Below are 50370 nucleotides of genomic sequence, written 5' to 3' on the forward strand. Positions count from 1 at the left end.
CCGCCTGGCCGCATCTACATCTTCATTATCCAATGGAGATGCGGTACGCTCAATATACGAGGTCCGACATTCGGACACGGGCTCCGCCGTAAAGGCACCTTGCGGACAAGTTCGTGTCCGAATGTCGGCACTGACCCCCCGGGGGTGGAAAAGGGCTTTTGGCCCTTTTTTTACGTCTGGAATGCAGAGCAAGCGCTCGGTTTCAAGGTGAAAATTAGTGTTTGCCCTCTAGTAACACACCTTTTGGTAAAGTTTATAAATGTAGTAAGCTGCTGGCCTTCCAGCACCAAATCCGGCCTCATCGGTTTGATTTGCTGCCGGACCAGAAGAAAACCTGGCGCAAAGTCGCCGACTACAATGAGAGACTCCACCATGCAACGCAAGCATCTTCCCCTGATTATCGCCGCCGCCCTGAGCCTGATGACCACCGGCGCCAGCGCTTCCGGCTACCGTTTCGGTTCGCAGAGCGTGGCCGCCCAAGGCACCGCCGACGCCAGCGGCGCCGAAGCCAACGACGCTTCGACCATTTTCTACAACCCGGCCGGCATGTCGCGCCTGGAAGGCACGCAGATCAGCGCCGGCGCCACCGTCGTGGTGCCGCATTCGACCTATACCGACACCGGCTCGACCCGCTTCACCGGTACGCGCACCGGCGGCACCCAGGCCTCCGGCTACGCGCCGGACGCGGTGGCCGCGCCGTCGCTGTACGCGACCAAGAAGCTCAACGATCAGTGGACCGTGGGCCTGGGCCTGTTCGTGCCGTATGGCGCCAAGCTGGACTACGGCAGCACCTGGAACGGCCGCTACGCGCTGACCGACGTGCTGGTGGAGGCGATCACGCTCAATCCGTCGGTGTCGTTCAAACTGAACCAGCATCATTCGTTCGGCTTCGGTATCGACGCGGAACACATGAAGGCCGAACTGGGCCAGGCCGTCGACGTGCCGGGCACCATCGCCGCGCTGCGCACGCCGGCCAACGCCGCGCAAGGCGCCGCGCTGATCCGTCAGATCACCGCGCTGGGCGGCAACCCGGCCCTGCTGGCCACCGCCGGCGACGGCCGTGGCGAGAACGAAGTCAAGGATTGGGGCTTCGGCTTCAACCTGGGTTATCTGTTCACCCTGGACGAAAATACCCGCTTCGGCTTGAGCTATCGCTCGTCGATCAGCCACAATATGCGCGGCAGCACCCGCTGGGATTTCTCGAAATCGACCACCGATCCGGTCGTCAACGGCGTCTTGGCGACCGCGTCGCACCGCGCGAACTCGGCGGCGCTGGTGTCGCTGCGCACGCCGGACACCTTGTCGGCCAACGTCTTCCACCAGTTCGATTCGAAGTGGGCCGGTATGGCCGACGTGACCTGGTCGCGTCATAACCGCCTGGGCAACCTGGACATCGAGTTCCCTGGCACCGTCGAGGGCGCCGAGGTAATCCGCCAGCAATGGAAGAACACGGTGCGCGTGGCGGTGGGCGGCAATTATGTCTACAACGAAAACGTGACCTTGCGCGCCGGTGTGGCGTTCGACGAATCGCCGGTGCAAAACGCCGAACTGCGCCACCCGGCGCTGCCGGACAGCGACCGCATGCAGTATTCGCTGGGCATGAACTGGAAGCTGGACGCGCGCTCGTCGATCGATCTGGCGTACAGCTATGTGGACTTCAAGGATGCGCAGGTGAATTACACGAACCTGTGCAATACCTTGTCGCGCACCTGCACCGGTAATGGCGAGACCACGCGCGGTACGTACAATACGCACCTGTCCTTGATCGGTGTTTCGTACAATTACAAGTTCTAAAAACGCGTAGGGCGGATTCGGCGCAATGTGGTGATGGGCTGTGCTTGAGCCGTTGGCGGCGCGCGCATGGCGGATTACGCGCTGCGCGCTCTCAAGTCCTCCGGCAGGAGGACGCTCGTTCGATGGGCTCCCGGCGGATTGGCGGGCCTGGCCCGCTAATCCGCCCTACGTGATTTAACTCGCTGCGAATGTCGCGCGCAGGAAAGGGCCTCTCATGGCCCTTTTTTTTATGTCCTATTGGCCGGGGGGCTTGGTGTCGGTACTACCCGTGCCGCTGCCGGTGGCGGGCGGCGTGGTGGTGTCGGGCGCGGGAGTGGGCGCGGGAGTCGGTGTGGTCGACGGCGTTGACGGCGTCGTGCTCTCCGGTGTGGGCGCGGGGGTTTGTGGCTGGTCGGCAGGGCGCTTGTTGCAGCCCGCCAGCAGCGCGACCGCGAAGGCCGCGCCCAACACTACGCTGGTTGTCTTATGCAGGGAAGTCATCATTCTTTCCTTTCAAAAAAAGGTCAGGGAAAAAATTAGACAGCGCCCGTGCCCGGGCGGTTCCCGCTATTTTGAGTCAGGCTGTCTTGCGCTCGCTGTCGCTGTCGATCGGCAGGTCGGCGTCGCTGTTGAAGACGGCGAGGTCGGTCTCTCCCAGCACCCGGCTGGTGACGGTGCCGGCGGTGATCGAGCCGCTGACGTTGAGCGCGGTGCGGCCCATGTCGATCAGCGGTTCGATCGAGATCAGCAGCCCGGCCAGCGCGACCGGCAGGTTCATCGACGACAGCACGATCAGCGCGGCGAACGTGGCGCCTCCGCCGACCCCGGCCACGCCCACCGAGCCGATGGTGATGATGGCCAGCAGCGGCAGGATGAAGTGCGCGGTGAACGGGTCGATGCCGACGGTCGGGGCGATCATCACCGCCAGCATGGCCGGGTAGATGCCGGCGCAGCCGTTCTGGCCGATGGTGGCGCCGAACGAGGCGGCGAAGTTGGCGATGCCTTCCGACGTCCCCAGGCGCAGCGTCTGCGTCTGCACGCTCATCGGGATGGCGCCGGCGCTGCTGCGCGAGGTGAAGGCGAAGGTCAGCACCGGCAGGATTTTCTTGACGAAGCGGATCGGATTGAGTCCGGCGGCGGTGACGATCAGCAGGTGCACCAGGAACATCAGCAACAGCGCGCTATACGAGGCCAGCACGAAGTCGATCAGGTGCAGGATGTCGGTGTAGCTGGAGGTCGACACCACCTGCGCCATCAGCGCGAACACGCCGTACGGCGTCAGCCGCAGCACCAGGGTGACGATGCGCATGACGATGGCGTGGGCGACCTTGATGAAGTTGTCGAAGGAGGCGAAGATGTCCGGCTTCTTGTCGTGGATGCCGGTGGCGGCGATGCCGATGAAGACGGCGAAAACCACCACCGCGATGGTCGAGGTTTTGCGCGCGCCGGTCAGGTCCAGGAAGGGATTGGCGGGAATGAAACTGAGCAGCATGCTCGGCAGCGAGATCGCCTGCGCCGCTTCGACCTTGCCTTGCAGGTAAACGCCGCGCGCGATGTCGGCCGCCGAGGCGGTCAGGCCCACGGCCGTCAGGCTGAACAGCTTGGCCATCAGGATGCCGATGCCGGCGGCGATCAGGGTGGTGGCCATCAGGGTGCCGATGGTCAGCGCGCTGATCTTGCTGAGCGAATCCATGCCCTTTAATTTGAGGATGGCGGCGATGATGGAGACCATGATCAGCGGCATGATGATCATTTGCAGCAGCTTGACGTAGCCCGAGCCGACGATGTCGAGGTACTCGCCGGTGGTTTTCAGTTCGGCCGAGCCGGCGCCGTAGATGGCCTGCAGCGCCGCGCCCAGCACGATGCCCAGCCCCATGCCGGTGAACACGCGCACCGAAAAGGACGCGTGCTTGCGCTGCTGCGCGTACAGCACACCCAGCAAAACCAGCGCCGCCAGCAGATTGAATATTACGTTGATAGCCATTGCCTACCCTTTGCCACGAATTAAGACCACAAGTTAAACAAATCATCCGACACCACACATACGCCCCGCCTAAGCGGGAAAAAGGTCACCGGTCGGCCATTTTATATGCGTTGACTGATATAAACGAGCCCGCCATCGCTCATATAACGAATATTTAGCTATATGGCTATTTGGTTTTTGCATAAAGAAGGTTGTTGCGTGTCTGCATCGTTTCTCATCACTATCGCAAGGGTGGGGGTACAATCAATTTAGTTTCCGCCACTCCTGGAGCGTCGCATGGCACTCAACAGCATGAAAGTCGGTACCCGGCTCAGTCTGGGTTTTGGTCTGGTCCTGACGTTGCTGCTGCTTATAGCCGCGCTCGGCGTGTTCAATATGAGCACGATCCATGCCAAGCTCGACGAGATCGTCAACGAGAATGTGGTCAAGAGCGAGATGGTCGAGCACATGTCGGAGTCCGTGCACATCGCCGCGCGGGTGTCGCACGCGGTGGTGCTGCTGCACGACGACAACGCCATCCGCACCGAGATGGTCAAGTTGGAAAAGGCCCGCGCCGCCTATGCCAAGGCGGTCGAGCAGTTGGCGAAGATGCCCATGACAGCCAAGGAGGCGGCCGTGAGCGACCGCATCGCGGCGCTGGCCCAAGCGGCGCGCCCCCTCAACGACAAAGCGTTCGCGCTGGCGCTGGCGCACAAGGATGACGAGGCCGTCGCCGTGGTGCTGACGCAGGCCGCCCCGGCAACCCAGCAATGGCAGGACGCCATGGACGACTATGCGGCCCTGCACCGGGAAGACAGCCACGAGCATGTCGCCGAGGCCAGCAAGTCCTACGCGCGGGCGTGGATGGCGATGCTGGTGTTGTGCGGCCTCGCCATAGCGATCGGCGTGGGCGCCGCCGTGACCATCGGCCGTTCGCTGCTGCGGCAGTTGGGCGGCGAGCCGGCTTACGCGGCCGAGATCGCCGGACGCATCGCCGCCGGCGACCTGACCATGGCGGTCGACACCAGGGCCGGCGACCAGCACAGCATGCTGCACGCGATGAAGCTGATGCGCGATTCGCTGGCCGGCATCGTCGCCGAGGTGCGCAGCGGCACGGAAACCATCGCCACGGCCTCGACCCAGATCGCCACCGGCAACCAGGACTTGTCCTCGCGCACCGAGGAGCAGGCCAGCGCGCTGGAGGAAACGGCTTCGTCGATGGAGCAGCTGACCAGCGCGGTACGCCAGAACAATGAGAACGCGCGCCAGGCCAACCAGCTGGCGCACGCCGCGTCCGAGGTGGCGCAGAAGGGCGGGCTAGCCGTGTCGGAAGTGGTCGGCACGATGGGCGCGATCAACGCGTCGTCGCGCAAGATCGTCGACATCATTTCCGTCATCGACGGCATCGCCTTCCAGACCAACATCCTGGCGCTGAACGCCGCCGTGGAAGCGGCCCGCGCCGGCGAGCAGGGCAGGGGCTTCGCGGTGGTGGCGTCCGAGGTGCGCAACCTGGCGCAGCGCTCGGCGACCGCCGCCAAGGAAATCAAGGAGTTGATCGGCGACTCGGTCGAGAAGGTCGAGATCGGCAGCCGCCAGGTCGAGCAGGCCGGGCTGACGATGAGCGAGGTGGTGACGAGCGTGCAGCGGGTGACGACGATCATGGCCGACATCTCCAACGCCGGCGACGAGCAAAGCCTGGGCATCGAGCAGATCAACAAGGCCGTCATCGAGATGGACGGGGTGACGCAGCAGAACGCGGCATTGGTGGAGCAGGCCGCCGCCGCGGCCGAAGCCTTGCAGCAGCAGGCGGTCAATCTGGAGCGGGTGGTGAGCGTGTTCCGCGTCGACGGCGCCGGTGTGCCGGCGAAGAGGGCATCGCCGGCGATGGCGGTGGCGCACAAAACCACATTGATGAAGCCGTCCAAGCCGCTGCCGCGCCTGCGCGCAGCCGCTTCCGCCCCGGCCCCGGCCCCGGCCGGCGCCGAGTGGGAAGAGTTTTAACGCAGCAAAATATCAAACCGCGTAGTCCCGTCTCCGGTGGCCGCCAGCCGATAAGCAAACCCGTGCCGATTCATCACCTCGCGCACGAACAGCAAGCCTATCCCCTGGCCGCCCTTCTTGGTCGTGAAAAATGGCGTGAACAACTGCCGCGCCGGCACCTTGCCCAGCAGGTTGCCCGAATCGGTCACCGATAGGCGCACGCCATCCGCCTCGTTCACCAGCGCGAACTCGATAAACCGCTCGCCAAGCGCCGCTTCCTCCACCGCCTCCATCGCGTTCTTGACCACGTTCAGCAGCGCCTGCTCGATCAAATGCCGGTCCAGCCCCACGGCCGGCACCTCGTCGCAGCACGCCCAGCCGATGCGGATGCCACGGGCGCGGCACGGCTCGCGGTACAGATACAGGATGTCGTCCATGATGTCGCGCACGGCGTTGGGGCGCAGCTCCGGCGCCGGCATCTTGACCACGCGCGTAAAGCGCTCGATGAACTCGCCCAGGCTGACATTGCGCCGCTTGACGGCGACGATGGCGGTGCTGAAGTCGTCCCCATCGCGCTCGTTGAGCTGGCCACGGTAGTACAGCAGCGAATCGAGCACCGAGCCGGTGGCGGCGACCGTGTTGTTGACCTCGTGCGCGAGAACGCGGATCAGCTTGTCGTAGGTGTCCTTCTCCGAGCTCTCCAGTTCCTCGGTCAACTCCTCGATCAACAGAAAATGGCGGGCGAAGCCGCGATCGTAAAAATGGCCGCGCTGGGCCCGGTAGCGGCGGCCGTCCGCGTCGGTCAGCAACTGGCTATCGCCCAGCGGCAGCAGGTCGAGCTGGGCCAGCAGGGCGGGGGAGCGGGCGCCGGCAGGCGCGCCCGCGCCCGCGCCTGCCGGGGCATCGCCGGCCAGCCACGCCCGCAGCGGCTTGCCCTTGGCGTCGTCCAGCCCCAGCAATGCTTGCGCGCTGGCGTTGAGCAGGCTGATACGCCCGTCGAAGTCGAACACGATCACCGCGCTGGGCGTGGCCTCCAGCAGGCGGTCGAGAAAACCTTGCTGCTCGCCGATCTCCAGCCGCTCCTGATAGAGCCGGCCCAGCATGGTGTTGAACAAGACGATCAGTTCGTTCAGCTCGCGGTTGGCGCTGTGTTGCAGGCGCGACGCATATTGCTGGTCCTGCAGCAGGTCATGGAAGTGGCGCGTGTAGCCGAGCGGTTCGAGCGCGCGGCGTACGAGGCGCACGCCCAGCATAAAGCTCAGCAGTAAAGCCGCCTCCAGGGCGATCATCAGCCACGGCGAGGCGCGCAACAGCGCCACCGTTACGCCAACGAACAGCAGGTGGATGGCGATCAGGTAGGCATACAGCCGATAGGGCAAGCTCATGGAAGGGACTCGCCGTCCGGGACGCCGCCCAAGCCATGGCGCTCCAGCCGGCGGTATAGCGCGGTGCGGCTCAGGCCCAGCGCCTTGGCCACGCGCGAGATGTTGCCCTGGTGCTGGTCGAGCGCGTGCGCGATCATGTGCCGCTCGACCTGCTCCAACGTCATGCCGTCGACCCGCAGCGCGGCGCGCGATCCGCCCGGCGCGCCATCGTTCTGTTCGGCGGCGATGAAATCGGCCTGCCGCAACTCGCTGCGGCCCACCAGCAGCAGCGTGCGCTCCAGGGTTTGCTTGAGCTGGCGGATGTTGCCGGGCCACGCTTGCGCGCCGAGCCAGTCCAGCGCCTGCGGCGCGATCGTCGCCGGCCCCAGTCCATAGCTGGCCGACACCTCGCCGATGATATGCCGCGCCAGCAGGGCGATGTCGCTGCGGCGCTCGCGCAGTGGCGGTAGCCGTATCGTGATCAGGTTCAGGCGGTAGAACAAATCCTCGCGGAACTCGCCGCTGGCGACCAGCTCGGCCAGCTCGCGGTTGGTGGCCGACACCACGCGGATGTCGGCGCGCTCGGTGCGGCTGGCGCCGACGGGCTGGTAGGTCTGGTCTTGCAGCACGCGCAGCAGCTTGACCTGGTCGGAGCGGTTCAGCTCGCCGATCTCGTCGAGGAACAGGGTGCCTTCGTGCGCGCTGGCGACATGGCCTTTGCGGTCGGTCTTGGCATCGGTGAAGGCGCCGCGCACGTGGCCGAACATCTCGCTCTCGAACAGCGACGGCGTGATCGCGCCCATGTTGATCTTGACGATGGGACGCGCCGCGCGCGGGCTGTTGCGGTGCAGGGCGTCGGCGATCAACTCCTTGCCGCTGCCGCTCTCGCCCAGGATCAGCACCGGCGCGCGGGTGGCGGCCACCTGGCCGATGGTGGCCAGCACCTTGAGCAGGCGGGGATGTTCGCCGACGATGCCGCTGAAATCGAACTGCTGGTCGAGCGCCTGGCGCGACGCGGCGGCCTGTGGCGGCGAGGCGGCCGGGCCCGCCGTTTCCAGGGTCGCGCGGATCAGCGCGATCAGTTGCGGGTTGTCCCACGGTTTGGTGAAGAAATTGGCGGCGCCGGCCTGCACGCCGCGCACCGCCAGCGCGATCGATCCCCACGCCGTCATCAGCAGCACCGGCAGGGCGGGGCGGGCCCGCTTGATGTCGGCCAATAGTCTCAGGCCTTCCTCGCCGCTGGTGTGCAGCGAGAAGTTCATGTCCTGCAGCACCAGATCGACCGGTTGTTGCGCCAGGGTGGACAGCGCCTGCGGCGGGTCGTCGCAGCAGACGGCGTCGAAGCCGGACTGCTTGAGCAGCAACGCCAGCGACACCTGGACCGCGCCGTCGTCGTCGACAATTAATATGCGTTGCTTACGGGATGATTCCATCGACATTAAACAGCCTTATTCATAATGCAGCGCCTGGGTCGGACTGAGGCGCGCGGCGCGCCAGCCCGGGTAGAGCGAACAGAGCAAGGATAGCAGATAGATCACAGCGGCCGATAGCGCCGCCGCCGTCAAAAACACCGGCCAGTTCAGGCTGTCGCCGAACGCGCCGGTCAGCGGCAGTTGCACCAGCAGCACCAGCGCGACCATTATCGCCCCCGTGCTCAGCAGCATTTGCTCGGCGATGATCTGCCGGTAGATGTGGCCGGCGTCGGCGCCCAGCGCGCGCCGCAGGCCGATCTCGGGAATGCGCTGGGTGGTGTTTTGCCACAGCACGCCGAACAGGCCGAAGGCGACCATCACCAGCAGGAAGGCGGCGATCACCGACATGATCACCAGCGGCAGCATCTGCAGTTTCTGCATCGTTTTGCGCGACTCGCTCAGCGGGCTGATGACGAACGACCAGTCGTTGTGCTCGCGCTTGAGGCGGGCGCTGAGACGGGCCTCGAACGCGCGCGGCGTGCCCGGCTTGAGCCTTAGCATGATGATCATGGGCGGGTCCTCGCTGACGCCGGGAACAAAGCGCGGCAGCACGACATTGACCGGGTCCATGTATTCGCCGTTCGTGCGGTACTGCTCGACCACCGCGCTGACGCGGTAGCGCTGCGGCTTGCCGATTGCCATGCCTTCGGCGTCGATGAACACCTGGCCGACCGCCGGGATGCCGGGGAATAGTTTGTCGGCCAGCAGGCGGTTGATCACGACCGGCGTTGTGTCGGCGCCGTCGTCGGCTTTGGAGAACCAGCGGCCCTGCGCCGGCGTCATTTGCATGGCGTCGAAAAAGTCGTCGGTGCTGCCCATGCTGTCGGACTCGACGCGGTTGCTGCCGTCCGGCAGCGAAAAAAAGCCCATCCTGCGTGACATCTCGTACGGCGCCACCGCGGTGAAGGCGACCTTTTCGACCTCCGGCAGATCGAGCAGGGCGCGCTTGAGCGCGTCGTACATGGCGGCGTCGCTGGGGAGGCGCTGGGCGTTGCGGATGACGACCGACCACTGGTCGCGCCAGCCGAAGCCGGTCGGCATCTGTTGCAGCTGATAATTGCGCACGGCGAAAGCGGCGATGGCGAACACCACCATGAAGGCCAGCAGAATTTCCAGGCTCAGCATCATGTTGCGCGATTTGCGCTTCCAGATCAGTTTGAGGAGATGGTGCAGCATCAGGTATTTCCTTTCAGCGCGCGGACCGGGTCCAGGCGCGACATTTTCCAGGCGGGGATGACCCCCGACAGCACGCCGAACACCAGCGTGAGCAGCAGCCCGTAGCCGAACACCGCCAGGTTGAGTTCGACCTTGAGATAGGGGATCAGGCCGGAACCTTCGAGCCACGACAGCGCGCCGGCGGCGCACACCAGGCCGATCGCGCCGCCGATCAGGCATAGCAGCACGTTCTCCAGCACCAGCTGCGCCACCAGTTGGCGGCTGGTGGCGCCGAAGGCCTTGCGCACGCCGATCTCGCTGCCGCGCTCCATGATGCGCCCGACATTGAGGTTGATCAGGTTGAGCGCCGGCAGCGCCATGAACAGCAGCATCAGCACCACGATGCCGGCGACGAATTTGCCCACGCCGGCGTCCTCGGCGGTGCTGCTCGTCAAGGTCCGGGCGAACAGTTCGAGCTTGGAGTCACCCCAGAACTGCGTCACATTGTATTGGTTCGGATCGTCATAGCGCACCGTCTTGGCGATGCGCACGATGTCGCGCTTGATGGCCGGCAGATCGGCCGCCGTGCGCGCCAGGATCATCAGGGTAAAGCTGCCGAATTCCTGGCTCTTGTAATCGGTGGAGGCCAGCGTGGTGGTCGGAACCCAGGCGTCGGCATAGGCGTTCACTTGCAGCGCATCCTCGACCACGCCGATGACGGTGAACGTCTGGCCGTCCATCAGGATTTTCTGGTTCAGGTAAGGCTGGCCGGGGAACAGCTTGCGCGCCGTCGACAGGTTGAGCACGGCGACGAAGCGTCCCTGTTCGACATCGTCGGCGCTGATGACCCGTCCCGCCACGACGCGGAAATCAAGTATGCGCCAATACTCGGCGTCGGTTCGCCGCAGTTGCACGTCGCTGACCCTGCCGGCCTGGTACACCGCCACCGCTTGCGGAAACATCGATGCCGACACCGCCTCGACGCCTTTCATGGGCTTGAGGTATCGCTCGATGATCTTGTAACCGAAAAAACCCCTGAACTGACCGTTCCGGTCGGTGTGACCCGACTGCATCATGACCATTTGCACGAAGCGGTCGCTCCTGCCCTCGACGCCGGTGGGGTAGAAGGTGTTTTGCAGCAGCGCGCTGACCACCATCAGCACCACCAGGGTCAGCACGATGCACAGCAGGTTGATCGCCGTGAACAGCTTGCGGCGCATGAAGACCTTCCACGCCGTCAGCAGATAATTTCTGAACATGCGGCCCCCTTAAGCGACCAGCTGGCCGTCGAACACGCGCACGATGCGGCCGGCCATCTTCGCCTCCTGCTCGTTGTGGGTGACCATGATGACGGTGGTCCCCTCGCTGTGCAGCTTGAGCAGGATGTCCATCACCTCTTGTCCCATCTTGCTGTCGAGGTTGCCGGTGGGTTCGTCGGCCAGCAACACCTGCGGCTGGCCGACGATGGCGCGGGCGATCGCCACGCGCTGCTGCTGGCCGCCGGAGAGCTGGTTGGGGTAGTGGTCCATGCGGGCGCCCAGGCCGACCTTTTCCAGCGCCTCGCGCGCCAGCCGCTGGCGCTTCTTGGTCGAGATATTGCGGTACAACAGCGGTAGCTCGACGTTGTCGATCACGCGCAGGTCGTTGATCAGGTGGAAACTCTGGAAGATGAAGCCGAAGGTCTGGTTGCGCAGCTTGGCGACATACTTGTCCTTGTACGAGGCCACCGGCGTGCCGGCGACGTGGATGGCGCCGCTGCCGGGATGGTCCAGCAGGCCGATGAGGTTGAGCAGGGTGCTCTTGCCGCAGCCGCTGGGGCCCATGATGCAGACGAATTCCGCCTTCTCGACATGCAGGTCGATGTCTTTCAGGGCCAGGGTTTCGACCTTGTCGGTCTGGTAGGTTTTGCTGACGTTTTGCAGACGAATCATGTTGGGCCTTTCTCTCTCTAAATTAGTGGACGCTTAGTTGACACGGATACTGTCGCGTTCCTTGTAGTTGCGGGTGTCTGAAATGATGACGTGGTCGCCGGCGCGGGCGCCGGCCCGGATCTCGACGTTCTTGCCGTCGCTGGCGCCGATGTCGAGCGTGGTTTTGCGGGCCACGCCGTCGCGCACGACGAAGATGTCCTGCGGGCCGCGGCCGTTGAAGGCGGGGCCGCTGTCGGCCAGCAGGACGTTCTTTTTTTGCTCGGTGACGATGTTGACTTCGACGCGCAGCTTGTTGCGCAGCATCGCGTGGTGCGGGTCGGCCAGGGTCACCAGCAGCTTGACGGTGCCGTTCTGGATTTCCGGCAGGATGGTGTGGACTTCGCCCTTGAGCTTGACGTTGCCCTGTTCGACCAGCACCGGCTGGCCGGCGCTGAGCGCGCGCGCATGGAAGTCGGACAGCGAAGCCTCGACCTTGTAGTTGTTCAGTTCGGACACCCTGGCCACCAGCTGGCCGGTGGCCAGGCTGGCGCCCTCGTCGGCCAGCAGGAAGGTCAGCATGCCGGCGAACGGCGCGCGCACCTGGGTTTGCGCCAGCAGTTGCTGTTGCTCGTACAATTGTTTTTGCAGGATGCTCTTTTGCAGCCGCGCGCCTTCGATGTTGCTGGAGGTGACGCGCTTGCTGTCCTCGATTTGTTCGCGCTTTTGCCGCAGCTGGATCTCGTTGCGCTGGACGTTGAGCTCGGCCGTGAGCAGATCCTCGGCCGAGACGCCGCCGGCCTTGCGCAAGGTCTGGTAGCGGCCCAACCGCACGCGCGTCGCCTGCAGGTCGAGCTCCAGCAACTCGATGGCGCTCAGCAGTTCCTTGCGTTTCTGTTCCAGCTCCAGGGTCAGCGCCAGGACGCGGTTTTCCTGTTGCGCCAGCTGTTCCTTGAGGCTGTCGATGGCCAGCAGCACGGTGCGGTTGTCCAGTTCCAGCAGCAGCTCGCCGGCCTGTACTTGCTGGCCGAGCTTGGCCTGGACCTTGGACACGCGGGTCTGGATCGGGCTGGCGACCAGCGCTTCGTGGATGGGGATGACGATGCCGGAGGCGTTGATGGTATTGGCGATATCGCCGACGCGGACCTCGGCGATGCTGACGCCGCCGGCCTCCACGCTGGGACTGACGGCGCGGTTGATACCCCAGGCGCCGACGCACAGCGTGGCCAGCAACGCGGCGATGGCGAGCAGGGTCTTGCGGCGGCGGCCGGCGATGATTTTGGGGTTGAGGGCCTGGTCCATGTTGATGCGTCGGCGAAGGTTGTGTTCCCCTCACTATTGCAATCGCCGTGCCACCGGGTTGGTTTTTGATTAAGCCATATAAATCAATGCGGTAGCGATGGCTGCGGGATCGCGGGCGCAGGACCGGTTGCCCGGCTTCGCCCACCATCGTCCGGAAACGGACACCTCAGGCCGCGTTCCCTGAACCGCTAAAGCCTCTAATACCTCTAAAACACGTAGGGCGGATTAGGCGGGACGTCGTAATCGGCCACTCTATGAGCCGTCGCGACGCATGCATGGCCGATTACGCTGCGCTAATCCGCCCTACGTGGCCATGACGTCGCGGCCGGGTCAAGGCGCTTGCTCATGCCGCTGTACGAGAAACGCTGGCCGTCGATGTCGAACATGCCATCGATCTCGCCGGTTTTGTGGAAGCCGTTGCGCAGGTAGAGATTGATGGCGGGGGTGTTGCAGGACAGCACCTGCAAGTCTATCCATTCGAGCCGCGCGGACTGAAGCGCCCACGATTGCGCATGCGCGATCAGGCGGCCGCCCAGGCCGGCTTTGCGCTGGCCGCGATCGACGCCCATGCCCAGCAGGCAGCGGTGGGCGGCGTAGCGTTCCGCGTGGGCGCGCAGATCGACGTGGCCGGCGATGCCTGCGTCGGCGTCGCGCGCCACCCACACGCGGCGCCAGCCGGGCGCGCCCACGCCGACGCCCATGCCGGTCTTGAACGCTTCCGCCTTGTCGGCGGGGAAGCGCGAATCGTCGCGCGACAGCGGCTGGAAGTAGCCGGTGCCGTCGCGGCCGTTGTCCGACAAATGGTCGTTCAGATAGACGAGGAAAAGATCGAAATCTTCGGGGGCGAGTTGCTCGATTAAAGTCATATGGGAAATGTGTTCCTGTGGAAATTTACCAACCGTTGATCTAAATCAATGTGTTACGGTGGTGTCCAGAACATCGTCGTCGGAGAAGGGCCATGGCTATCAAAAATATTGTTGTCGTACTGCTTATGTTGCCCGCGCTCGGACTGGCGGCGGAGGATGAAATCGCCACCGACCGGCCCGATTTCGTCGAGTCCAGCAACGTTGTCGGCAAGGGGCGCTTCCAGATCGAAACCAGCCTCGCCGGCGATCGCAACAAGGCCGACGGCATCAAGGACAAAGCATACGCGACACCGACCCTGTTGCGCTACGGCGTCAGCGAGGATTGGGAGGTGCGGCTGGAAACTGCCGGCCGCATCCGCGCGACGTCGACCGACACCGCCAGCGGTGCCCGCTTCACCGAAAGCGGCTACGGCGACGTTTCGCTCGGCGTCAAATGGCACGTCGCCGACGAGCAGGACGCGCGGCCGTCGGTCGGCCTGCTGGCCCACGTGGACCTGGACAGCGGCTCGGCGCCTTTCCGCGCCCAAGGCAAGGGCGCTTCCCTGCGGCTGGTGGCCGAATGGGAGCTCCCCAACGACTTCTCGCTGGGCATGATGCCCGGCGTCGCATCGCAGGTCAACGACGACGGCGACCGCTACACCGGCGGCATCTTCGGCATTGTGATCGGCAAAGGGTGGACCGATGAGTTCCGCAGCTTTGTCGAGTATTCGTCCGAGCAGATCGCCCATGTGCGCGATGGCGGGACGTCCAGCAGCCTCAACGCCGGCGTGGCCTACCTGTTGACCAAGACCGTGCAACTCGACACCGCGCTGTCGCGCGGCCTCAATAGCCGGACGCCGGATTGGGGCTGGACCATCGGCCTTTCCATGAAGTTTTAAGCAGGGGTTATTATGCGGTTGACGATCAGACAGCGCTTGCTGTTATCGAATGTGGTCACGCTGGCCTTTGTCAGCCTGGTTGGCATAGTCGGTTATGTGGCCGTACAGGTACTTGACGGGGCGATCCACGCCATCAGCACCAACAGCGCGGCGATGAAGGATCAGTTGCAGGCCGATATGATGCACGACGCCCTGCGCGCCGATGTGCTGGCCGCGCGCATCGCCTCCGAGAAGAACGATCCGGCCGAGATCAAGGGCGTGCGCGAAGACCTGGCCGAGCATATGGCCCTGTTCCGCAGTGGCATCAAGGATATGGAGGCGGCCGACATCGATGACGAGGTGCGCGCCGCCATCGCGACGGTGCGGCCCGACGTCGAACGCTACCTGAAAAACACCGAGGAAATGGTCGAGCTGTCGCTGACCAACAAGGACGCCGCGCAGGCCAAGTTCGCCGGCTTCATGGACAGCTTCCGGGTGCTGGAAAAGAGCATGTCGACGCTGAGCGACCTGATTGAGAAGAATTCGGAGTCGGCCAAGCTGGTCGGCGACAGCGCCGTGGCCAACTCGCGCTACCAGATCATCGGCTTCTCGCTGCTGGCGGTGGTGGTGGCGCTGGTGATCGGCCAGATCATCACCCGATCCATCATGCAGCCGCTGAACGAGGCGGTCGGCTTCGCGGAGAACGTGTCGAAGGGGGATTTGTCCGGCAGCATGACGCTTGACGCGGCCGACATCTCGGAAACGGGCTTGCTCAAGCGGGCGCTGGCCAATATGAACGCCAGCCTGCATACGATCGTCGGCCAGGTGCGCAGCGGCACCGACGCCATCGCCCTGGCGTCGAGCGAAATCGCCTCCGGCAATATGGACCTGTCGTCGCGCACCGAGTCGCAGGCCAGCTCCCTCGAGGAGACGGCCTCGTCGATGGAGGAATTGACGTCGGCGGTGAAGCAAAATTCCAGCAACGCGGGGCAGGCCAACGACCTGGCGTCGTCGGCGGCCCAGGTCGCCAGCAAGGGTGGCGCGGTCATGACGCAGGTGGTCGAGACGATGGGCGCGATCAACGCCTCGTCGCAAAAGATCGTCGACATCATCGGCGTGATCGAGGGAATCGCCTTCCAGACCAATATCCTGGCGTTGAACGCGGCCGTGGAAGCGGCGCGCGCGGGCGAGCAGGGCCGTGGCTTCGCGGTGGTCGCCTCCGAGGTGCGCAGTCTGGCGCATCGGTCCGATTCTGCCGCCAAGGAGATCAAGCAGTTGATCGACGCGTCGGTCGCGCAGGTGGGGGCGGGCAGCGTGCTGGTCGGCCAGGCCGGCGGCACGATGGACGAGATCGTCACCGGCATCAGCCGCGTCAACACCATCGTCGGCGAGATCGCCACCGCCAGCCGCGAGCAGGAATTGGGGATCGAGCAGATCAATCAAGCGATCGGCAGCATCGACAGCACCACGCAGCAAAACGCCGCGCTGGTGGAGCAGGCCGCAGCGGCGGCCGGCGCCTTGCAGGCGCAGGCCGACCAGCTGGCCGAAGCGGTCAAAGTCTTCCGACTCTCCCGCTAAAAATTACCGAGGAAGCACGCCAACCCCGCGCCCGGACCGGCGCAGCCGCACCGCGCCGATGAGTCCCAGCCCGGCCAGCATCAGCGCCATAGAGCCTGCTTCAGGCACCGCCGACGCGCTTTGGAAGCTCAAGTCGTCCATCACATAAGATCCTTGAAAGCCGCTCGACACAACGATAGCGTCGATAGCGCCGTGCCAGCCGGCGGCCAGGTAGGCCGGCGTGTCCGACAGTTGCAGCAGTGCGGAGCTGGCGACCAGTTGATTTCCGCTATACAAATCAAAGCGCACGCTGCTATCGCTGAAACCCGAGAACCAGGCGCCGTTGAAGACGGTCGGCGCCAGGAAGCGAATGGTGCTCGCGACCGGGCCGCCGTCGATCCAGTCCGTTGTCACCCTGCCGTTGCCGGAATGCGGGGTGAAGGGCGCCTGCTCGCCGGTGAACACCGACAGGCCGGAGGCCGACCAGTCCAGTCCACCGTAGTTGTCGGGCACGTGGGCGTAGCCGTCGGGACCGACGATGTCGTCGAAAGTAAGCACGCCTGCCGAGGCGACGGAGCCGCACAGCGCGATGGCGGCGCTGAAGGCCAATTTACGGATGATGGAATGCATGAGTGTCCTGTTGAAGTAAATTGAAAAAAAAGCGGCGGCCGGCCGCGCCGGCCGCTTGCCTGTGCTTAAGCCTGGCCCAGGGCCGGGTCGCTGATCGTGTGCCGGCCGGTCTCGACGCGGCCGGCGAAGCGCCGCAGGTAGTCCGGCTGGCCCGACACCGTGGCGCTGAAGTCATACCAACAGCCGTTCGCCGTCACCGGAATGCGCACCACCAGTTCGGTGCGTGGCGCTACCGTGTGGAGCTGCCTGAGCGGCGCGTAGGCGTTGGCGTTCAGGTTGAACGTGCAGGCGCTGGCGCCGGCGTTGACGAGGCGGACCACCAGCTCCGCCGTGGCCGCGTCGCAGCGCACCTGCACGTCCGGGCGCGGCTGGCCCGCCGCGACGGCGCGCAGCGCGCTGCCGGTGAAGTGGCGGTGGTAGCCGTTCGGCCCCAGTACCCACAGGTCGTAGGCGCCGCCGACCGCGGGCGTCCAGGCATCCGACAGCGATTTGCCCGGCTCGACGGTGTAACGGCGCGGCACGGCGGCCAGGTCCTTGCGGTCGTAGACATGGAAGACGGCGGCCTGGCGGCCGGTATTGAAGAAGCCCAGGGCGACGCGCACGGCGTTCATCGTGGCGCCGGGCTGCACCTCGCAGGTGGTCGCCAGCTCGTAGGGCAGCGCGCGCGACGGCCGGGTGCCGGCGGCCTGCACGGGCATGCTCGGTGCGGCGGGCGGCCGGATCTGCGACAGCCGCTGCTGCGCGGCGCGCAGGGCGTCGGCCTGGCTTTTGTTCTTTTTCCCGGCGAGCTGCGGCAGCGCCTCGGAATTGGGCGTGGCAAAGTTGAACGCGCTCGTCAAATCGCCGCAGACGGCACGGCGGAACGGGCTGATGTTGGGCTCCTGCACGCCGAAACGCGCTTCCAGGAAGCGCAGCACCGACGTGTGGTCGTAGACCTGGGAGTTGACCCAGCCGCCACGGCTCCAGGGCGAAATCACGAACAGCGGCACCCGTGGGCCCGGGCCGTAGACGCGGCCGTCCGCAGCCGGCTGCCCCGTGCTGCCGGCCGGTTTCCCGTGGGTGTAGTACTCGGGCGAAAGCTGGGCTTGCGACAGCGTGGTCTTGCCGGCGTAGCCGCCCTTGCCATCGGGCGAGGGGGCGGACGGCGAGGGCGCATGGTCGAAGTAGCCGTCGTTCTCGTCGTAGGTGACGATCAGTACGGTCTTGCTCCAGACCTCGGGATTGGCCGTCAATGCGTCCAGGACTTCCTGCACGAACCACGCGCCCTGGACCGGGCTGGACGGGCCGGGATGCTCGCAGTAAATCGACGGCGCGTTTACCCACGATACCTGCGGCAGCTTGCCTTCGCGGATGTCGCGCTTGAACGCATCCAGGTACTGCTCGGGCTGGGTACCCGGCAGGGTGTTGGCGACACCCTTGTACAGCGGGTTGTTGGCGTTGTCGGTCGCCGCATCGTAGGCGTGATAGGGCAGTGCCTGGCCGGTGTTGGTGTAGGGCCGGCCGGGCGAGCCGCCGCTGGAGACGGGATAGCCCGAGGCGATGTTGGCGCGCCGGAATTGCCGGAACGCGCCCAGCATATTGTCGCCCCATTCATCCGGCATGTTTTGGTAGCTCATCCAGCGCACGCCGGCGGTTTCCAGACGTTCCGCGTAGGTGGTCCAGGTGTAGCCGGTGTCGACGCCGCCGAGCAGGCCGTCGATGGCGTCCCACTCGTTGCTGACGAAGGCGGTGCCGGTCGGCACCGCGCCATTGGTGCCGGTCAGGAAGAACGAGCGGTTCGCGTCGGTACCCGTGTGCATCGCGCAGTGGTAGGCGTCGCACAAGGTGAACGCATTGGCCAGCGCGAACTGGAACGGCAGCTCGGCTTCCTTGAAAAAGCCCATCGAAATCGGATTCTTGTAGCGCGGCCACTGGTCCATGCGGCCGTTGTCCCAGGCCAGCTGGCTGTCGAGCCAGTCGTGCGGCGTGCCGCTGGCGCGCTGTGCGTTGCCGGTGCTGCCATCCAGATGGAAAGGCGATATCACGTTGCCGTTCCCGGTGCGCTGTTGCCAGACGTTGCGGCCCTCCGGCAATGGGATGGGGAAACGGTCCCCGAAGCCGCGCACGCCGGAGAGCGTGCCGAAATAATGGTCGAACGCGCGGTTCTCCTGCATCAGGATCACCACATGCTCGACGTCCCGGATGGTGCCGGTCGCATTGTTGGCCGGGATGGCGAGCGCGCGCTGTATCGACGGCGGGAAGGCCGCGTAGGCGCCGGCAGCGATACCCGCGCGGGCACCGTTGAGGAGGAATTTGCGTCGTGAGGTCATAGAGTTCGTGTGAGGACGTTGAGGGACACGCGCCGGAGATGCGCGGTGGTTTGTTGTCTTCGTGTTACCAATTTGCTGTACGGCCCCGCTACTTTAGGTCGCAAGTGTGACGGCCGAATGACAGGGGATATGCGTGGCGGCTGGAGTTTTCCGGCGATCGGGCCTGCGAAATGCAGTGCCGCGCTCCCCGAAATCGCTTACTACTGGTACCGTTTCCATATAAACTTGGCATTCTGCTCATTTTGCCAAGGTAAATGGAACCGATGAACGCCACTTCTTCCCGTCTAGACGTGATCGATGCGCTGCGCGGCTTCGCCATCGTCTCGATCATGCTGCTCCATAACATCGAGCATTTCGACTTCTACTTCTCTCCAAGCGGCTTGCCCGAGTGGCTGAAAGTGGTCGACAAAATGATCTGGGACAGCATGTTTTTCCTGTTCGGCGGGAAGTCCTACGCCATCTTCGCCCTGCTATTCGGCATCACCTTTTATATTCAGTGGCATAGCCGCGAGCAGCGCGGCGAGGATTTTCGGCCCCGTTTCGCATGGCGCCTGGCGTTGCTGCTGGCATTCGGTCTGTTCAACTCCATGTTCTACCAGGGTGACATCCTGAGTTTTTACGCCGTGATGGGACTGGCGCTGATTCCGGTCGCGCGCCTGCGCAGCGGGACCGTGCTGGCCATCGCCGTGATACTGCTGCTGCAACCTTATGCATGGCTGGAGTTTTTCCAGGCGCTGCCAAATCCGGACGAGAAACTGGCCGATCCCGCATCGTGGGCTTATTTCGGCCGTACAGCTGAATATATGGCGAACGGTTCGGTCTTTGATGTGTGGTGGGGTAATCTGACCAACGGTAAAGTCGCGGCTTTGCGCTGGAGCTGGGAGAATGGACGTATGTTCCAGATACCGGCTTTGTTCATGCTGGGGATGCTCGCTGGTAGAAAAGGCGTATTCAAAACCTCGCCCGAAAATAAGGCGTTCTGGTTGCGGACGCTGGTTATCTCGGTACTGGTGTTTATTCCATTCTATCTGCTGAAATCCAATCCGGAATGGTGGATCGCAGGTCAGGCGATTCAACGCCCATTGCTGGTGATTGTCACGTCGTGGTCGAATGTGGCCTTTATGCTGGTGCTGGTGTCCGGCTTTGCGCTGCTGTTTTATTTCTGGCGATGGCTGGCATTCTTCTCGCCATTGGGAAAGATGAGCATGACCAGTTATATCGTGCAATCGATCGTCGGCACCTGGATTTATTATGGCTTCGGCTTGGGAATGTATCAATATACCGGCGCGAGTTATGCCTTGGCGATAGGGATAGCGCTGGCCCTGCTACAACGGCAGTTCAGCGTGTGGTGGCTGAAGAATCATCAGCAGGGACCGTTCGAAACTTTGTGGCATCGGGCCACCTGGGTGGGCGTTCCCAGGTAGAGCGTGCCAGTTATTGGCGCGAATATACCAAAATCGAGCTTGCGAGGGGCGGAAGACGGGTTTGCTTATTCGTGCCCCGCATCCTCGTCGGGATCGATCCAGAGGATACGACCATGGCCAGCTTCGTTAAGGCGGGCAATGAATGAATCGGAGGCGTCATCCGCCAGGCTGAATTCAAACCTGACGTCATCCGCGTGGGATACATTATCGAGGGTGGCGCCCACCATTTCGATTTCGCGCCGCATCATTCCTTCCATCGCATACGGCACGGTGCAGATTAAATGGCGTAGCTTGATAATCGCGATTTTCTCGGCGCCTAATAAAGCTTGCGCGACGCTGTCGGTATAAGCACGCACCAAACCGCCCGCCCCCAATTTAACGCCGCCGAAATAACGCACGACGGTGGCCAATACTCCCTCCAGATCCTGATGTCTTAATACATCCAGCATTGGCCTTCCGGCCGTTCCGCTGGGTTCACCGTCATCGACCGCCGCCGATTGACCGCCCGCCAATAATGCCCAGCAAACATGCGCGGCCTGCGGATGTCGCGTCCATAATTCCGCCACCACTTTTTGCGCGGCGGCCCGGTCCGTCATTGGCTGCACGCAGGCAATAAAGCGGCTTTTTTTAATCAGCAATTCATGCTGGACGGGGGCGATTATGGTTTGAGGCATTGCGGTGATTTGAGGGCTGGCCGGCGGTCGGAACCGCGTATGGTGCCAGATATCATTGGGAAATACAAAAAACGGGCGCTGGAGCGGCACGATATAATCTGGCGGTATCGCTCGAACATAGACGGACTCGCCAAGGCAGCACCATGACAGACATTGCAGATCAAGAAAACGACGACGACCTGATGCGCCAGCTCGGGCTGACGGCCAAGGGGTTTTTGTTGTCCCGGATGGAAGGGCGGGTGTTTTTACGCCTGACCGGCATTGTCGAGTATAACGGCACACATTACCCCTACGATCTGGTGCCGGCCCAAGGCGTGCTGGCCAAGCCGTCCAAGTGGCGCAAGATGGATGGCGACGCAAGGTCGGCGCTGCTGCGCGAGCGCGCCAGCGATGCCGTCGTCGCCGAACTGCACGGGTATGTTGGCGACTTCGTCCGCGAGATGGCCGATGCCTGCGACGATTGCGACCTGGACCCGCAACCTTTCCTGCAGGCCCTGGCCGACATGCAGATCTCCGAGCCGGCCGGCACGGTGTTCGACCGCATCCGCCAGCGGCTGGAACACGCGGTCGAGCGCGAAATGGAGGAGCAGCACGCCGAGCGTACCCGGCAAAGCATCAATCTGGCCGAATATCCGGCGTCCTTCGACGTCGCCCGCCGCATCAAGCGCAAGTTCATCGCGCTGCTGGGGCCGACCAATTCCGGCAAGACCCACCAGGCCATCGAGGCGCTGGCCAAGGCGCCGAGCGGCGTGTATCTGGCGCCATTGCGGCTGCTGGCGCTGGAAAACTACGAGCGCCTGCAGGGCATGGAGCAGCACGGCAGGCCGCTGGCCGTCAGCCTGGTCACCGGCGAGGAGCGGCGCCTGGTCGCCGGCGCCACCCACGTCGCCAGCACGGTCGAGATGCTCGATACCCGCACGCCGGTCGATGTGGCCGTGATCGACGAGATCCAGATGCTGGCCGACCGCGACCGTGGCTCGGCCTGGACCGCCGCCGTCTGCGGCGCGCCGGCGCATACCGTCTACCTGGTCGGGGCGCCGGAGGCGCGCCGTGCCATCGAGGTGCTGGCCGCGCGGCTCGAATGCGAGCTGGAAGTGCATGTGTTGAAGCGCAAGGGGCCGCTGTCGATGGAGCCGTCGGCCGTGCGCAAGCTGACCAATCTGCGGCGCGGCGACGCCGTCATTTGCTTTTCGCGCCGGGAAGTGCTGATGTGGCGCGACATGGTGACCGAGGTCGGCCTGTCGGTGGCCACCGTCTACGGCAACTTGTCGCCGGAGGTGCGGCGCGCGCAGGCCCAGCGCTTCCGCGAGGGCGCGGCCGACGTGGTGGTCGGTACGGACGCCATCGCCATGGGGCTGAATATGCCAATTGCGCGCATCGTGATGACTACGTCCGTTAAATACAATGGATATGAAGAGGAAGAGATTCCCGCGGCGCTGGCCAGGCAGATCGCCGGCCGGGCCGGGCGCTTCGGCGTGCATGAGGAGGGCCTGGTGGCCGGCTACGACAACGAGACGCATAATGTGATGCGTTCGCTGTTGCAGGAGAAGCCGGTGCCGCTGAAAACCACCGGCTTTGCCGTGGCGCCAACGTTGGAACATTTACACCGGATTTCATCGGTGACCAACGAGCATGGGCTGGCCAAGCTGCTCAAGCGCTTCGTGCACAACATCGATGTGCCGGACGGTTTCTTCTACCCGCGCATCACCGAGGACCAGTTCGAGCGTGCGGCCTGGCTCGATACCTTGCAGTTGACGGTGGCGGAGAAGTTCGCGCTGTCGCTGGTGCCGATCTCGTCCAAGGTACACACCTTGCAGCACGCGTGGGAAGGCTGGGCCACCGCGCTGGCGCACAAGAAAATCACGCGCCTCAAGCCGGAGCAGAATCCGCTGCATTTCATGAACTTGCAGGAGGTGGAGGACGCCTGCCGGCTGTATTCGGCCTACGCTTGGCTGGCCTATCGCCAGCCGGAGTATTTCCCGGACACGGAGTTGGCGCAAAAGCTGTCGCGCGAAGCGTCGGAGCGCGTCGATGCGATTTTGCAGGACCAGAACTCGGCCGCCCGCAAGCGTCAGCCGAAAAAGTTCCGGCGTTGATCAGGCATCTGGCTGCGGGTCGCCGTGCAGCTTGAAGCGGCAGGATAATTTGAACGGCCGGGTCACGCCTTTGGGGTCGGAGACCATCGGCACGGCAAAGGATTGCTCGTCGAGCAGCTCCAGGGTCCAAGTGGTGGCGCCGAAGAAGTCGAAGTGGACGATATTGGGTTCGACCAGTTCGAGGCCGGTGAAGGCACCGGTCGAGTACATCGCGCCCAGCCGCGCGGCGTCGACGATGTCGAGCTTGGGATCGAGCAGGTAGATGCGCAGCGTGTCTTCGTGGACGATGTCGTCGGTAAGGAAGATCAGGAAGTGGCCCTTCCAGCAAACGGCCGCTTCCAGCACCGCGCCTTCGACGATTTTTTCCGTGGTTTCGCCGTAGAGTATGAGTTCGCTGCGCGGCAGGTCGTCGATGGCCTGCCGGGGGCGGATCGAGAGGTCGTCTGTCGAAAACAGTTTCATGATGGTCTACCAGATTGAGCTGACGCCGAAGGCCGCCAGCGCGCCCCCGACGAAAGCTCCCACTGTAACGCAAACCGGCGCGCCCGGCCCGCATGCCAGGCCGGCCAGCGCGCCGCCGGCCATGCCGCCCGCGATGCCGGCGCCGTTGATGGCGATTTCCTTGCCGGTCGCCGCCACTTTGTTGGTCGAGGTCGCCACATTGTAGATCGACAATCCCAGCGACACGAAGATCACCCCGCGCCCCACGTACGACAGGCGTGACATCGTTTGCGTGACCGCCGGATTGGACTTGCCGGCCGAGCTGACGATGGACGCGTAGACGATGTTGCGCTGTGACGCGGTCAGCCGGGCGAAGGTCGCGCCGGGGCCGTACATGCGGGTGGTCTGGCGGGCCACCAACTCGTTGAGCGTGTAGCCCTGCGCCTTGATGCGCTGCGCCACCGCGCGGCCCACCGACGTGCTGCGCGAACGGATGATGGTCATGACGGTGTTGCGCGTCTGCTGTGCTTGCTGCGCCGCCTGGGCCCAGGTGATCCTGCCGGTGAACGCCTCGGTGCGGAGCCGGTCCGCCATGTGCTTGATCTCGCGCGCGTAGGCGAGGCGGGCGGAGGCGTCGATGGTCAAATGGGCGCCGGCGTTGGCAAGCTGCGCCTCGAGCGACCGGATCGTCTGCTCGAAGAGTTCCTGGTTCTCATCTTTGGTCGCTGTCGCCATGTCGCTCATCCCTGTCTAGTTATGGTGAAAAATTACGATGAAAAATAAAGAGGAATTCACAGGTTAGAGATATCCGGGCCGGGCGAATTGTGGCCGCGCAAGCGACTGCGCTAAGTGTTGCGCGACTAGCGACATGGCGCCTTGTTATTGCTACATGTCAATAAGTTCTTCGGTGGCAATGCGATGATCGACAGCCTGTGCGGTTCGACCATCGCCATCACGGCTGGGGACGCACGGCTAGTTACGGATGCCACGATGGAAAAACTGCTGCCGTATGTCGAGCGTGAACTGGGTCTGCTGCGGCAGGCCGGCGCCGAGTTTGCCGGGCGCTATCCCAAGCTGGCCGGTAGCCTGGGGACGGCAGCCGAGGGCGGCGCCGATCCGCATGTCGACCGCCTGATCCAGGGGGCCGCCGTCCTCAACGCGCGCGTGGCCAAGCTGCTCGACGACGGCTATGCCGGCTTCACCGAAGCGCTGCTCGGCATGCTGTACCCGCACTACCTGCGGCCGATGCCGTCGTGTTCGATCGCGCGCGTCGACCATGGCGGCGCCAGGGCCGGCGAGATCGCCGGCGTCAGCATACTGCCGCGCGGCACGGCGATGACGGCGCTGGGACAGGCGAAGGTGGCGTGCCGCTTCCGCACGGTCTACGACGTCGCGGTCGCGCCGGTGGCGATCGGTGCCGCATGGTTCGAGCCGCACATCGAGGTGCCGCCGGGGCTGCCGCTACCGGCGGACGCCGCCGCGGCCATTTGCATCACGCTGGAAAGTGTCGGCTGCGCGCTTGGCCCGGCGTTGGACGGACTGTCGAGGCTGAGGGTGTTCATCGATGGCGAACCGTCGCTGCGCGCCGCCTTGCGCGACACGCTGTTCCTGCGCGCCGCCGGCGCCTGCGTGGAGGCGGACGGCCGGTGGAGCGTGTTGTCCGGGTCGCCGATAATGCCGGTCGGCTTTGCCGATGACGAGGCGCTGTTGCCGGCCGCCGCCTCCGAGCACGGCGGCTACCGGCTGCTCGGCGAGTACTTCGCCTTCCCTGAAAAATTCGACTTCTTCGATATCGACCTCGGCGCCGTGCTGGCCGACGTGCCAGCCGGTTGCGGCCGTTTGACACTGCGGCTGGCGCTGGCCGGCTGCCGGCCCGACATGCCCGCCCCACGCATCCTGCGCGCGCTGTTGGCGGACAATCTGGTGCTCGGCTGCACGCCCATCGTCAATCTGTACGCGCAGCCGGCCACGCCGATTCGCGTCACCCACGCGCGCAGCAGCTATCCGCTGATGCCCGACCAGATGCCGGCCGGCGGCAGCGAGATCTACAGCATCGACTCGGTGCATTTGGTGCGGCCGTCGCCGGACGGCGACCGTGTGGCCGAGTTCTTTCCATACTATTCGCTGCGTCATGGCGGCGCGGCCAGCCGCAAGGGCCGCTACTGGCTGGCCAGCCGCGACGAGGCGCCCACCGCCGGCGGCGCGGGCCACGATCTTTCGCTGACCCTGGTCGACCACGACTTTTCGCCGTTGCGCGACGAGCACGCCACGGCGTCGGTGCGCACCACCTGCACCAACCGCGATCTGCCCCATTACATGGAATACGGCCGGCCCCGTGGCGACCTGGCCACGGAGGCGGCCGCCGGCGACTTTCCGATCCGCGTGCTGCGCCGGCCGACCACCTCGTACCGGCTGAGCGCGAACGGCAATGGCCAGTGGGGACTGATCAGTCATCTGGCGCTCAGCCACCGCGCGCTGACGCATGAGGGATTGCCGGCGTTGACGGAGATGCTGCGGCTTTATGCGCGGCGGGACAATGCCGTTTCCCAGCGCCAGATCGACGGCATCGTCGGCCTGTCGCACCGGCCCGCCACCAAGCTGGTGCGGCAAGCGCGGGGTAGCGCGTATCTGCGCGGCACCGAGGTGACGGTCATGCTGGACGAGGAGGCGTTCGCCGGCACCGGGCTGCATATCTTCGCGCAACTGCTCGAGCATCTGTTTGGGTTGCACGTCCATCTGAACAGCTACACCCAGCTGGTGGTTGTCTCCGGTATCAATGGAAAGGAGTTGCTGCGATGTCTGCCCCGCAATGGCGCGTTGAGCTTGGCCTGATCGGCGAGCTGCTGGCCGAACCCCACCGCTTCGAGTTCTTCCAGGCGGTGCGGCTGATCGCGCTGGCGCGGCAGCAGGAGGGCGGCGCCGGCGACGTGCGCTTTCGCAACCGGCTGTCGCTGGGCTTCCCGCCCAGCCAGATCGACAACGTCAGCAGCGACGACAAGGGCATCCGCATCACGCCCGCGTTCATGGGATTGCTGGGCGGCCAAGGCAGCTTGCCGCTGCATTATTCGGAGCGTATCAACCGCCACGAGAAAGGCAACAGCGACGGCGGGCCGAGGGCGTTTCTCGACATGTTCTCGCATCGCGCGCTGGACATGTTTTACGAGGCCTGGGCCAGGCACCGGCCGGAGTGCATGGCCATGCCGGAAGGGGGCGACGCGTTCATGGGCATGCTGACGTCGCTGGCGGGCGCGTGTTTCGCAGCGGACGACGACGGCATCGAGCGCGAGACGATGGCGTTCTATGCCATGCAGATCCGCAGCCGGGCGGTCTCCGCGCCACTGATGGCCGGCATGTATGCGGAATACTTCGACGTGCCGTTCGCGGTGGAGCAATTGGTGGGGGAGTGGCTGGACTTGCCCGCCGGCGACCAGGCGCGGTTGGGCATGGCGAATGTCGATCTCGGCGGCGGTGTGTTGCTGGGCCAGCGGCTGTATCGCTGCGACGCCCGCGTGCGGCTGCGGATAGGACCGCTGGACCGGGAAGCCTACGACCGCTTCCTGCCCGGGAACAGTGGCGCGGTCCGGCTGGCGGCCATGCTGGCGCTGCAATGTGGCGTGGATATGTGCTACGAAGTCCATCTGATCCAGCGCGCGCAGGATGTGCGTGGCTTCAGCCTGGACGAGGCCAATGGCGCGCGGCTGGGCGTGGATACCTGTCTCTACAGCCAGCCACCGGGGCGCGACCGTGAGGACTTGATGTATTTGCTGCGTACGTGAAGCTCGCCACACGCGAAAAAGTCCCGTTTGACCTATACAAATAGCAGGCGTATTTGTTTTTTTATATTATAGTTAGCCCTCGACGCCTACACTTAAAGATTCCATGGTTACCTGCTATTTGCGCTACGTGATTGATCCATACAAGCTCGACGAATTTGAGCGCTACGGCAAAATCTGGATACCGCTGGTGGAAAAATTTGGCGGTCAGCATCATGGATATTTTCTTCCGTCGGAAGGCGCCAACAACGTGGCGTTGGCGATGTTCACGTTTCCCTCGCTCGCCGCGTATGAAGACTACCGAGCAAAGTCGATGAACGACCCGGCGTGCCAGGCCGCGTTCAAGTACGCGGAGGAAACCCGCTGCATCCTCAGCTACGAGCGCAGCTTCTTCCGGCCTGTCTTCCAGTGAAGCTTGGCAAACTTTGGCGCGCTTCGCTTATTTCGGGCGCCTTGACTTAGCTTGTCCGTGACGACGGGGTAACTGTTGGGGCGCTGTTCAGTTTGAATTGGCGATGGAAGCTGAATGGCCGACGAACTCCGTGCGGATCGGACAGGACGGGAAACCTTAACATTTTGTGGTCAGACATTTTCAAGCTCCACACTACGCCGCCAAAGAACAGGAATCGAACGGTGTCTGGAGGAACGATATCCGGCAACGAAAAAGTCCCTGTAGAGTATATGCCGTACATACTCGCTTGATTATTCGCGGGCAATGGTGCTCAAGCCGGTCGTCATTTCGCTACTCCTTTATGTATCGAGACATTCAGGATAGGCCGGGCCGAAACAAATCGGGTTGTCCCGACTCAAGCGTTGGGGCATGGAGGAGCAACCGGGTCGGTGCTATCTCATCGCGATTTGGAGCGCAAGGACGAGCAAGAACAGCGCCGGCACTCCGTTCAGAAATAACGCGATCCAACCGTACCATGAGCCTCCGCCGCTCCGAATCAAGCTGATCAGTGCGGTTGCCAGTCCGATCAGCGTTCCGATCAGCATCAGCACGCCGGCAATCCCCACGCAGTCGAGACTGTAAGTGCCGCAGTGCGATTGGCCTCCCGAAAAGCCGCCGTTCAGCGCAGCGGTGCTGACGGCAAGCGTGGCGAGTGCGATGGCGATGCCGATGACATCTGGTTTGAATTTTCGTTTGCTCAATTGGGGCCTGGGATGATTTATCTGTCTGGGTGCGCCGGAGTGCCGCAATTCGCGAAAGCCGTCGGCGGAGCTTGGCGGATTACGCTGTCGCTAATCCGCCCTACGTGGTTTAGATGGGCGCTTGAGTTAGCGATCTTCGCCGCTGCGGTGGAATGCATGATAGCGCAGTTGCGGTATGATCGTTTCTCCAACATATAGCTGCCCACAACGATCATGCCGACTCCTATCACCATCGCGAAGAACGACACTCTTTCACTGGATATGCTGTCCAACCTGGTCAACCGCCACGGCTGCATCACCGGCGCCACCGGGACCGGCAAGACCGTGACCTTGCAGAAGATCGCGCAGTCGCTGTCCGAAATCGGCGTGCCGGTCTTCATGGCCGACGTCAAGGGCGACTTGTCCGGCATCGCCAAGGCCGGCGCGCTGAGCGAGAAGATGGGCGCGCGCCTCGCCGCGCTCAAGCTGGAGACGCCGCAGTGGGCCGGCTGCCCGGTCACCTTCTGGGACGTGTTCGGCGAAAAGGGCCATCCGGTGCGCGCGACCGTTTCCGACCTCGGCCCGCTGCTGCTGGCGCGCATGCTCAACCTGAACGATACGCAGGAGGGCGTGCTGCAACTGGTGTTCCGCATCGCCGATGACAACGGTTTGCTGCTGCTCGATAGCAAGGACCTGCGCGCCATGCTGCAGCACGTCGGCGACAACGCGGCCGATTTCAAGACGAGTTATGGCAACATCAGCGCGGCCAGCATCGGCGCCATCCAGCGCGGCCTGATCGCCATCGAGGAGCAGGGCGGCGACCAGTTCTTCGGCGAGCCGATGCTCAACATCGACGACCTGCTGCAGACCGACGCGCGCGGCAAGGGGGTGATCAACATCCTCAGCGCCGACAAGCTGATGAACGCGCCGCGCCTGTACGCGGTGTTTCTGCTGTGGATGCTGTCCGAGCTGTTCGAGAACCTGCCCGAGGTGGGCGACCTCGACAAGCCGAAGCTGGTGTTCTTCTTCGACGAGGCGCATCTGCTGTTCACCGACGCGCCCAAGGCCTTGCTGCAAAAGATAGAACAGGTGGTGCGCCTGATCCGTTCCAAGGGCGTGGGCGTGTTCTTCGTCACGCAAAATCCGATCGACATCCCGGACACGGTGCTGGGCCAGCTCGGCAACCGCGTCCAGCACGCGCTGCGGGCCTATACGCCGCGCGACCAGAAGGCGGTCAAGGCGGCCGCCGAGACGTTCCGCCCCAATCCGGCGCTGGATGTCTCGCAGGTGATCACCGAACTGGGCGTGGGAGAGGCGCTGGTGTCCTTCCTCGACGAGAAGGGCGCGCCACGCATGGTGGAGCGTGTCTTCATCCTGCCGCCGGCCAGCCAGCTCGGCCCGCTCGACGCGGCCGAGCGCAAGGCCGCCATCGACGGTTCCATCGTGGCCGGCGTCTACGAAAAGACGATCGACCGCGAGTCGGCCTATGAAAAGCTGAACGGCCGGGTGGCGGCCGGCGCCCGCTCCGCGCAGGACGCCCCCGACGCGGCCGCCGGAGGTGGGACATCGCCGGCGCAGTCAACGCGGCAGCCATCGCAGCAGCAACCGCAGGAGGCCGCCGGCGGCTCGATGTTCGGCGACGTGCTGGGCGGCTTGTTCGGCCAGAGCGGCAAGCGCGACACGGCGGTGCAGGCGATGGTCAAGTCAGCCGTGCGCAGCATCGGCTCCCAGGTCGGCCGCGAAATCATCCGTGGCGTGCTCGGATCGATCATGAAGAAACGTTGATTCCTCAACGGTAACGCGGCCATGCGCGCGCCACCGATATGCCAGCCTCAGCTATGATAGCGACCGGTCTACAACATTGACAGCAATTTAATTGCTTCTCGACATGTTGTTGAATGGTTTTGGCATGGCAAGGGACGGGAATGACGCTAGTGGTAAAAGGAGCGGTCGGGGCGGAGAAACGGCCGCCATCGCAATTCGGCTTGATCAATTTGTTGAAGGCGGGCGCGGCGCAGCTGATCGTGCTGCATCATCTCGCCTTCTATGGTCCGATGGCCGATCACGTGCGGCCTATGTTGCCGGCGCTAATAGAGTGGCTGGGTGACAGCGCGCGCATCGCGGTCCAGGCCTTTCTCGTCATCGGCGGCTTTTTGGCCGCCAAATCCCTTGCGCCCACCGGCCACGCCGGCTTGGCCGACCCAATCGGGGCGATCTGGCGGCGCTACGTCAAGCTGGCGCCACCGTTCATGGTTGCCACCTTGCTGGCCGCCGCCGCTTCCATACTGGCCGGTAAGTTAATGGCACACGATTCCATCTCGGAGCCCGCCAGCTTGAGCCAGCTTGCCGCGCACGCGCTGTTGTTGCATGGCGTGCTGGGATATCCCTCCTTGTCGGCGGGCGCCTGGTATGTCGCCATCGATTTTCAGCTGTACGCGCTGATGGCGCTGATGTTGTGGCTCGGGGGGCGCTTCGCCGCCGAGCGTCGGCTGCCGTGGCTGATGCCAAGCATGATCTCGCTGGCCGTCGCGCTTTCCCTTGTGTACTTCAATCTGGATGCCGACTGGGATAACTGGGCGCCGTATTTCTTCGGCAGCTATGGCCTGGGGCTGATGGCTTGGTGGGCCGGCGATCCGCGCCGCAAACCGGGCGCCGCCGCGTTGCTGGTGGGAATGGCCTTTTTGCCGGTGATCGCCGCCCAGGCGCTCGATTTCCGCAGCCGTATCGCGCTGGCGATGGCGGTCGCCTGTGTTTTGGTTCTGTTTGGTCGCGCGAAAACAACATCCAATGGTCAAATGTGGTCGATGGTCAACGGATTGGCTCGGATATCGTATTCGGTGTTTCTGATACATTTTCCGGTATGTCTATTGGTGAACGCGGCTTTCACCCGTTTCGTGCCCCCCGAGCCGGAATTGCAGGCGTTTGGCATGCTCGTGGCGTGGGCCGCCAGCCTGGCCGCGGGAGCCCTTTTCTTCAGCTGCGTAGAGGCGCCACTGGCCCGGCTGGCCCAGCGCGGCGCCGGTCAAACCGTCCTGCGACCGGCGACCGCGTAGGCGGTTTGAAGTGTCTGTAGGAGTGCCGAAAGCCAATCCATCAAGGGTTGGCTTTTTTCATTTGCTGGTTCATGACAAAAAGCTCCGGTGCTAGTTATATGATTTTGGAATATGAATTTGCAAATAAATGATAGATTGGCATTGTTAAGGGGGGCGTAATATGAAAGTCATGCAGCCATGGCAAGTACAAAAAAGGACTGCAATAACAACATAGGAGACAACAATGACATCGCCTCAGACCCGTATGCGGAAGACCGTATTAGCCGCCCTCATCGCCGAAATGGTGATTTCCCTCAGCGCCAACGCGCAAACGGCCGACCAGCCGGTAGTCGATCCCTCGGCGACAGTGGTCGTCAGCGGTATTCGCGCTTCCCTCAGTTCCTCGCTGAACACCAAACGCATGCAGGACGGCGTGGTCGACGCCGTTTCGGCCGAGGACGCCGGCAAATTCCCCGACACCAATATCGCCGAATCCTTGCAACGCGTGACCGGCGTGCAGATCCAGCGTAACGGCGGCGAGGGCCGCTACATCTCGGTGCGCGGGCTGGGACCTGAGTTCAACAACGTGCTGGTCAACGGTCGCACCATGACCAGCGACACCGGCGGCCGCGAGTTCTCGTTCGACATGCTGTCGTCCGACCTGATTTCCAAGGTGCTGGTCTACAAGACCTCGCAGGCCTTCCTGCCCGAGGGCGGCATCGGTTCGACGGTGGATATCCAGACCGCGCGTCCGCTGTCGGGCAAGGTGGGGCATTCGACCGTGTTCAACGCGTCCAGCTCCTATGACGACAACTCGAAAAAGTACACGCCCAACGCCAGCGGCATGTATTCGTTCGCCAACGAGGCGCGCACCTTCGGCGTGGCCGGCTCGGTGTCCTACACCGACCGCTCGTCCAAGCAGAACAAGGCCATCACCGACGCCTGGAACTACCGCGACGTGTCGATGATCAACGGCGACCTGAACTCGCGCGGCTTGACGATGGCCGACGTCACCACCCGCAAGCTGTACATGCCGCAGAGCTACGGCTTCCAGCAGGAGGAGGAAAGCCGCAAGCGCCTGGTCGGTAACCTGGCCGTGCAATACAATCCGTCGCCGACGTGGAAGCTGAGCGCCGACGCCCTGTTTTCGCGTCTGGACCAGAAAAACGATGTGATCGCCGTCAGCGACTGGAACAACCCGGTCCAGCTGGGAGTAAAGTACGATAACAACGATCAGGTGACCAGCTTCCTGCGTCCCGGTTCCACCTTCTTCGCCAACAACCCGGCCATCGCCGGCCCCGGCAAGCTGCTCGGCGAAGCGGCCTCCAACGACATGATCGTCAAGGGCGGCGACCGCCTGTCGATCACCCGCGCCTTCGGCCTGAACTCGAAATGGAAGCTCTCCGACGAATTGCGTCTGGAGGGCGACGTGTCGACCTCGCGCTCGACGTCGGCCACGCCGGACATGTGGGTGGTGGCCGGCATGGTGCCGAAAAACGGCGACGTGCTCAGCTTTAACGGCACGCCCAGCATCACCTTCGGCGACGGCCTGGCCGACCCGACGGCGGTGCGCGCGCACGCCGTCTCCAACGGCCAGGTCAACCTCCACGACAAGTTGAAAGAGGGACGCATGAACCTGTCGTGGGACCACGACATGGGCTTCTTCAAGGGCGCCGATACCGGCGTCGCGTATTCGCAGCGCGAGGTCGGCCGCCTTACTTACAGCAGCGACTCGTGGAACGCCTTCAGCGGCTACCACGTGAGCTTGCCGGCCAGCCTGTTCACGGTGACGCCGCTGGAAAACTTCATCGGCGGCGGCGCCCAGGTGCCGTCGGCGTATCTGCGCTTCGACCCGCACGCCTACATCAATTACCTGAACCAGCCGTCGCTGCTGCCGCAGTCCAACGATCCGGCGCTGTATTCGGACAAGACCAAGTATCCGAACGGCCCGATGGCGATCGACTACACCAAGCCGTCGTCGTGGGGCGTGGAGGAGAAGGTCAAGAGCCTGTTCCTCGACACGCGCTGGGAGGGCAGCGGCTGGTCGGCCAACGCCGGCATGCGCATGGTGCGCGTGAACTCGACCTCCACCGGCACCAGCCGCGTGCTGCTGTCGGCGGTCAAGAGCCCGAACGACACGACCTTCATTTCGCAGTGGGGCCCGTACCAGATCATCACCGTCGACAACAGCTATAACAGCTACCTGCCGTCGGCCAATCTGAAAGTCGACCTGACCAAGGACATGCTGCTGCGCTTCGCCGCCTCCAAGACCGAGACCCGGCCGACGTTGAGCCAGATGAGCGTGGACAACTGGTACGGCGGCCGCTTCGGCGACGTGCAGACCGGCGGCGGCAATCCGTACCTGAAGCCGATGCAGTCGAAGAACTTCGACATTTCGTATGAATGGTATCTGTCGAAGACCAACTATGTCAGCACGGCCGTATTCATGAAGAAGGTGTCCGACTTCCTCGAGACGACCTTGCAGGACATGCGCATACCGCAGTTCGACGAGGTGGTGCATGACTCCCGCGTGCGCAACGGCCAGAAAGGTAAGATCAAGGGTATCGAGATCGCCGGCCAGTACGCCTTCGACGACTCGATCCCTTGGCTGCAGGGCTTCGGCGTGTCCGCCAACTACACCTACGTGGACGCCAGCGCCGAGCGTGCGGGCGGCGCGCCGGCCTGCGGTTATCCAGGCCTGTCGCCGCAGTCGTACAACGGTTCGCTGTTCTTCGAGAACACCCAGTTCTCGGCGCGCGTGAGTTACAACTGGCGTAACCACTTCTCGGTCGATTGCGGCGGCGGCAGCACCATGCCGCGCAACCGCGCGGCGTATGGCCAGACCGATGCCAGCTTGCGTTACAACATCACGCCGAAGATCTCGCTCTACCTCGACGCGATCAATCTGAACAACGCGAGAATGCGCGAGTACGCCAACAACGAGAGCCAGTTCCTGACCCTGGAAGATGTGGGCCGCCGTGTGAACCTCGGCGTGCGGATGGCTTTCTAAGTCCGCTTCGAAGAGAAAGGCCGGGTTCCGCGTGGCATGCGGGACCCGGCCTTTTTTCATGGCTCCGGCGCGGCGCTAGCGGCCCAGCAATCGCGGCGGCTCCGACGCATAGATTTTCGGCAGCAGCGGATGGGCCAGCGTGAAGCAGCGGTCGGCGCTGGCTTTCACCAGTTCGATTTCCTTGGCGAAGTAGCGCACGGTCAGCGCGTCCAGCGAGCCGTCGCGTTTGGCCATCGACAGACCCGTCTCGAGCCGTTGCGCCAGCCGCGGCTCGTTGGCGCTGACGTAGTACACCACCGGCAAGGGGTAATACAGCATCAACCCTGGCACCAGCGCCAGCGTGTCGGCCAGTTGCGCGTGTTCCTTCATCAGGAAATCCGCTTCGACCACGCTGATCGGCAGGTAGTCGAAGCGGTGGCTGACCAGCATGTCGAGCAAGGTCGCGATGTTGCCGCTGTCGACGACCTGGTAGCCGTTGTGGCGCAACACGGCGTTATCCACCCAGCCCCGGCCTTGTCCGGCCACCAAGCGTTTTAGTTGCGCGGCGGAGGTGACTGCCTGAAATTTCGGCAGGTCGTCGCGGCGCACGATCAGTTGGCGGTAGCCCAGCAAGCCGCTCAGGACGGGCGTGCCGACCATGATGGCGCGCTCCTCCGGGTCGTCGGCGTCCAGGTCGCGCCACGGGCCGGCATGGACGTTCATGCGTTTGCCGGAGTGGATTTCGCGCCGGATGCGCGAGGTACTCATCGTATCGACCACATGCACCACCGAGAACGGGCCATAGGCCGGCGTTGTCTTTTGCAGGGCCAGTTTGAGCGCGGCGGTCTGGTATTGATCGCGCTTGGGGGTTTTGCCCCAGTCCCAGTAGCGGTAAACCATCGGGTCGGACGCCGCCAGCGCGTCGCGCGTACCGAGCGCCAATGCGGCCAAGGCCAGTAGCGAGGTCCGGCGCGACGTGTCGGGCTGTGTGTCCGCTGAAAAGTGTGACGTGAACGGTGAATGCATGGAAGAAAGTTTAACACCGCTCACCGCATGCGGGATTTCTTCCTGGGAGGGTGCGGCTTATTGGCGACAAGTCACGCAAATGTTTGCAGCAGCCAGCGCAACGTGCTTAGGCGAACCTCGAAAATCAGCGATTGCGCAAGATGGGCGCGCTGTTCCAGCTTGCTGACGTTGGGGCACGAGGCCACGCGGATCAGGAATCCGGCGAGCATGCTGCGATACCTTTGGTTCTCGGCCGCGTTGAACAGATGGGATTGGCGGAAGTAATTTTCCTTGTGGAAGGCGAGCGTCTCCCGCGCGAGCAGGGCTTCGTCCGTCGTGAGCGCCTGGTCGTGATGGCGGTATCGGGCCACGGTGCGGTCGAGGAAGCCGATCCGCGCCGTCTCCGCGAACCGGTACCACATCGAGATGTCGTCCAGGATGCGGTAACGGACGTCGAAGCGCTGGCCGACGATGACTTCGCGCAGGCACAGGATGGTCTGCGTGCTCATGCCGGTCTGCAGGCCGGCCATGCAACCCCAGAAGTTGCGGCACCGGTACAGCCCGTCCCCCAGCGGCTCGAGGTAGGCCCGCGCCTTCGATGTGAACTCTTTGTGCGCCAGGTAGCCGCGCTGCCCGCGCAGCGCATGGCCGAACGGTTCGAAGTCCGCGAAGAGGATGTCGAGGTCGGGATGCTGTTCGAATACGCGCGTGGCGTGTTCCAGTTTGTCCGGCAGCATCACGTCGTCCTGGTCGCAGAAGGATATGTACCGGCCCCTCGCCAGCGACAGCCCGACATTCTTCGGCAGCGCGGGCGCGCCGGAATTGACCGCCGTCGACACCACGCGCACCCTTGTGTCGCGCGCGGCATGGTCGGCCGCGATCGCCGCCGAGTCGTCGGTGGCGCAATCGTTGACGATGATCAGTTCGAGATCCGCGCAGGTCTGCCGCAGGATGCTGTCGATCGCCTCGGCCAGATAGGTCTGGCCGTTGTAGACGGGCATGATGACGGAGTGTAGTGGCATATCGTTTCCTAGCGCCGTGCCGGCTTCGGCAGCAAACGGCGCAGCAGCGGGCGCGCCGTCGCCATCAGGTCCGGCTTGATCTCGTGGTTGAGCAAGACTATCCCCGCCACCCAGCAGGCCAGCGCTGCGGTACCTGCGAGCGCGAGCAGGACAAGCGGGCTGGTGTCGTCGAGGCCGGGTGACAGCATCAGCAGCGCCGGGCCGGCCACCGTTAGCCCCGTCAGGACGGCCGAGCGCGCCACGCCGCGCCCAAGTTCGGCGACGCGCATGCCGGTCAGCGCCGCCAGGCCGCGGTACAGCAGCGCCGAACGCAGCAGCGATGTCGCGGCGATGCTCCAGGCCACCGCCTCCAGCCCGAACGGCGCCGCCACGACGATGCCGGCGACGCGCACCGATACGCCGACCGCCTCCAGTTGGGCGCGCAGCCGCACCTGTCCCATGGCGACGAACAGATCGCGCGCCATGCCGAACAGGCAGAACGTGGCGGTCGAGATGCACATGATGCGCACCAGCGGTGCGCTGGCATCCCACTGCGGGCCGTACAGCAGCCGTGTCAGCGGCGTGGCCAGCACGGCCAGCACGGCGAAGAACGGCCACGCCAGCCCCGCCATATAGGCGACGGTGCGCAGATATAGCCGCTTGACGTCGTGGCCGTCGCGGACGTTGGCGGCGAACAGCGGCAGGAGCACGGGCGTGACGGCGCGGGTGATCAGCATGTTGAAGATATTCAAGGTGGCCTGCGCCTTGCCGAACAGTCCCACCGCCTCGACATCGATGAGCTTGCCGATGATCATGTCGGGCGCGGCGACACCGCATTCGTCGATCACGTTCGAGCCGGTCGCGTAGGCGCCGAACCGCAGCAGCTTGCGCATGCCGGTGAAGCCGGGCAGCCAGGGGATGTCGGCGGGCCGGAACGGCAGGCTCGCCAGCACCGTCACCAAGCTGCCGGCGACCGCCGCCCACGCCAGGCTCAGGTAGCCCAAGCCCAGTTTGATCAGCACCAGGCAGACAAGCAGGTTGGCCAGCGCGTTGGCGACGTTGATGCAGTAGAGCGCGCGGAAACGCAGTTGCCGGCGCAGCACGGGCAGCGTGATGGAGCCGAACGGGATCAGCAGGACGTTGAGCGCCAGCACGCGCAGGACCTCGCCGACACCGGGCTCGTCGTAGAAGGCCGCGACCGGATCGCCGGCCAGCGCGAGCAGGGCGGCCATGCTCCAGGAGATCAGCATCGTCAGCGTGTAGGCGGCGCGCAGGCGTTCCGGGCTCAGGTCCTTTTCCTGGATCAGGTATTGTCCGACGCCGAAATCGCGTACCATCTGGGTGATGCCGACGACGACGGCGCCGATCGAGAAGATGCCGATCTGGCCTGGTGTCAGCAGCCGCGCGATGATCATGCCGCCGGCCATGCCGATCACCAGCACGGTGTACTTCTCGGCGAACGACATCAGCAGGGAACTTTTAATCGCGTTCATTTTTTAGTCCGCATTGAACGCGGCGGCAACATGCGTAAGGGGGCCTTCGCATGTTATTGCGATTTTTCTCCTTGAGGATTGACTTGGCGCACGGCGCCTGCGATCAGCGCGCTAGGGGGCTGCGCATTGGATCAACTCGGCCTTGTCCCTCACCAGATTTGCCGAGCGTCCGGTTTCGAGGAGGATCTTCAAGTCGCACAATACGATGCTGAATCCCTCGGTGGCGTCGACCACTTGACTGATGCCATTGTCACGCTCAAAACCGCGCACCTCGGCGCCGACAACGGTGACGTCACTTGCTGTCTCGGAAAACTTGAGGTCCACGTCCAGCTTGCCTCCGGACCACGTGAAGGCGATGCGGTCGTGTGGAGAAAACGCTGTCACCACGACGTGCTCGATGGCGCCGGGCACCATAAACTCCCATTCCACGCTCGCATCAAGCGCGAGCGGGCCGGTGGTGCTTTTCAGCCAGAATTTGGTAATGCGTTCGGGTTCGGCGAAAGCCTGGAAGGCTTCCTTCGCGGTGCATCCAATGAGCATTTCCGCCTTGGCGATCAGTTCGTCCATGACATGTCCTTTCGCGGTGGTACGCGCTAGTGGTGTTTTCATCTTAGCACCGCTTGCGATGCTCGACAGAGCAACAGGACGCGAGGCGTTTCAATGCGATCGCTATTAAAGTGTTAATCTTGTCATGCGCCTGTGCGGATACGCGCGCAGCGGAAGTCATCTTCATTCGCTCAATCTCGAAGGTGTACACATGGTCAATGAATTCACGCTCGCGACGCCGGTCGCGCTTCCTGTCGAGTCTGGCGTCACCCATGTGTATCGGTCGGTCAATCTTGCCGACGCCTTTGCGATACGACTGCCCTTGAACGCCTCCAACGATCCGGATTTGCTGGCAAGGTTTATCTTCGCGCACCAGCCAGCCTGGGTGGGAAAGCTCCTCGCCCTGCGGGATGTGATCGTCGCCGGTTTCGGTCTGAAGACGAGCAAGCAGTTGGCGGTGGTCGCTGCCGGGGCGAAGACGTCCGAGCGTGTCGGAATCTTCAAGATCTACAGCACCAACGCGACCGAGATCGTGCTGGGGGAGGACGACAAGCACCTTGACTTCAGGCTGTCGGTTCTATGTTCGACGGGTGCGGCGCCCGACAGTGGCCGCCAGCTGACGATGTCCACGGTCGTGCATTGCCACAACCTTTTGGGGCGCGTCTACATCATGGTGATTGCCCCATTTCATCGCATGGTGGTCAAAGCCAGTCTGCGTCGTGCCGCGAAGGTCGGTTGGCCCCCGGCCTAGTGGCGCAGGACGATAGTGAGCAGCGCCACCGAATCGGCCAGCGCGCGGACCGCGTGCGGGGCGCCGCCTTCCACGTACAACATCTCACCGGCCTTGAGCGTGGTGGGCTGACCGCGCGTGATAAACGCTATCTCACCGGACAGGCATTGGAAGGTGATGTCGCCTTTGACATGGTGCTCGGGCATCTCTTTCCCGGCGGGCAGCACGAGACGGATCAATTCGATTTGCTCGGTCTTGGTGAGCGCGATTGAAGAAAAGGTCGAGACGTCCTCGCCCGCGTGTGCCAATGCGATGACTTCTCCCGGTTTCGCGTGTTCCAAAGCCATGATGCCTCCCACGTTGATGAGTAAATGTCCATGTTAGCACCGCTGGCGATGCGCGGCAGCGCAACAGGACGCGCCTATGCATCGGCTTGTGTGGAAATGGTGGACCTGACCCCGGAGCCCCGCTATAGTTGACTTCCCTTGCCACTTCGATCACTTTTGCCCATATGAAGAATATCGCCTTGGCGCTCGCCGCCGCCACAGCCTTGCTCGCGCTGCCGGTCCAGGCGGCGCCCGCCAAGCCCTTGCGTGTGCTGATCGTCAGCGGCGGCGGATACCACAACTATCCCGAACAACGGCGTCTGCTGGAGGACGGGCTGGAGGCGGCGCTCAATGTCGAGGTGTCGCACTTGTTCAACGAGACGAACGGGGCCGAGAGACGTCCGATCATCGGCAACGCGAACTATGGCGATGGTTACGACGTGATCATCCACAATGAGTGCTCGTCCCAACCGGGCGACACGGTCGCGCTCGACAGTGCGTTGGCGCCGCATCGGCGCGGCGTCCCGGCCGTCAACCTGCACTGCGCGATGCATTCCTACCGATTGGAAACCTGGCGTGAGCCGGCCAAGCCGGGTGCCGCCGATGCGCGGTGGTTCGCGTTCACCGGCATCCAGTCCACCGGTCACGGGCCGCAGTCGCCGATCAAACTCAGCGCGATCAACACGGGGCACCCGATCGCCAAGGGGCTGGAGCTGTGGACCACGCCTAATGAAGAGCTCTACAACAATCTGACGGATTTCGGCGTTACGCCGATCCTGGCGGGCATCCAGCCGAACGCGGTGAAGGAAAGCGAGCGCAGCCAGCAGTTCACGGTGGCCTGGACCCATGAGTATGGGCCGGCCAAGGCGAAAGTGTTCAGCTTGACGTTGGCACACAACGAGAACACCATTGCCGATAAGCGCTATTTGAATCTGGTCGCGCGCGGAGTGGCTTGGGCGACCGGCCATTTGAATGATGACGGAAGCTTCGACGCGGTCATCAGGCCTCAAAAATAGAGCGGGATCGCGGCTGTTCAACCATCATCTAACTACTTTGCGGCTCTCTCATATTCACGGAGAGGGCGGCACTGAAGCGAAAATTCCACATGATAATGTTCGTCGTGTTTGATCCACGGCGTCGTTTTCATAAAGGGAACCGTGTTCCGAAGTACATTGCCGCGCTTTGTCTGGAACAGTAATTCCATGAGCTCCTTCTGGAAGATCACGGTCTTGATTTTCACCTGATGCTTCTTCGCCGCTTCGGCAAGTTGGTAGAGGTGCTCCGCCATGGCGTCGAAGTCGATCTGCAGATCGTCCAGCGCACCGCGCTCATCAAATTCCAAGTCGTAGCCGAACTTGTTCTGTATCGACGTTGGCATCAGCACGGACCTGTGTGCGCGGTCGACGACGGGCACCATGAAGTCGACCGAGACACCGGATTGGTGAGTCCGGTGAGGCTTGAATGGGCCTCCAGTCGCCAGACCGGTTTCTCCATACATGAAACGCTTTTCTGGTGCGTTGTTCATCGTCGCTGCATACGCATCGACGATGATGTCCCGCACCGTCTGGTGTACATAGGTTCTGCCGAGAGTGACGCCGAGCGTGCTATACGGAACATAATTTTGTCCTTGGGCTGGAAGTTGCACGCCGTCTTGCAAGCGTCCTTGAGCCGGCGTACCGTAGCAAGTGCTGGCGCTGGCCGATGCCAAGGGAAGTGCAAAGAGAAGTGCTGCCCACGAGATTTTATTCATTTGCTCTCGCAGATTCGAATTTGGCTGGCGTCGGTTAGTGCTGATCATCTCGCAATCGCTCCCGCTACTCGTCCAAGACGATAGAGGTGTGGATGCCGTGGGAGTTTTGATATGGTCTGGTTGATCTTGTTGTACAAGTCAGCGGCTGCTTGACGGTTACGTTGCGTGATGTAGGCGAGAATCGTCGCCAAATCTGCTTCCGCTTCAGCTTGCCATCGGATCGAAAGCATTGTCGTCACGCTTCGCTTCGATGATCTTGCGAAGCGTCGCCATCACTTGCTCGTGAGAGCGGGTGGGGCGCTGATCGTCAAGCGATGCTTGAACCTTCGCACGAAACCACCGATCGTAGGCCGCAGCATCTTCCGGCGTCGCGAACTCGGGTTCGAGTGGGGATGGGTTTTTACTCATGATTTAACGATTATACGCAGATGGATTGCGCTATGCCGTGACACTCAAATCCGTTGATCGACATAAGAAGAGAAGGAGCGAGAACCTAATTTGTCATACTGTCAGCGAGCTGGCACTGAGCGTCCAAAAAAAAAAGCCCACGAACCGAAATCCGTGGGTGGTTATCTGATCCGCATCCCTAAAAAGCCGCTCCCTCGATGTGATAGACCGTCGGTTCCTCCGACAAATAGTCCTGTATGCCCATCATGAACAGCCGATGGTCTTCACTCGCTTCAAAGCCGGGTGTGTGATCTTCAAGCGATTGCCATCGCACGATCAGATTGAAACGCTGCGGTGTTTCAACTCCTTGCGCGAGCAGGTGACCGCCGTAACCCTTGGCGCGAATGAGCAAAGGAGCGACCTCTGCAAATGCACGCTTGAAGGTATCAACGTCTTCATGGCGAACCGGGAGCAGGGCGATCTCGTAAATCATGACGCACCTTTGACGTCGATCACAATTTTCCCCCGAAGACCGTTGTTGGCACTCTCCAGCCGCGCATGGGCCTGCGGGATGTCGGCAAGCGAATAGACGGCGCCAACGTGTGGCCGCAACTGTCCGCGCTCGATCAACGCGCTTAACTCATCGAGCTTGCCACGGTTCTGTCTTGTGAACACAAAGTGATAACTCGCGTTCTTGCCCCAAGCCTGAATCAGGTTCTGTGGCTTTGCAATGTCCACGATGCTGACCACGCGGCCAAGTTGCGCGAGCGCGTCGGGGCTACGCGCAAGGGTGTCGCCGCCGATGGTGTCGAACACGACATCGACACCACGTCCCCCGCTTTCACGCATGATGGCGTCGACATAATCTTCTTTTTCGTAGTCGATGGTCACATCGGCCCCCAGGCTGCGGGCGAACTCGAAGTTTGCCTCGCGCACGGTGGTGAATACCTTCGCACCGATTGCTTTCGCCAGTTGGATCGCCACATGGCCGACGCCGCCCGCGCCGCCGTGGATAAGGATGCTTTCCCCGACCCTGAGGCCAGCGCGCACGACCAGCGCTTCCCACGCCGTGCCGCCAACCAAGGTCAGGCTTGCGGCCTCGAGATGGCTCAGCGAGGCAGGCTTCTTGCCGATGATGCTTTCCGCGGCGACGTGGTACTCGGCATAGCTGCCCGGACCATCGAATATCTGCGGCGTGTACCAGACTTCGTCCCCTGGCGCGAAGGATGTCACGCCCGGCCCGACCGCCTCGACAACGCCCGAGACATCGTGTCCGGTAATGGCGGGCAGTGGCACCAGGTCGGGATAGTCGCCGCGCCGGACCTGGAAGTCCAGCGGATTGATGGAGGTGGCGTGTACCCGGACCAGGACCTGTCCAGCTTGCGGGATCGGCTTGGGCACTTCGCGAAGCTCGAAGGAGTCGGGACCGCCAAATGATGTAAGTGTCATTGCTTTCATTTTAAATCCTCATTTCGTTAAAAATAGATATCGATAATTATCGATATATCGTGACAAAAAAATTACAGCTCTGTCCCCATGACGTCAGCAAGCGCCTTGATGGTGGCTTCGTTACGCTTGTAGTACGTCCACTGGCCGATGCGCGTGACCTCGACCAATCCCGCACGCTGTAGCGTGGCAAGATAATTGGACACGGTGGACTGCGACAAGCCAACGCCTTCCTGAATACTGCTGACACAGACGCCCACCGTGTGAACGTCGCCTTCATCCTGGGGAGGGAAGCTGTTCGCCGGATCCTTCAGCCCCTTCAAAATATCAAGACGGGTGCGGTTTGAAAGGGCTTTGAAGATTTCGAGAAGGTCCATGCACGCAGTATATCTAAGTTTCTCGATATGTCAATGTGATTTCGTTCAGCCAGTTTGCCGTCGGATCGGAATGCAAGATGCGAACCGGCGACCAACCAAAGGGGTTAAAAGGATGAGGCCAGGGCGATGAACGAGTGTTGCGTTTCGCCTCTTGACGAGCGGCGTGGTAGCGATGTGGCGACCTGTGTCCGCGGCGCCTTCTCACTTTGATTTGAAATCTCGCATGCCCCTTGCGGTTGTGGTTTGCCTTCGATGCGGAAATGCCGGAAGAATTTGAACTTTCGGCTCACGCCGCCAGGGTCGGAAAGAAAGGGAAGGGAAAATTCCTGCTTGTCGAGTAGTATCAAGCGCCAAACAGTGCCACCAAAAAAGCGGAACGTCAGTGAATTCGGCGGCAGGAGATTCAGCTCAGCAAACGTGCCTGTGGAATACCTCGAGCCGAGCACTGCCGAATCGACCAATGTCATATTGGCGTCGAACATGTAAATCCGCAGCATGTCTTCGTAGGGGATGTCATCAGTAAAGAAGGCAATGCTGCAACCTTGCCATTCCAAGGCCGTCTCCAGCACGGCTCCGGTCACGATTAATCCACTCGGCCTACCGTCTAAAAGCAATTCAGAGGACGGCAGTTCCGTGTCGGACGGAGGTGACGCCAATCGCGCCGCAAACTTTGAGGTCGGGAGTAATCTCACGAGCGTGCTCTACCAAATAAAGCCAGCACTGAAGGCGGCCAGAGCTCCTCCAGCAAACGCCCCTATTGTCACACATACCGGGGCGCCAGGGCCGCACGCCAAACCCGCGAGCGCCCCTGCGGCAATGCTCCCACCGATTCCTGCCGCCGTGGTGATAAGCTCGCGTTTGACCGCAGTGGCTTTATTGGGAGCGTTGAGAATGTTATACATCGATAGTGCCAGTGACAGCAGAATGACGCCACGGCCCAAGTAAGACAATCGCATCGCATTGCGTGTAACCGCAGGATGAGATCTACCGGCTGACGCCACAACTTCGGCAAAGACGCGATTCTGCTGTGACGGGGTGAGTTTTGCGAAGATCGCACCTTTCCCGAACAGCTTCGAAGTTTTTTCAGCGATTAGCGCATTCAGACTACGACCCTCCGCCTTTCTGTACTCTGCGTAAGCGCGGGCGGCAGGAGTGGTGCGTGATCTGATAAGTTGCATGACGACGTTTCGGGTGTCGTGGGCCTGTTCCGCCGCTTGCGCCCAACTCATCTTGCCGCTGACGACTTCGCGGCGCAGACTGTCTGACATGGCTTTTATTTCGCGTGCGTAGATCCGGCGGGCTGTGGAATCAAGCTCTAGATGCATCCCTGCGCTGGCAGTTGCCGCTTCGAGCGATTTGATCGCGTTTTCGAACACTTCTTCGTCGGATCGTTGCACGGTGAATTCCTGTCAATGGTGTGTGACAAGACTACTGCGTCGTAGAGCGACGGCATTTGAAGGAGCGCAACTGCTCGATGAAGAGTGCCAATGCCTAAGTTAGAGAAATTCGACAATTTGGTCGGTACCGAGGAGCAGTTGTGTTGTTTGATTTCCGACGGATGTTTAGAAAATCAAAGCTTTGCTAACGGGTAATTGCTGTATGAGGGCAGACTATTTGTGCGTTGATGGTGATGGAGCAAAAAAAGCAAACCCAGAGAGCGACCCAGAACAAAAAAGCCCACAAACCGAAATTTGTGAGCTTTTCTGATGAATCTTGGTAGGCCGTGCGGGATTCTTCATAATGGCGTTGGCGTATTGATTGTTGAGGCCCTTCGCAAGCAACTTTTCGTTACGCTATCCCAGATTCTTCTAGGTCGGCTTGGGTCATCTTCCTGAAGAGACTAAAGTGAATGATTTCGTGTTGGAAGTCCCGGAACTCGCGGCCCCACTTATCTAACGTTTCGTCACTTGAGTCAGGCGGTAGTTTGGTTTCGTAAACGAGACGCAGATATGTGGGGTCCTTGTATGCCCAGTAGTATTTCCCTTTGAAAACTAAGGCGCGAAGTTTTTTCAGCTTCGCTACAAGCATTGGGACCAAAGCTTTGACTGGAACCTGTGCGCTATAGTTGGTAACTTCGTCAGTTGCCCAATCGCCGGAATTTCTCACCCAATAATCAAAGCTGTAGCGATAGCGAATGTCGTGCTCCCCCATTTTGAAATCAACGTCTTCATGTTCGGCGAGCAGGATTTTTGAGGCATCAAGCAGTGTCTTGAAGGCATCCACATCATGCATTTCTACATGGCCATCATAATGAAAAACGTCTACGTAAAGTGATAAGAACTGTTCAAGATAACGAAGCGCCAGTTTATGGCTATAGATCGTATCGGGCACCGAAGGCTGTACCGCGAAGGTGACCGCAAGAAGACCTGGCATTATGTCCCTAATTTTCTTATCTTCCTTTGCGTCCACAGCTTTTAGGAATTCAATGGACTTTGATTTTTCATCTCCATTGATCAATGTAGTTGCTTGCCAGAATAGGGGGCGCGAAACATAAATGTCTTCGCTTTTCAAGTCGACGGCAAATCCTATGACATGCGTCTTATAGCTAAGCTCAGTCCAGTAATATAGAGTGCTTTCCTTGATCCCTCCCACTACTGGAATCTCATCTTTTTTGCGTATTCGTAGATTTTCCGAGGACTTCACTTGAGCCTTAAAGTATCGGCCCGTTACCTCGGTTCCTCGGACCAATTCGACTTCGAAATCAATTCCGTAATCACATTCCGTGACGTTACGAAAGATTCCAATGTGCCGGAGTTTATATAGCAATATTGCATAAGAGTCGGACTCTGCTTTATGCTGCTTGATTCGCTTTGGCAGTTCCATGAGCGGTTTTCATTTGAGATTGAAGGAATATTTCCTGTGCTTACGGCTTCGCATGCTTTGCGAAGAATTTGGCCGCTTGAGGCTCGCCTGTTCGTTGGGGCAGCCGTTTTGCCTGTACTAGGCTGTTGCTAAGGTCAAGAGGTGGCATCCTTGATTTGCAACGAACTTTGTCTCTGCCTCCTCTGTCTCGGTCATTATGGTTAAGTGAATTGGCCACGTCGCCAGCAACTCGTCCAGTGAGGATCGTATGGCGCTTGTATCCCCGTCGGTTGGGGAGATTGCGAGTAGATCAATGTCACTAAACGAGCAGCCACTTCTAAAAAATGAACCAAAACCATACCAGCGGATCGCCGGATGGAGGGCATTTAGTTCGGACAATTTGTTTAGAAGTTCCGAAAGTGGACGTACGCGAGAGGTCATCTGTTCAGACGGCTAAGGAGCTCTCGGAACATTAACAGCTCTACGCCTAGCTCTGCCGCTACGTTGGCTGCGCCTTCTGTCGGGCGCCCATTCGGATTACTAATGAGAACAAGGTCGAAGCTGCCGTAGCGCTCGCGTGCAGTCCTTATGTGATCTGCGGTCAGTTCGTATTCATACAGGGCAAGTACCCGAATTTCGGGGAGGCCGTTCCGATGTAACAAGAATAACCGGTCCGCCTCACGAATAATGGCTTGCACACGGTTGTGCTGGCGTAGTCCTCGCTCGATGAATTCGTACTCTGACTTGACGTAGGCGCTGGGATCTTCTCGATCGATGCAGGACTGGAGGTCACCCATCCCCCCGAAAGCCACACCCGCGAGCTGGGTGGCAAAGATGCCAGACCCCTGCCAAACTCCCGACGAAGGTACATTGATAATGATGTCAACGTCAGGTTCTTCTCCAAGAACTGCATTGACGTCGTCGGCCACTACGTCCCGTTTTGAGATAATTCCGGCGATGTAAGGAGGATGCCTATCTCTTGAGATACGAATAGATCTGTCGCTCACCTGGTCTACGCCGCGAACACCACCTTTCTCTCGCATGACTTGCGCGACCCAGGCTGTAGTCTCACTGATCGGGCGGGCCATTATTCGTCCCTCATCATCTTTGCCATGCCGGGCGGAAACCTGCGCTGGTCAGCGCTAGCGAATTCGGTAAAGTGGCGCACCGTTAGATCGTCCACATGCTGGCGGAACTCCTCTAGAGTCCGGCGCTCGGTTTCGTTCATAAGATCTCGGTTCCGGTCCATAAGTACTAGAATTCGTCTGTTATTGGGAAGAATCCGTGTCCTCATCGCAGCTTTCCATTTTTCTGCCAATTCTGATTCTGGATTTTCTCCGTAAGGGAGATTCGGGTTCAGGCTGCTGAAGAGACTGTTATTTTCTAACATCAATGGCTCGATTGCCTTCAGTGCTTCGGTTCGGCTCGTGAACTTCACCGCACCAAACAGCTTTTCTATCGCAGCTTGGTGGGAGGCCTTCCACCCGAGAAGCATCTCCGGTGGATAGTCTGCTTCAGCTTTGTCAATTTTCGTGTGGCAAGAAGAACAAAGGACTATCAGATTTTCGAAAGCCCCTCGTTCAGCGGGCGATAGCTCCGCACGACCACGGGGGCCTTCATCCTTAGCGGCAAACACATGTGCCATCTCAGCGACATGCACAGTGCCTCCTTGGTGTTCCTCAAAAAGTGACGCATTACAGTGGGGGTTTTGGCAGTGCCCAGCGCACGCCGCAAACAGTCGTTGTTGTGTGACCCGGTCGGGTGCCGCCTTTCCGCGATCAGCCATTTCCCCCTCCCGCAAAAATTAACATGTGGCATTATTTTAACATTTTTGTTCGTCAATTGCTGTCGAGATACGCGTGATATAGGCGGGGAAAAGCAGGCGCAGACCTATTGATTTGACCGGGGGCCATTCTTGAAGGCCCATCTCTCGGTATCTTCCTATTTTTTTATTGTGATTGACCCTGTGGGCTCACGAAAACATAGTGCCAGGTTGACCGAAAATGAATCGCCCCGGGAATTTAGGAGGCCGTTTGGTGTGAGTCAGGCGACCGCGCCTGCTCGGAAAGTTGTCGGTAGTAGTTTGCCTCGGCTTCGGCCGGCGGTATATAGCCAAGTGGGTTCGAGCAATCGATGATGATTGAACCAGGTCACCCACTCCAGCGTCGCCAGTTCGACGGCCTCGCGTGTCCTCCAAGGAGCACGGCGATGTATCAGTTCTGCCTTGTACAGGCCGTTGATGGTCTCGGCCAACGCGTTATCGTAACTGTCGCCTTTACTTCCCACGGAAGGCTCAACTCCGGCTTCGGCCAGGCGCTCAGTGTAGCGAATAGAAACGTATTGCGAGCCTCTGTCGCTGTGATGAATCAAGGCGTCGTCTCGCTCGGGCTGTCGGGCGTACAGCGCCTGTTCCAAGGCATCCAAGACGAAGTCGGTGGGCATCGAACTGCTGACGCGCCAGCCACGATGCGCCGGGCGAAGACATTAATCACAAAGGCCACATAGACAAAGCCTTGCCAGGTCGAGACATAGGTGAAGTCGGATACCCAGAGTTGATTGGGGCGCTGTGCCTTGAACTGGCGGTTGACCCGGTCCAGCGGGCAAGGCGCGGCTGCGTTGGCGATGGTGGTCTTCACGAATTTACCTCGACTCACACCGCGCAAGCCGGCACGGCGCATCAAACGTTCGACGGTGCAGCGGGCGGCCTCGATGCCTTCGCGGCGCAGCTGGCGCCAGATCTTCTGCGCGCCATAGACCTGCATATTGGCTTGCCAGACCCGTTCAATTTGAGGAGCCAGCACCTCATCACTCTTTGCACGGGCACAGCGCAGAGCCGGATTGCGCCGCTGCGCGGCGTAACGCCAGTAGCCGGACGGGGCGACCAGCAAGACTTTGCAAATCGACTCGACCCCATACGCTTGGCGGTGCTGGTCGATGAACGTTCTCACGATTTGAAGCGACGGTCGAGCTCCGCCTGGGCGAAAAACGCGCTGGCCAAGCGCAGGATTTCGTTCGCTTTGCGTAGCTCTTTAACTTCGCGCTCCAGCGCTTTCAGGCGCTCGCTTTCGGCAGTAGTGGTGCCCTCACGCTGGCCTGTGTCAGGCTCACGCTGGCGCACCCAACGACGCAAGGTTTCGGCAGTACAGCCTATCTTGGCTGCGATGGATGTGATGGCCGCCCACTGCGACTCGTGCTCGCTGCCGGCCTCCTGGACCATGCGCAGGGCGCGCTCCATCACTTCGGGGGAATATCGGACTGATTTTTTCATGGTGGCTCCATTTTCTCAAATGTTGGAGCCTCCTTCAAACCCGGGGTGATTCAAAAACTGCCCCAAGGTGAGGTTTGAGTGAAAGATTTTAGATACCCAACCTCTGCACAGTCTGCACACTCCACATACGAGGTATCGACACTGAGGCGCGTGTCCTCTGCACATTTGCACACTGTTTACGCTCCTATGGCGGATAGGTTGGTTGATGGCGGTACGTTCTTGGGTACTGGAAGTTCGAATCCGTGGATTAAGATTTAATGGGGCGGGATCTGTGTCATTAGGTGTTGGCCCGCTTTACTCATAGGCAGGGACTTCGTTATTAAGAAAGCCAGATCTGGAAGTCCGGTCCATTTCTGGTCCGCACGGCAAGCGTTTGCTTCTTCCGAAGAGTGGCTGGAGGCGGCTAAGTGGCGATGTGGGTAATGCGTTAGCCCCTCGCGCTCTTGCCTCAAGATGGGTTAAAGATTGGGTAATCCCCCCATTTTTAGAGCGCGCTAAAAGTAGAGGTTAAGCGGCCAGGGCAAGCTTCTGTTTTGGTGTGATG

Annotated in this window: 45 protein-coding genes, 1 pseudogene and 1 other annotated feature; of the genes and pseudogenes, 14 read left to right on the forward strand and 32 right to left on the reverse strand. The window is 61.9% G+C overall.

The features are described 5' to 3' along the window. Positions 1-372: 372 nt before the first annotated feature. Positions 373-1794 carry an OmpP1/FadL family transporter gene (locus tag AC07P1_RS32095; RefSeq protein WP_494699653.1) on the forward strand — a complete coding sequence of 474 codons (1422 nt, stop codon included), beginning with the start codon at positions 373-375 and terminating at the stop codon, positions 1792-1794. A gap of 234 nt (positions 1795-2028) precedes the next feature. Here the strand turns inward: AC07P1_RS32095 and AC07P1_RS32100 are convergent, their stop codons facing one another. Both AC07P1_RS32100 and AC07P1_RS32105 read right to left on the reverse strand, forming a co-directional pair. Then, complete coding sequence (locus AC07P1_RS32100) at positions 2029-2274, reverse strand: hypothetical protein (RefSeq protein WP_494699654.1); 246 nt, start codon at positions 2272-2274, stop codon at positions 2029-2031. A 76-nt stretch (positions 2275-2350) separates the two neighbouring features. Beyond that, a complete protein-coding gene (locus tag AC07P1_RS32105; protein WP_494699655.1) occupies positions 2351-3757 on the reverse strand; it encodes an L-cystine transporter in 1407 nt (468 codons plus the stop codon). 276 nt (positions 3758-4033) lie between these two features. Between AC07P1_RS32105 and AC07P1_RS32110 the strand changes: the two genes are divergently transcribed. Beyond that, entirely contained in the window at positions 4034-5737 is a 1704-nt protein-coding gene (locus AC07P1_RS32110) for a methyl-accepting chemotaxis protein (RefSeq protein WP_494699656.1), read from the forward strand. Here AC07P1_RS32110 and AC07P1_RS32115 read toward each other — a convergent pair. From AC07P1_RS32115 to AC07P1_RS32145, 7 genes are all read right to left on the reverse strand, one after another. Continuing rightward, positions 5734-7101: a sensor histidine kinase gene (locus AC07P1_RS32115; RefSeq protein WP_494699657.1), complete on the reverse strand. Its 1368-nt coding sequence runs from the start codon at positions 7099-7101 to the stop codon at positions 5734-5736. The genes AC07P1_RS32110 and AC07P1_RS32115 overlap by 4 nt on opposite strands. Beyond that, the gene (locus AC07P1_RS32120) at positions 7098-8513 is read right to left on the reverse strand and encodes a sigma-54-dependent transcriptional regulator (RefSeq protein WP_494699658.1); all 1416 of its coding nucleotides are present in this window, start codon (positions 8511-8513) and stop codon (positions 7098-7100) included. The genes AC07P1_RS32115 and AC07P1_RS32120 overlap by 4 nt, the downstream gene beginning before the upstream one ends. 15 nt (positions 8514-8528) lie before the next feature. Next, the gene (locus AC07P1_RS32125; protein ID WP_494699659.1) at positions 8529-9728 is read right to left on the reverse strand and encodes an ABC transporter permease; all 1200 of its coding nucleotides are present in this window, start codon (positions 9726-9728) and stop codon (positions 8529-8531) included. Then, the gene (locus AC07P1_RS32130; protein ID WP_363503525.1) at positions 9728-10966 is read right to left on the reverse strand and encodes an ABC transporter permease; all 1239 of its coding nucleotides are present in this window, start codon (positions 10964-10966) and stop codon (positions 9728-9730) included. The genes AC07P1_RS32125 and AC07P1_RS32130 overlap by 1 nt, the downstream gene beginning before the upstream one ends. Before the next feature lie 9 nt (positions 10967-10975). Beyond that, positions 10976-11638, reverse strand: a complete 663-nt coding sequence (locus tag AC07P1_RS32135) for an ABC transporter ATP-binding protein (protein ID WP_330923233.1) — start codon at positions 11636-11638, stop codon at positions 10976-10978. Positions 11639-11671: 33 nt separating this feature from the next. Next, positions 11672-12916: an efflux RND transporter periplasmic adaptor subunit gene (locus tag AC07P1_RS32140; RefSeq protein ID WP_494699660.1), complete on the reverse strand. Its 1245-nt coding sequence runs from the start codon at positions 12914-12916 to the stop codon at positions 11672-11674. A gap of 293 nt (positions 12917-13209) precedes the next feature. Further along, positions 13210-13782, reverse strand: coding sequence for a GNAT family N-acetyltransferase (locus AC07P1_RS32145; protein WP_494699661.1), 573 nt, complete (start codon positions 13780-13782; stop codon positions 13210-13212). Positions 13783-13874: 92 nt separating this feature from the next. Between AC07P1_RS32145 and AC07P1_RS32150 the strand changes: the two genes are divergently transcribed. Together AC07P1_RS32150 and AC07P1_RS32155 are read left to right on the forward strand one after the other, a co-directional pair. After that, the gene (locus tag AC07P1_RS32150) at positions 13875-14660 is read left to right on the forward strand and encodes a transporter (RefSeq protein WP_494699662.1); all 786 of its coding nucleotides are present in this window, start codon (positions 13875-13877) and stop codon (positions 14658-14660) included. Between the two features lie 12 nt (positions 14661-14672). Next, the gene (locus tag AC07P1_RS32155) at positions 14673-16217 is read left to right on the forward strand and encodes a methyl-accepting chemotaxis protein (RefSeq protein WP_494699663.1); all 1545 of its coding nucleotides are present in this window, start codon (positions 14673-14675) and stop codon (positions 16215-16217) included. Positions 16218-16220: 3 nt separating this feature from the next. Here the strand turns inward: AC07P1_RS32155 and AC07P1_RS32160 are convergent, their stop codons facing one another. Both AC07P1_RS32160 and AC07P1_RS32165 read right to left on the reverse strand, forming a co-directional pair. Beyond that, positions 16221-16826 (reverse strand): PEP-CTERM sorting domain-containing protein, encoded by a 606-nt coding sequence (locus tag AC07P1_RS32160; RefSeq protein WP_494699664.1) that lies wholly within the window; start codon positions 16824-16826, stop codon positions 16221-16223. 65 nt (positions 16827-16891) lie between these two features. Then, entirely contained in the window at positions 16892-19135 is a 2244-nt protein-coding gene (locus tag AC07P1_RS32165; protein WP_494699665.1) for a phosphocholine-specific phospholipase C, read from the reverse strand. A gap of 263 nt (positions 19136-19398) precedes the next feature. On the opposite strand from AC07P1_RS32165, the gene AC07P1_RS32170 reads away from it, so the two are divergent. Next, positions 19399-20559 (forward strand): DUF418 domain-containing protein, encoded by a 1161-nt coding sequence (locus AC07P1_RS32170; RefSeq protein WP_494699666.1) that lies wholly within the window; start codon positions 19399-19401, stop codon positions 20557-20559. 65 nt (positions 20560-20624) lie between these two features. Here AC07P1_RS32170 and AC07P1_RS32175 read toward each other — a convergent pair whose 3' ends face one another. Then, entirely contained in the window at positions 20625-21233 is a 609-nt protein-coding gene (locus AC07P1_RS32175) for an IMPACT family protein (protein WP_494699694.1), read from the reverse strand. 143 nt (positions 21234-21376) lie between these two features. Here AC07P1_RS32175 and AC07P1_RS32180 point away from each other — a divergent pair, with 143 nt between their 5' ends. Then, the gene (locus AC07P1_RS32180; RefSeq protein WP_494699667.1) at positions 21377-23329 is read left to right on the forward strand and encodes a helicase-related protein; all 1953 of its coding nucleotides are present in this window, start codon (positions 21377-21379) and stop codon (positions 23327-23329) included. Here AC07P1_RS32180 and AC07P1_RS32185 read toward each other — a convergent pair whose 3' ends face one another. After that, a complete protein-coding gene (locus AC07P1_RS32185; RefSeq protein ID WP_494699668.1) occupies positions 23330-23791 on the reverse strand; it encodes a hypothetical protein in 462 nt (153 codons plus the stop codon). It lies immediately after the preceding gene. Between the two features lie 6 nt (positions 23792-23797). Next, on the reverse strand, positions 23798-24505 hold the full coding sequence (locus AC07P1_RS32190; RefSeq protein WP_494699669.1) for a hypothetical protein: 708 nt from the start codon (positions 24503-24505) through the stop codon (positions 23798-23800). A 255-nt stretch (positions 24506-24760) separates the two neighbouring features. Between AC07P1_RS32190 and tssF the strand changes: the two genes are divergently transcribed. The 3 genes from tssF to AC07P1_RS32205 all read left to right on the forward strand — a co-directional run bounded on the left by tssF (position 24761) and on the right by AC07P1_RS32205 (position 27955). Then, positions 24761-26602: a type VI secretion system baseplate subunit TssF gene (tssF, locus tag AC07P1_RS32195; protein ID WP_494699670.1), complete on the forward strand. Its 1842-nt coding sequence runs from the start codon at positions 24761-24763 to the stop codon at positions 26600-26602. Continuing rightward, positions 26566-27546 (forward strand): type VI secretion system baseplate subunit TssG, encoded by a 981-nt coding sequence (tssG, locus tag AC07P1_RS32200; RefSeq protein ID WP_494699671.1) that lies wholly within the window; start codon positions 26566-26568, stop codon positions 27544-27546. Before tssF ends, tssG begins: the two co-directional genes overlap by 37 nt. Positions 27547-27649: 103 nt before the next feature. Then, positions 27650-27955 (forward strand): NIPSNAP family protein, encoded by a 306-nt coding sequence (locus tag AC07P1_RS32205; RefSeq protein WP_494699672.1) that lies wholly within the window; start codon positions 27650-27652, stop codon positions 27953-27955. Between the two features lie 431 nt (positions 27956-28386). On the opposite strand, the gene AC07P1_RS32210 is transcribed toward AC07P1_RS32205, so the two are convergent. Next, a complete protein-coding gene (locus AC07P1_RS32210) occupies positions 28387-28695 on the reverse strand; it encodes a hypothetical protein (protein ID WP_494699673.1) in 309 nt (102 codons plus the stop codon). Positions 28696-28908: 213 nt separating this feature from the next. Here AC07P1_RS32210 and AC07P1_RS32215 point away from each other — a divergent pair, with 213 nt between their 5' ends. The 3 genes from AC07P1_RS32215 to AC07P1_RS32225 all read left to right on the forward strand — a co-directional run bounded on the left by AC07P1_RS32215 (position 28909) and on the right by AC07P1_RS32225 (position 34716). After that, a complete protein-coding gene (locus AC07P1_RS32215; protein WP_494699674.1) occupies positions 28909-30459 on the forward strand; it encodes a helicase HerA-like C-terminal domain-containing protein in 1551 nt (516 codons plus the stop codon). Positions 30460-30599: 140 nt separating this feature from the next. After that, the gene (locus AC07P1_RS32220; protein WP_494699675.1) at positions 30600-31727 is read left to right on the forward strand and encodes an acyltransferase family protein; all 1128 of its coding nucleotides are present in this window, start codon (positions 30600-30602) and stop codon (positions 31725-31727) included. A gap of 223 nt (positions 31728-31950) precedes the next feature. After that, positions 31951-34716, forward strand: a complete 2766-nt coding sequence (locus AC07P1_RS32225) for a TonB-dependent receptor (protein WP_494699676.1) — start codon at positions 31951-31953, stop codon at positions 34714-34716. A gap of 75 nt (positions 34717-34791) precedes the next feature. Here AC07P1_RS32225 and AC07P1_RS32230 read toward each other — a convergent pair whose 3' ends face one another. The 4 genes from AC07P1_RS32230 to AC07P1_RS32245 all read right to left on the reverse strand — a co-directional run bounded on the left by AC07P1_RS32230 (position 34792) and on the right by AC07P1_RS32245 (position 38761). Next, the gene (locus tag AC07P1_RS32230) at positions 34792-35646 is read right to left on the reverse strand and encodes a hypothetical protein (protein ID WP_494699677.1); all 855 of its coding nucleotides are present in this window, start codon (positions 35644-35646) and stop codon (positions 34792-34794) included. A 146-nt stretch (positions 35647-35792) separates the two neighbouring features. Further along, positions 35793-36722, reverse strand: a complete 930-nt coding sequence (locus AC07P1_RS32235; RefSeq protein WP_494699678.1) for a glycosyltransferase family 2 protein — start codon at positions 36720-36722, stop codon at positions 35793-35795. Between the two features lie 8 nt (positions 36723-36730). Further along, the gene (locus AC07P1_RS32240; protein ID WP_494699679.1) at positions 36731-38194 is read right to left on the reverse strand and encodes a lipopolysaccharide biosynthesis protein; all 1464 of its coding nucleotides are present in this window, start codon (positions 38192-38194) and stop codon (positions 36731-36733) included. Between the two features lie 111 nt (positions 38195-38305). Then, positions 38306-38761, reverse strand: coding sequence for an SRPBCC domain-containing protein (locus AC07P1_RS32245; RefSeq protein WP_494699680.1), 456 nt, complete (start codon positions 38759-38761; stop codon positions 38306-38308). Positions 38762-38951: 190 nt separating this feature from the next. Between AC07P1_RS32245 and AC07P1_RS32250 the strand changes: the two genes are divergently transcribed. Continuing rightward, positions 38952-39491, forward strand: coding sequence for a DUF2867 domain-containing protein (locus AC07P1_RS32250; protein WP_494699681.1), 540 nt, complete (start codon positions 38952-38954; stop codon positions 39489-39491). On the opposite strand, the gene AC07P1_RS32255 is transcribed toward AC07P1_RS32250, so the two are convergent. Continuing rightward, positions 39488-39817, reverse strand: coding sequence for a cupin domain-containing protein (locus tag AC07P1_RS32255; RefSeq protein ID WP_494699682.1), 330 nt, complete (start codon positions 39815-39817; stop codon positions 39488-39490). The two genes, AC07P1_RS32250 and AC07P1_RS32255, sit on opposite strands and share 4 nt — an antisense overlap. A 164-nt stretch (positions 39818-39981) precedes the next feature. On the opposite strand from AC07P1_RS32255, the gene AC07P1_RS32260 reads away from it, so the two are divergent. After that, positions 39982-40812: a ThuA domain-containing protein gene (locus tag AC07P1_RS32260; protein ID WP_494699683.1), complete on the forward strand. Its 831-nt coding sequence runs from the start codon at positions 39982-39984 to the stop codon at positions 40810-40812. Positions 40813-40844: 32 nt separating this feature from the next. Here AC07P1_RS32260 and AC07P1_RS32265 read toward each other — a convergent pair whose 3' ends face one another. From AC07P1_RS32265 to AC07P1_RS32320, 12 genes and pseudogenes are all read right to left on the reverse strand, one after another. Continuing rightward, positions 40845-41546 carry a penicillin-insensitive murein endopeptidase gene (locus tag AC07P1_RS32265; RefSeq protein ID WP_494699684.1) on the reverse strand — a complete coding sequence of 234 codons (702 nt, stop codon included), beginning with the start codon at positions 41544-41546 and terminating at the stop codon, positions 40845-40847. Between the two features lie 44 nt (positions 41547-41590). Next, positions 41591-41776, reverse strand: coding sequence for a type II toxin-antitoxin system RelE/ParE family toxin (locus AC07P1_RS32270; protein WP_494699695.1), 186 nt, complete (start codon positions 41774-41776; stop codon positions 41591-41593). Continuing rightward, the gene (gene relB / locus AC07P1_RS32275; RefSeq protein ID WP_494699685.1) at positions 41751-41954 is read right to left on the reverse strand and encodes a type II toxin-antitoxin system RelB family antitoxin; all 204 of its coding nucleotides are present in this window, start codon (positions 41952-41954) and stop codon (positions 41751-41753) included. The genes AC07P1_RS32270 and relB overlap by 26 nt, the downstream gene beginning before the upstream one ends. Positions 41955-42132: 178 nt before the next feature. Beyond that, positions 42133-42426 (reverse strand): antibiotic biosynthesis monooxygenase family protein, encoded by a 294-nt coding sequence (locus tag AC07P1_RS32280; protein ID WP_494699686.1) that lies wholly within the window; start codon positions 42424-42426, stop codon positions 42133-42135. After that, positions 42423-43391, reverse strand: a complete 969-nt coding sequence (locus AC07P1_RS32285) for a zinc-dependent alcohol dehydrogenase family protein (RefSeq protein WP_494699687.1) — start codon at positions 43389-43391, stop codon at positions 42423-42425. Before AC07P1_RS32285 ends, AC07P1_RS32280 begins: the two co-directional genes overlap by 4 nt. Positions 43392-43453: 62 nt before the next feature. Further along, positions 43454-43756 (reverse strand): ArsR/SmtB family transcription factor, encoded by a 303-nt coding sequence (locus AC07P1_RS32290; RefSeq protein WP_494699688.1) that lies wholly within the window; start codon positions 43754-43756, stop codon positions 43454-43456. 104 nt (positions 43757-43860) lie between these two features. Continuing rightward, the gene (locus AC07P1_RS32295; protein WP_494699689.1) at positions 43861-44337 is read right to left on the reverse strand and encodes a hypothetical protein; all 477 of its coding nucleotides are present in this window, start codon (positions 44335-44337) and stop codon (positions 43861-43863) included. 120 nt (positions 44338-44457) lie between these two features. Then, on the reverse strand, positions 44458-45153 hold the full coding sequence (locus tag AC07P1_RS32300) for a hypothetical protein (RefSeq protein WP_494699690.1): 696 nt from the start codon (positions 45151-45153) through the stop codon (positions 44458-44460). Positions 45154-45544: 391 nt separating this feature from the next. After that, a complete protein-coding gene (locus tag AC07P1_RS32305; RefSeq protein WP_494699691.1) occupies positions 45545-46579 on the reverse strand; it encodes a DUF4365 domain-containing protein in 1035 nt (344 codons plus the stop codon). Positions 46580-46995: 416 nt separating this feature from the next. Then, entirely contained in the window at positions 46996-47646 is a 651-nt protein-coding gene (locus AC07P1_RS32310; RefSeq protein WP_494699692.1) for a hypothetical protein, read from the reverse strand. Then, on the reverse strand, positions 47646-48218 hold the full coding sequence (locus tag AC07P1_RS32315) for a hypothetical protein (RefSeq protein WP_494699693.1): 573 nt from the start codon (positions 48216-48218) through the stop codon (positions 47646-47648). Before AC07P1_RS32315 ends, AC07P1_RS32310 begins: the two co-directional genes overlap by 1 nt. Before the next feature lie 361 nt (positions 48219-48579). Next, positions 48580-49826 (reverse strand): annotated as a pseudogene (locus AC07P1_RS32320) (IS3 family transposase). Continuing rightward, positions 49432-49548, reverse strand: a sequence feature (AL1L pseudoknot). Its footprint overlaps the pseudogene before it by 117 nt. Positions 49827-50370: the final 544 nt, after the last annotated feature.

The organism is Duganella sp. GW821-FHT07F09 (genome assembly GCF_059418705.1).

Excerpts from the sequence above, each read along its gene's own strand:
- AC07P1_RS32310 (WP_494699692.1), bottom strand. The coding sequence starts at position 47,646 with ATGGCCCGCCCGATCAGTGAGACTACAGCCTGGGTCGCGCAAGTCATG.
- AC07P1_RS32180 (WP_494699667.1), top strand. The coding sequence starts at position 21,377 with ATGACAGACATTGCAGATCAAGAAAACGACGACGACCTGATGCGCCAG.
- tssF (WP_494699670.1), top strand. The coding sequence starts at position 24,761 with ATGGAAAAACTGCTGCCGTATGTCGAGCGTGAACTGGGTCTGCTGCGG.
- AC07P1_RS32265 (WP_494699684.1), bottom strand. The coding sequence starts at position 41,546 with ATGAATAAAATCTCGTGGGCAGCACTTCTCTTTGCACTTCCCTTGGCA.
- AC07P1_RS32175 (WP_494699694.1), bottom strand. The coding sequence starts at position 21,233 with ATGCCTCAAACCATAATCGCCCCCGTCCAGCATGAATTGCTGATTAAA.
- AC07P1_RS32270 (WP_494699695.1), bottom strand. The coding sequence starts at position 41,776 with ATGCTTTCGATCCGATGGCAAGCTGAAGCGGAAGCAGATTTGGCGACG.
- AC07P1_RS32255 (WP_494699682.1), bottom strand. The coding sequence starts at position 39,817 with ATGGCTTTGGAACACGCGAAACCGGGAGAAGTCATCGCATTGGCACAC.
- AC07P1_RS32220 (WP_494699675.1), top strand. The coding sequence starts at position 30,600 with ATGACGCTAGTGGTAAAAGGAGCGGTCGGGGCGGAGAAACGGCCGCCA.
- AC07P1_RS32245 (WP_494699680.1), bottom strand. The coding sequence starts at position 38,761 with ATGGACGAACTGATCGCCAAGGCGGAAATGCTCATTGGATGCACCGCG.
- AC07P1_RS32145 (WP_494699661.1), bottom strand. The coding sequence starts at position 13,782 with ATGACTTTAATCGAGCAACTCGCCCCCGAAGATTTCGATCTTTTCCTC.
- AC07P1_RS32250 (WP_494699681.1), top strand. The coding sequence starts at position 38,952 with ATGGTCAATGAATTCACGCTCGCGACGCCGGTCGCGCTTCCTGTCGAG.
- AC07P1_RS32140 (WP_494699660.1), bottom strand. The coding sequence starts at position 12,916 with ATGGACCAGGCCCTCAACCCCAAAATCATCGCCGGCCGCCGCCGCAAG.
- AC07P1_RS32160 (WP_494699664.1), bottom strand. The coding sequence starts at position 16,826 with ATGCATTCCATCATCCGTAAATTGGCCTTCAGCGCCGCCATCGCGCTG.
- AC07P1_RS32165 (WP_494699665.1), bottom strand. The coding sequence starts at position 19,135 with ATGACCTCACGACGCAAATTCCTCCTCAACGGTGCCCGCGCGGGTATC.
- AC07P1_RS32280 (WP_494699686.1), bottom strand. The coding sequence starts at position 42,426 with ATGATTTACGAGATCGCCCTGCTCCCGGTTCGCCATGAAGACGTTGAT.
- AC07P1_RS32130 (WP_363503525.1), bottom strand. The coding sequence starts at position 10,966 with ATGTTCAGAAATTATCTGCTGACGGCGTGGAAGGTCTTCATGCGCCGC.
- AC07P1_RS32290 (WP_494699688.1), bottom strand. The coding sequence starts at position 43,756 with ATGGACCTTCTCGAAATCTTCAAAGCCCTTTCAAACCGCACCCGTCTT.
- AC07P1_RS32125 (WP_494699659.1), bottom strand. The coding sequence starts at position 9,728 with ATGCTGCACCATCTCCTCAAACTGATCTGGAAGCGCAAATCGCGCAAC.
- AC07P1_RS32170 (WP_494699666.1), top strand. The coding sequence starts at position 19,399 with ATGAACGCCACTTCTTCCCGTCTAGACGTGATCGATGCGCTGCGCGGC.
- AC07P1_RS32240 (WP_494699679.1), bottom strand. The coding sequence starts at position 38,194 with ATGAACGCGATTAAAAGTTCCCTGCTGATGTCGTTCGCCGAGAAGTAC.
- AC07P1_RS32150 (WP_494699662.1), top strand. The coding sequence starts at position 13,875 with ATGGCTATCAAAAATATTGTTGTCGTACTGCTTATGTTGCCCGCGCTC.
- AC07P1_RS32115 (WP_494699657.1), bottom strand. The coding sequence starts at position 7,101 with ATGAGCTTGCCCTATCGGCTGTATGCCTACCTGATCGCCATCCACCTG.
- AC07P1_RS32110 (WP_494699656.1), top strand. The coding sequence starts at position 4,034 with ATGGCACTCAACAGCATGAAAGTCGGTACCCGGCTCAGTCTGGGTTTT.
- AC07P1_RS32120 (WP_494699658.1), bottom strand. The coding sequence starts at position 8,513 with ATGGAATCATCCCGTAAGCAACGCATATTAATTGTCGACGACGACGGC.
- AC07P1_RS32095 (WP_494699653.1), top strand. The coding sequence starts at position 373 with ATGCAACGCAAGCATCTTCCCCTGATTATCGCCGCCGCCCTGAGCCTG.
- AC07P1_RS32185 (WP_494699668.1), bottom strand. The coding sequence starts at position 23,791 with ATGAAACTGTTTTCGACAGACGACCTCTCGATCCGCCCCCGGCAGGCC.
- AC07P1_RS32285 (WP_494699687.1), bottom strand. The coding sequence starts at position 43,391 with ATGAAAGCAATGACACTTACATCATTTGGCGGTCCCGACTCCTTCGAG.
- AC07P1_RS32305 (WP_494699691.1), bottom strand. The coding sequence starts at position 46,579 with ATGGAACTGCCAAAGCGAATCAAGCAGCATAAAGCAGAGTCCGACTCT.
- tssG (WP_494699671.1), top strand. The coding sequence starts at position 26,566 with ATGTCTGCCCCGCAATGGCGCGTTGAGCTTGGCCTGATCGGCGAGCTG.
- AC07P1_RS32155 (WP_494699663.1), top strand. The coding sequence starts at position 14,673 with ATGCGGTTGACGATCAGACAGCGCTTGCTGTTATCGAATGTGGTCACG.
- AC07P1_RS32225 (WP_494699676.1), top strand. The coding sequence starts at position 31,951 with ATGACATCGCCTCAGACCCGTATGCGGAAGACCGTATTAGCCGCCCTC.
- AC07P1_RS32215 (WP_494699674.1), top strand. The coding sequence starts at position 28,909 with ATGCCGACTCCTATCACCATCGCGAAGAACGACACTCTTTCACTGGAT.
- relB (WP_494699685.1), bottom strand. The coding sequence starts at position 41,954 with ATGAGTAAAAACCCATCCCCACTCGAACCCGAGTTCGCGACGCCGGAA.
- AC07P1_RS32190 (WP_494699669.1), bottom strand. The coding sequence starts at position 24,505 with ATGGCGACAGCGACCAAAGATGAGAACCAGGAACTCTTCGAGCAGACG.
- AC07P1_RS32235 (WP_494699678.1), bottom strand. The coding sequence starts at position 36,722 with ATGCCACTACACTCCGTCATCATGCCCGTCTACAACGGCCAGACCTAT.
- AC07P1_RS32260 (WP_494699683.1), top strand. The coding sequence starts at position 39,982 with ATGAAGAATATCGCCTTGGCGCTCGCCGCCGCCACAGCCTTGCTCGCG.
- AC07P1_RS32135 (WP_330923233.1), bottom strand. The coding sequence starts at position 11,638 with ATGATTCGTCTGCAAAACGTCAGCAAAACCTACCAGACCGACAAGGTC.
- AC07P1_RS32100 (WP_494699654.1), bottom strand. The coding sequence starts at position 2,274 with ATGACTTCCCTGCATAAGACAACCAGCGTAGTGTTGGGCGCGGCCTTC.
- AC07P1_RS32105 (WP_494699655.1), bottom strand. The coding sequence starts at position 3,757 with ATGGCTATCAACGTAATATTCAATCTGCTGGCGGCGCTGGTTTTGCTG.
- AC07P1_RS32205 (WP_494699672.1), top strand. The coding sequence starts at position 27,650 with ATGGTTACCTGCTATTTGCGCTACGTGATTGATCCATACAAGCTCGAC.